The organism is Bergeyella anatis, assembly GCF_036016955.1.
Lineage (GTDB): Bacteria > Bacteroidota > Bacteroidia > Flavobacteriales > Weeksellaceae > JAYWXI01.
Genome location: NZ_JAYWXI010000003.1, coordinates 173,014 through 230,684 on the forward strand (window position 1 = coordinate 173,014; position 57,671 = coordinate 230,684).

General features: G+C 43.3%; 50 protein-coding genes, 2 tRNA genes and 1 pseudogene (2 of these 53 only partly in view). 10 read left to right on the forward strand and 43 right to left on the reverse strand.

Translation table 11 applies throughout. The features are described from left to right. The 11 genes from VQ048_RS03435 to VQ048_RS03485 all read right to left on the reverse strand — a co-directional run. Positions 1 to 719 carry the beginning of a phosphoribosylformylglycinamidine synthase gene (locus tag VQ048_RS03435; RefSeq protein ID WP_327610288.1) on the reverse strand. It extends 2,971 nt beyond the left edge of the window, so only the first 719 of its 3,690 coding nucleotides appear in the window; its start codon is at positions 717 to 719; its stop codon lies off the left edge, out of view. An 86-nt stretch (positions 720 to 805) separates the two neighbouring features. After that, complete coding sequence (purB, locus tag VQ048_RS03440; RefSeq protein ID WP_327610289.1) at positions 806 to 2,233, reverse strand: adenylosuccinate lyase; 1,428 nt, start codon at positions 2,231 to 2,233, stop codon at positions 806 to 808. 87 nt (positions 2,234 to 2,320) lie between these two features. Next, entirely contained in the window at positions 2,321 to 3,448 is a 1,128-nt protein-coding gene (locus VQ048_RS03445; RefSeq protein WP_327610290.1) for an oxygenase MpaB family protein, read from the reverse strand. A 67-nt stretch (positions 3,449 to 3,515) separates the two neighbouring features. Next, entirely contained in the window at positions 3,516 to 4,022 is a 507-nt protein-coding gene (locus tag VQ048_RS03450; RefSeq protein WP_327610291.1) for a methylated-DNA--[protein]-cysteine S-methyltransferase, read from the reverse strand. 64 nt (positions 4,023 to 4,086) lie between these two features. Next, a complete protein-coding gene (locus tag VQ048_RS03455) occupies positions 4,087 to 4,512 on the reverse strand; it encodes a VOC family protein (protein ID WP_327610292.1) in 426 nt (141 codons plus the stop codon). 99 nt (positions 4,513 to 4,611) lie between these two features. Continuing rightward, positions 4,612 to 5,847 (reverse strand): porin, encoded by a 1,236-nt coding sequence (locus VQ048_RS03460; protein WP_327610356.1) that lies wholly within the window; start codon positions 5,845 to 5,847, stop codon positions 4,612 to 4,614. A gap of 2 nt (positions 5,848 to 5,849) precedes the next feature. Further along, positions 5,850 to 7,049 carry a glycine C-acetyltransferase gene (kbl, locus tag VQ048_RS03465; protein WP_327610293.1) on the reverse strand — a complete coding sequence of 400 codons (1,200 nt, stop codon included), beginning with the start codon at positions 7,047 to 7,049 and terminating at the stop codon, positions 5,850 to 5,852. 109 nt (positions 7,050 to 7,158) lie between these two features. Next, positions 7,159 to 8,616 (reverse strand): D-alanyl-D-alanine carboxypeptidase/D-alanyl-D-alanine endopeptidase, encoded by a 1,458-nt coding sequence (dacB, locus tag VQ048_RS03470; RefSeq protein ID WP_442872807.1) that lies wholly within the window; start codon positions 8,614 to 8,616, stop codon positions 7,159 to 7,161. A gap of 149 nt (positions 8,617 to 8,765) precedes the next feature. Next, positions 8,766 to 11,210, reverse strand: a complete 2,445-nt coding sequence (gene priA, locus VQ048_RS03475; RefSeq protein ID WP_327610294.1) for a replication restart helicase PriA — start codon at positions 11,208 to 11,210, stop codon at positions 8,766 to 8,768. A 68-nt stretch (positions 11,211 to 11,278) separates the two neighbouring features. Then, on the reverse strand, positions 11,279 to 12,202 hold the full coding sequence (locus VQ048_RS03480; protein ID WP_327610295.1) for an alpha/beta hydrolase: 924 nt from the start codon (positions 12,200 to 12,202) through the stop codon (positions 11,279 to 11,281). Between the two features lie 16 nt (positions 12,203 to 12,218). Then, positions 12,219 to 13,448, reverse strand: a complete 1,230-nt coding sequence (locus VQ048_RS03485; protein WP_327610296.1) for an ABC transporter permease — start codon at positions 13,446 to 13,448, stop codon at positions 12,219 to 12,221. On the opposite strand from VQ048_RS03485, the gene VQ048_RS03490 reads away from it, so the two are divergent. Further along, on the forward strand, positions 13,435 to 14,691 hold the full coding sequence (locus VQ048_RS03490) for an exo-beta-N-acetylmuramidase NamZ family protein (protein WP_327610297.1): 1,257 nt from the start codon (positions 13,435 to 13,437) through the stop codon (positions 14,689 to 14,691). The genes VQ048_RS03485 and VQ048_RS03490 overlap by 14 nt on opposite strands. Here VQ048_RS03490 and VQ048_RS03495 read toward each other — a convergent pair. The 9 genes from VQ048_RS03495 to VQ048_RS03535 all read right to left on the reverse strand — a co-directional run bounded on the left by VQ048_RS03495 (position 14,688) and on the right by VQ048_RS03535 (position 24,880). Then, positions 14,688 to 14,891 (reverse strand): hypothetical protein, encoded by a 204-nt coding sequence (locus VQ048_RS03495; RefSeq protein WP_327610298.1) that lies wholly within the window; start codon positions 14,889 to 14,891, stop codon positions 14,688 to 14,690. The two genes, VQ048_RS03490 and VQ048_RS03495, sit on opposite strands and share 4 nt — an antisense overlap. Positions 14,892 to 14,893: 2 nt before the next feature. Further along, complete coding sequence (locus VQ048_RS03500) at positions 14,894 to 15,469, reverse strand: DUF3575 domain-containing protein (protein ID WP_327610299.1); 576 nt, start codon at positions 15,467 to 15,469, stop codon at positions 14,894 to 14,896. 10 nt (positions 15,470 to 15,479) lie between these two features. After that, on the reverse strand, positions 15,480 to 16,655 hold the full coding sequence (locus VQ048_RS03505; RefSeq protein ID WP_327610300.1) for a thioredoxin family protein: 1,176 nt from the start codon (positions 16,653 to 16,655) through the stop codon (positions 15,480 to 15,482). Between the two features lie 111 nt (positions 16,656 to 16,766). After that, a tRNA-Met gene (locus VQ048_RS03510) sits at positions 16,767 to 16,839 on the reverse strand. Positions 16,840 to 16,891: 52 nt separating this feature from the next. Then, positions 16,892 to 16,964 (reverse strand) — tRNA-Met (locus VQ048_RS03515). 84 nt (positions 16,965 to 17,048) lie between these two features. Then, positions 17,049 to 17,879 carry a twin-arginine translocase subunit TatC gene (tatC, locus tag VQ048_RS03520; RefSeq protein WP_327610301.1) on the reverse strand — a complete coding sequence of 277 codons (831 nt, stop codon included), beginning with the start codon at positions 17,877 to 17,879 and terminating at the stop codon, positions 17,049 to 17,051. Between the two features lie 142 nt (positions 17,880 to 18,021). Then, positions 18,022 to 21,300, reverse strand: a complete 3,279-nt coding sequence (locus tag VQ048_RS03525) for an AAA family ATPase (protein ID WP_327610302.1) — start codon at positions 21,298 to 21,300, stop codon at positions 18,022 to 18,024. A 3-nt stretch (positions 21,301 to 21,303) separates the two neighbouring features. Next, entirely contained in the window at positions 21,304 to 22,518 is a 1,215-nt protein-coding gene (locus VQ048_RS03530; RefSeq protein ID WP_327610303.1) for an exonuclease SbcCD subunit D C-terminal domain-containing protein, read from the reverse strand. Between the two features lie 145 nt (positions 22,519 to 22,663). Beyond that, on the reverse strand, positions 22,664 to 24,880 hold the full coding sequence (locus VQ048_RS03535; RefSeq protein WP_327610304.1) for an NADP-dependent isocitrate dehydrogenase: 2,217 nt from the start codon (positions 24,878 to 24,880) through the stop codon (positions 22,664 to 22,666). A 214-nt stretch (positions 24,881 to 25,094) separates the two neighbouring features. Here VQ048_RS03535 and VQ048_RS03540 point away from each other — a divergent pair, with 214 nt between their 5' ends. From VQ048_RS03540 to VQ048_RS03550, 3 genes are read left to right on the forward strand one after another with little or no spacing between them, the layout of a single operon-like run. Beyond that, entirely contained in the window at positions 25,095 to 25,772 is a 678-nt protein-coding gene (locus VQ048_RS03540) for a DUF4197 family protein (protein ID WP_327610305.1), read from the forward strand. Between the two features lie 40 nt (positions 25,773 to 25,812). Beyond that, positions 25,813 to 26,124 carry a DUF493 family protein gene (locus tag VQ048_RS03545; protein ID WP_327610306.1) on the forward strand — a complete coding sequence of 104 codons (312 nt, stop codon included), beginning with the start codon at positions 25,813 to 25,815 and terminating at the stop codon, positions 26,122 to 26,124. Positions 26,125 to 26,137: 13 nt separating this feature from the next. Continuing rightward, complete coding sequence (locus VQ048_RS03550) at positions 26,138 to 27,037, forward strand: TIGR01777 family oxidoreductase (RefSeq protein ID WP_327610307.1); 900 nt, start codon at positions 26,138 to 26,140, stop codon at positions 27,035 to 27,037. Here VQ048_RS03550 and VQ048_RS03555 read toward each other — a convergent pair. From VQ048_RS03555 to VQ048_RS03580, 6 genes are all read right to left on the reverse strand, one after another. Beyond that, positions 27,029 to 27,370, reverse strand: a complete 342-nt coding sequence (locus tag VQ048_RS03555; RefSeq protein ID WP_327610308.1) for an ArsC/Spx/MgsR family protein — start codon at positions 27,368 to 27,370, stop codon at positions 27,029 to 27,031. The two genes, VQ048_RS03550 and VQ048_RS03555, sit on opposite strands and share 9 nt — an antisense overlap. Positions 27,371 to 27,444: 74 nt before the next feature. Beyond that, entirely contained in the window at positions 27,445 to 28,536 is a 1,092-nt protein-coding gene (locus VQ048_RS03560) for an EpsG family protein (RefSeq protein WP_327610309.1), read from the reverse strand. Positions 28,537 to 28,749: 213 nt separating this feature from the next. Beyond that, positions 28,750 to 29,364, reverse strand: a complete 615-nt coding sequence (locus tag VQ048_RS03565; protein WP_327610310.1) for a deoxynucleoside kinase — start codon at positions 29,362 to 29,364, stop codon at positions 28,750 to 28,752. 76 nt (positions 29,365 to 29,440) lie between these two features. Continuing rightward, positions 29,441 to 30,214, reverse strand: a complete 774-nt coding sequence (locus VQ048_RS03570) for a hypothetical protein (protein WP_327610311.1) — start codon at positions 30,212 to 30,214, stop codon at positions 29,441 to 29,443. 57 nt (positions 30,215 to 30,271) lie between these two features. After that, on the reverse strand, positions 30,272 to 31,294 hold the full coding sequence (locus VQ048_RS03575; RefSeq protein WP_327610312.1) for a glutaminyl-peptide cyclotransferase: 1,023 nt from the start codon (positions 31,292 to 31,294) through the stop codon (positions 30,272 to 30,274). Between the two features lie 158 nt (positions 31,295 to 31,452). Then, positions 31,453 to 31,875 (reverse strand): SRPBCC family protein, encoded by a 423-nt coding sequence (locus tag VQ048_RS03580; RefSeq protein WP_327610313.1) that lies wholly within the window; start codon positions 31,873 to 31,875, stop codon positions 31,453 to 31,455. Positions 31,876 to 31,991: 116 nt separating this feature from the next. Here VQ048_RS03580 and VQ048_RS03585 point away from each other — a divergent pair, with 116 nt between their 5' ends. Beyond that, complete coding sequence (locus VQ048_RS03585) at positions 31,992 to 33,110, forward strand: MBL fold metallo-hydrolase (RefSeq protein WP_327610314.1); 1,119 nt, start codon at positions 31,992 to 31,994, stop codon at positions 33,108 to 33,110. Between the two features lie 330 nt (positions 33,111 to 33,440). Then, positions 33,441 to 33,806, forward strand: a complete 366-nt coding sequence (locus VQ048_RS03590; protein ID WP_327610315.1) for a winged helix-turn-helix transcriptional regulator — start codon at positions 33,441 to 33,443, stop codon at positions 33,804 to 33,806. Here the strand turns inward: VQ048_RS03590 and VQ048_RS03595 are convergent. Further along, positions 33,803 to 36,238, reverse strand: a complete 2,436-nt coding sequence (locus VQ048_RS03595; protein ID WP_327610316.1) for a DUF5686 family protein — start codon at positions 36,236 to 36,238, stop codon at positions 33,803 to 33,805. The two genes, VQ048_RS03590 and VQ048_RS03595, sit on opposite strands and share 4 nt — an antisense overlap. A gap of 174 nt (positions 36,239 to 36,412) precedes the next feature. Here VQ048_RS03595 and VQ048_RS03600 point away from each other — a divergent pair, with 174 nt between their 5' ends. Next, on the forward strand, positions 36,413 to 36,844 hold the full coding sequence (locus VQ048_RS03600) for a hypothetical protein (RefSeq protein ID WP_327610317.1): 432 nt from the start codon (positions 36,413 to 36,415) through the stop codon (positions 36,842 to 36,844). A 155-nt stretch (positions 36,845 to 36,999) separates the two neighbouring features. Here VQ048_RS03600 and VQ048_RS03605 read toward each other — a convergent pair whose 3' ends face one another. The 8 genes and pseudogenes from VQ048_RS03605 to VQ048_RS03635 form a co-directional block, all read right to left on the reverse strand. Then, positions 37,000 to 37,590: a DUF2911 domain-containing protein gene (locus VQ048_RS03605; protein ID WP_327610318.1), complete on the reverse strand. Its 591-nt coding sequence runs from the start codon at positions 37,588 to 37,590 to the stop codon at positions 37,000 to 37,002. 27 nt (positions 37,591 to 37,617) lie between these two features. Continuing rightward, on the reverse strand, positions 37,618 to 40,800 hold the full coding sequence (gene carB / locus VQ048_RS03610) for a carbamoyl-phosphate synthase large subunit (RefSeq protein WP_327610319.1): 3,183 nt from the start codon (positions 40,798 to 40,800) through the stop codon (positions 37,618 to 37,620). A 169-nt stretch (positions 40,801 to 40,969) separates the two neighbouring features. Next, on the reverse strand, positions 40,970 to 43,579 hold the full coding sequence (locus VQ048_RS03615) for a hypothetical protein (RefSeq protein WP_327610320.1): 2,610 nt from the start codon (positions 43,577 to 43,579) through the stop codon (positions 40,970 to 40,972). After that, the gene (locus tag VQ048_RS03620) at positions 43,536 to 44,282 is read right to left on the reverse strand and encodes a GLPGLI family protein (protein WP_327610321.1); all 747 of its coding nucleotides are present in this window, start codon (positions 44,280 to 44,282) and stop codon (positions 43,536 to 43,538) included. Before VQ048_RS03620 ends, VQ048_RS03615 begins: the two co-directional genes overlap by 44 nt. Positions 44,283 to 44,618: 336 nt before the next feature. After that, positions 44,619 to 44,705 (reverse strand): annotated as a pseudogene (locus tag VQ048_RS12935) (carbamoyl phosphate synthase preATP-grasp domain-containing protein); the annotation flags it as partial. A 38-nt stretch (positions 44,706 to 44,743) separates the two neighbouring features. Continuing rightward, positions 44,744 to 45,172, reverse strand: a complete 429-nt coding sequence (locus VQ048_RS03625) for a hypothetical protein (RefSeq protein ID WP_327610322.1) — start codon at positions 45,170 to 45,172, stop codon at positions 44,744 to 44,746. A 16-nt stretch (positions 45,173 to 45,188) separates the two neighbouring features. Further along, positions 45,189 to 46,265, reverse strand: a complete 1,077-nt coding sequence (gene carA, locus VQ048_RS03630; RefSeq protein ID WP_327610323.1) for a glutamine-hydrolyzing carbamoyl-phosphate synthase small subunit — start codon at positions 46,263 to 46,265, stop codon at positions 45,189 to 45,191. A gap of 42 nt (positions 46,266 to 46,307) precedes the next feature. Further along, positions 46,308 to 47,198: an aspartate carbamoyltransferase catalytic subunit gene (locus VQ048_RS03635; protein WP_327610324.1), complete on the reverse strand. Its 891-nt coding sequence runs from the start codon at positions 47,196 to 47,198 to the stop codon at positions 46,308 to 46,310. A 263-nt stretch (positions 47,199 to 47,461) separates the two neighbouring features. Here VQ048_RS03635 and VQ048_RS03640 point away from each other — a divergent pair, with 263 nt between their 5' ends. Further along, complete coding sequence (locus VQ048_RS03640; RefSeq protein WP_327610325.1) at positions 47,462 to 47,689, forward strand: DUF2007 domain-containing protein; 228 nt, start codon at positions 47,462 to 47,464, stop codon at positions 47,687 to 47,689. Positions 47,690 to 47,844: 155 nt separating this feature from the next. Here the strand turns inward: VQ048_RS03640 and VQ048_RS03645 are convergent, their stop codons facing one another. Both VQ048_RS03645 and VQ048_RS03650 read right to left on the reverse strand, forming a co-directional pair. Continuing rightward, positions 47,845 to 48,300: an XrtF-associated fRMsr-like GAF protein gene (locus VQ048_RS03645; RefSeq protein ID WP_327610326.1), complete on the reverse strand. Its 456-nt coding sequence runs from the start codon at positions 48,298 to 48,300 to the stop codon at positions 47,845 to 47,847. Continuing rightward, positions 48,297 to 49,730, reverse strand: a complete 1,434-nt coding sequence (locus VQ048_RS03650) for a TonB-dependent receptor (protein WP_442872808.1) — start codon at positions 49,728 to 49,730, stop codon at positions 48,297 to 48,299. Before VQ048_RS03650 ends, VQ048_RS03645 begins: the two co-directional genes overlap by 4 nt. A gap of 172 nt (positions 49,731 to 49,902) precedes the next feature. Between VQ048_RS03650 and VQ048_RS03655 the strand changes: the two genes are divergently transcribed. Further along, the gene (locus VQ048_RS03655) at positions 49,903 to 50,574 is read left to right on the forward strand and encodes a DedA family protein (protein ID WP_327610328.1); all 672 of its coding nucleotides are present in this window, start codon (positions 49,903 to 49,905) and stop codon (positions 50,572 to 50,574) included. A gap of 102 nt (positions 50,575 to 50,676) precedes the next feature. Here the strand turns inward: VQ048_RS03655 and VQ048_RS03660 are convergent, their stop codons facing one another. The 6 genes from VQ048_RS03660 to VQ048_RS03685 form a co-directional block, all read right to left on the reverse strand. Continuing rightward, positions 50,677 to 51,300, reverse strand: coding sequence for a thiamine diphosphokinase (locus tag VQ048_RS03660; protein WP_327610329.1), 624 nt, complete (start codon positions 51,298 to 51,300; stop codon positions 50,677 to 50,679). Positions 51,301 to 51,304: 4 nt separating this feature from the next. Next, positions 51,305 to 51,877: a cob(I)yrinic acid a,c-diamide adenosyltransferase gene (locus VQ048_RS03665; RefSeq protein WP_327610330.1), complete on the reverse strand. Its 573-nt coding sequence runs from the start codon at positions 51,875 to 51,877 to the stop codon at positions 51,305 to 51,307. A gap of 121 nt (positions 51,878 to 51,998) precedes the next feature. Further along, positions 51,999 to 53,378 carry an alpha-amylase family glycosyl hydrolase gene (locus VQ048_RS03670; protein ID WP_327610331.1) on the reverse strand — a complete coding sequence of 460 codons (1,380 nt, stop codon included), beginning with the start codon at positions 53,376 to 53,378 and terminating at the stop codon, positions 51,999 to 52,001. 111 nt (positions 53,379 to 53,489) lie between these two features. Further along, positions 53,490 to 54,059: an IS1096 element passenger TnpR family protein gene (locus VQ048_RS03675; RefSeq protein ID WP_327610332.1), complete on the reverse strand. Its 570-nt coding sequence runs from the start codon at positions 54,057 to 54,059 to the stop codon at positions 53,490 to 53,492. Between the two features lie 125 nt (positions 54,060 to 54,184). Beyond that, positions 54,185 to 55,198, reverse strand: coding sequence for a sensor histidine kinase (locus VQ048_RS03680; protein WP_327610333.1), 1,014 nt, complete (start codon positions 55,196 to 55,198; stop codon positions 54,185 to 54,187). A 15-nt stretch (positions 55,199 to 55,213) separates the two neighbouring features. Then, entirely contained in the window at positions 55,214 to 55,891 is a 678-nt protein-coding gene (locus VQ048_RS03685) for a response regulator transcription factor (protein ID WP_327610334.1), read from the reverse strand. A gap of 196 nt (positions 55,892 to 56,087) precedes the next feature. Between VQ048_RS03685 and VQ048_RS03690 the strand changes: the two genes are divergently transcribed. Continuing rightward, on the forward strand, positions 56,088 to 57,671 hold the 5' portion of the coding sequence (locus tag VQ048_RS03690; protein WP_327610335.1) for a TonB-dependent receptor domain-containing protein. The gene runs 927 nt beyond the window's last position; the window shows 1,584 of its 2,511 coding nt (coding positions 1-1,584); its start codon is at positions 56,088 to 56,090; its stop codon lies beyond the right edge, outside the window.

The following is a 57,671-nucleotide window of genomic DNA, read 5'->3' on the forward strand; positions in this document are numbered from 1 at the left end:
CGTTCTAAAACCTCCTGATACTCTCCCGAAAAGCGGACATTTGTAAGAGCCGTCTCGAACGTGGTATGACGGCAGTGATCGCTCCAGTAAGTATCCAGAACTTTAAGTTCGGTTTCGGTAGGATCCCGATCCTCGGATTGGTAGTAACGCTGGATGTGTTCCAAATCATCCAGTCCAAACGCAAAGCCATGGGCTTGGTAAAACTCGGCCAATGCGTCTTTAGAAAAATCTTTAAATCCTTCGTAAGTCAAAACCGCTTCGGGAGTCTCTTGTTTAGGCACTTCCAAAACCGACAAATCCTTCTCCTGACTCTCGACTTTATTGATGAGCAAATCTTTGACCCGAGCCAAATCTTCCTTGTCGATTCCAAAGAGTTCAATCAACTTCCCACTCCGAACCTCCGAACACTCGTTCCCCGTCAAAAGGGTAATGCACTGCTGTGCCGAATCAGCCCTTTGATCGTATTGCCCCGGAAGGTATTCCGTTGCAAAATAAAGCGACTGTGCCGGGTTATCCCGATGGAACAAATCCGTTACCGGATCCACGAAAGTCGTATGAAGAACCTTGTCAAATTCTTCGTCGCTGACGCCAAAAACGTCATAAATCGTATAAACCTTAACCTGTTGGATATGGGGAATAATGTTTTTGATCTCATTGAAAACCTTAGGGCTTTCCACGTCAAACAACCCTCTTTTCTCTACAAATAGTCTTTTGCTCATGTTTATTTTTTGAAATACTAGGCTAACGCCCTGCCTTGGTTCTTAATTAAAAAGTGCAGCCGACAAGACTGCACGAAACGATTAAATCAAACTTTCAGATCCACTTCCAAGCCGATTTCATGCGCATAACGATCGATAATCGGTTGCGCTTCGTTACGGATAAATTCCTCGGTCTGAACCGGAGCAAATCCAATGAAGTTTTTAGGATCCAGAACTTCCATGATTTTGGTTTTATCCATTCTTAAGCGCTCATCGTTCATCATACGTTGCAATAAATCGTTTTCCTTGCCTTCCATTTTTACTTTTTTACTGGCTTCCATGGAATGCTGACGGATAATTTCATGAATCTCTTGGCGGTCGCCTCCTGCCTTAACCTCCTCCATAATAATGTACTCGGTCGCCATAAAAGGAAGTTCCTCCATGATATGCTTGTTGATACGGTTTTCGTACACCACCAAACCGCTCATAATGTTATTCCAAATCAAAAGAATTGCATCCACTGCCAAAAACGCCTGTGGAATGGTCAACCGCTTATTGGCCGAATCATCCAACGTCCTTTCAAACCATTGCGTGGAAGCCACCATCGCCGAACTGGACGAAAGTGACATAACGTACTTCGCCAAAGCTCCAATCCTCTCCGAGCGCATCGGATTTCGCTTATAAGCCATTGCCGAAGAGCCAATTTGATTTTTTTCAAACGGTTCTTCAATTTCTTTAAGATTTTGCAAAAGCCGCAAATCGTTGGTAAATTTATGAGCCGATTGCGCGATATTAGATAGTAAAGCAACCACTTTGGCGTCCACTTTCCGATCGTAAGTTTGCCCCGAAACTCCAAAAACCTTATCGAACCCAAAGCGAGCCGACAAAGCCTTATCCAAATGTTTCACCTTGGCATAGTCCCCACCAAAAAGCTCCAAAAAGCTGGCGGCCGTTCCCGTGGTTCCCTTAACCCCTCGAAAACGGAGCGTTTCGAGGAAAAATTCAAGCTCCTCAAAATCCAAAATAAGAGATTGAAGCCACAAAGTCGCCCGTTTACCGACCGTCGTCAACTGGGCCGGCTGAAAATGAGTAAACCCAAGCGTCGGCAAATCTTTATACTTCAAAGCAAAGTCCGAAAGATTTTTGATGACGTTAACCAACTGCTTACGGATAATAAGTAAACCGTCTCTAATCTGGATTAAATCCGTATTATCCCCCACAAAAGCCGAGGTCGCCCCCAAATGAATAATCCCTTTAGCCAAAGGAGCGACGTCACCATACGTATGCACGTGCGCCATCACATCATGACGGAATTTTTTCTCGTATTCAGCGGCTTTTTGATAATCAATATTAGTGGCTTGATCTTTAAGCTGTTGGATTTGTTCGTCCGTGATGTCTAACCCCAGTTCTTTCTCGATTTCTGCCAAGGCGATCCAAAGCTTTCTCCAATTTTGAAATTTGTTGTCCGGTGAAAAGTTAAAAAGCATCTCCTTGCTGGAATAACGCTCTTCCAACGGGTTCTTATAGGCATCCATTAATTAAATTTACTTTTATTTAGATGCACAAAAATAGTTTTTTTTACGGAGATTTAAAAGAAGAACTTTATATTCCCCTTTTTTCTTTTAGCGAATCGCCGTGCGGTAATCCGACAGAACGCTGCGCTGCTGTTTGTCGCCTTGCTGCCTCTGTTGATCCCCCGGAGGAATAAAATCGTTACTCAATTTTATAGCGTTAGGAATAACCTGCCGAAACTGTACCGGAGGAATCCCCAAAGCATTCTTCACCCCCGGATCGATTAAGAAGTTGGAAATACTTTTATGGATGTACCCCATGTTTCTTTTGACGACTTCCAGTTTAAGGAGATTTACCGCCGTATTTTCATTCAAAAGAGCCTCTGCAAGCTTTAAGGAATCTTCATCCGGCTCTCCTTGGTACTGCGTCCAAAAGTAGAAAAAGGAAACCGCCTCCCTCCGATGGGTCGGAATCAGTTCTAAAGGGACGCCCAAAAGATAAGTTACGTATTTCCACAAGTGAAAAATGCCGGCTTCCTCCCGTGCCGAAAATTTAAAATTCAACCGCTCCAAGCCGTATAAAAAATAAACCGTAAAAGCGATATGCGTAGCAATCATATCGGCATGGTTAATCGGAATCCCATAACGATCGTCTTCCCAATCCGGAAACTTCCCAAGAATCATTCCCCGTGAAGCCGAGTGAATCAGCCTGGTCCTAAGACAGGCATCCAAACGAATTTGACTCGCTTCGGGCGAACTTCGGGAAACATCCACCCAAAATCCTAGCGTATTATAAAGACGGTGAACTGCTCCTTTTTCCAAAGCTCCCGTAGCAACCAAGGGTTTAGTGAGGTTCGCAAAATAGTAGCCTCCCAAAAGGGCAAAATCCCTCAATACCAGCAGTCCCACCAGCCCGCTTCGTTCCGATAGTCGGCATCCTTCGGCCAATAAATCTTTATCCAACCATTCGGGAACTAGGCTTAGCTTAGCTTTGAACGCCGTGTAATCCTCAGGAAGCTCGCTTTCGGATGCTTGTCCATGCAACGATTTCATAATGGTAGAAAAACGCCCGTCTTTCATCCATCCGTTCACCAAAGCGTCCATTTCTTCATCATAGCGGTAAAACCAATCGGTGGAATACCCTCCCTGAAGTTCATTTTCGGAAATGCCAGCCCAATCGAGAAAATCTTTCCCGTTACCCTCCGTCCAAAACCGTTTATTCTTTGGATTTTTTATCATTTTCTTAAAATTTTAAAATTACCATCCAAAGGACTATTGCAAATAACGAGCCTTTTGAATGAACTCCTTAAAACAAAACCGCTTTTTCCAGTTGCAAAAGTTTTTCCTTTCGCCAAAGGCCTCCCCCATACCCCGTTAACCGCCCATTACGGCCAATCACCCGATGGCAAGGCAAAAGAATGGAAATACGATTCTGCCCGTTAGCGTTGGCTACCGCTCGTACCGCCTGAGGACGTCCGATATTTAGAGCCTGCTGTTGATAACTTATCGTACAACCGTAAGGAATCGTTTGAAGAGCCGCCCAAACCTCTCGCTGAAAATCCGTGCCGGCCAAAGAAAGCGGTACGGAAAACTCACGGAGCCGTCCGGCAAAATACTCTTCAAGTTCTGCTTCCAAAAGTGAAAAATAAGGACTTTTTCCTTCAGCCAACTCACTCCGCCAAAGGCTTTGAATCGCACTTAAACTTTGCACCAACGTTGCTTTATCCGAAAACTCCAAAAGGCAAATACCCTTTTCGTCGGCACAAGCCGTCATTTTCCCCAAAGGCGTTTCAATCGTATGAATCAAAAGCATAACCCCGAATTTATTTCGTATTTAAAAAGATTAAAAAAAGGAAGCCTCAATGACTCCCTCATAATTATCTTTCCTCAAAATTCACCATCCAATTGATGCCAAACTTATCGGTAAGCATGCCAAAATAAGCCCCCCAAAAAGTATCTCCCAAAGGCATGGTTACACAACCTCCTTCGGAGAGTTTTGAAAATACCGCCTCGGCTTCCTCCCGACTTTCCGGAGTTACCGAAACCGAAAAATTATTTCCTTGGGAAAAAGAAGGAGCCCACTCGCCGCCGACATCGCTTCCCATTAATACCGTAGAGCCGATTGGTAAACTCACGTGCATGATTTTATTTCGATCCTCTTCCGAAACCGTCATTCCTTCACCGGAAGGCATCTCGCCGAAACGACCAAGGTAAGTGAACGCTCCACCAAAGACTTCACGATAGAAATTAAACGCTTCTTCGCAATTGCCATTAAAATTCAAATAAAGATTGATTGTTGCCATTTTGTTCTGATTTTAAAAGAAAGGACACAGCAATAAATATACCCATTCGTTCAGGAAAAACAAAATCCCGCGAAATAATCGCAGGATTTTGTTTTAGAGTTAAATTCCCATCTCGATTTGCAAACGAAGGTACCAATTATCCCTCTTCGTTCCGTCGTAATATCTGAAGTCATTCTTGGAAACTTCCAACTGTGCTTTAAAAGCGTGTTCCCATAAATATTTCGTCAATCCCAAAGAATATTGCTTTTGTTTTGGCATAAATCGAAAGACGTCATCATGAGGATTCAAAGTCGAAAACCGCCCGATGATTTCCCAATTTTTAGGAAAAACATAACTCAACTGCGTGTCATACCCTTGGCCAGTGTAAACGAAATTGGATTCCAAAAGGTTCTTCGGGTTTACCGCTATCGGAGAAGCTCCCGGTGTCCGGCGATTCATGTACGAAGACATCAATGCCCAGCCGTTGTATTTCAACAAAGCATCCGCCAAAAGCGAAGACATCGTCTTGGGCTCATACAAAAGGCTCCCTTGTTGCCCCGCCGTACGCCGCGCGTGCTGGTTGTAATGGTAGGTGGCTCCCAAATAAAGCTTCGGGGTTTCCTCCCTCATCAAATCCCCTTCAAAAAACTCCCCGCCCTTCTTGAAAGCTCCGAAAGGAAAAATTTCTAAACGACCGGTATAAGCTAGTCCATTATCCTTCGTCTTGGTCCAGTTACGCCCCTCTCCTGTAGAAACTGTCGTACGAATATTAAATCCAAAATCATAAGGATTTTGACTTCTGAGGTAATACGCATGAATCCCAAAATCCCGATCAATATTAAAAATGGCATTGTTAATCGAACGATCCGTAAGCTGTAAAGCCCCCGACGAATTTACCCTCTGACGGTTTCCAGGCAGTTTGGTTTGTCCAAAACCGAAACTCCAAGACTTATTCGGCGTATAAAAAATCATCGCATCCCGAATGACGTTCAAATCGCCATCGTCCTCCAAAGGCCCCACATCCTTGGGAGCAAAGGATAATTGAATCACATACAAGAATTTCGGATTCCCCACATAGCCATCCAAACGAAGCCGTAAGCGCCGAATCATAGCTTCGTAAGAGACTTCGTTGTTCTCGCTCAAAACCTCCATTCGGTTTTGCATGCGGAAGCGGATATTCATCTGAAACAAGCTGTCCGGAGAAGTCATCCCAACGCCTTTCCCAAAGTTATAATAAGGCAACGATTCGATTTTGATTTCGTCCTCGGCGTCCAAGACCAACGTGTCCTTTTTCTTTTGGGCCAAAAGCATCCCGCTACAAAGAAGAACAAAAAGAAATAAAAGCCTTCCTTTCATTTTCATGATCCGATAACGCCTAACTCTTTCCCTACTTTCTCAAACGCCGCAATGGCCTTGTCCAAATGCTCTTTCGTATGAGCCGCCGACAACTGAACCCTGATTCTGGCCTTGCCTTTAGGAACCACCGGATAAAAGAAGCCTATAACATAGATGCCTTCATCCATCAGCCGTTCTGCCATTTTTTGAGACAGAGGCGCATCGTAAAGCATCACCGGTACAATCGCCGCATCGCCATCGGGAATATCAAACCCTTTGGCCTTCATCTGCGTACGGAAATACTCGGCGTTAGCCATCACCTTATCCCTCAGTGTAGTGTCCTCCGCCAACATATCCAACACCTTGATGGCCGCCCCGACAATCCCCGGTGCCAGCGAATTGGAAAAAAGATAAGGTCTTGAGCGTTGTCTCAACATATCAATGATTTCTTTTTTGCCGGAAGTAAAACCTCCCAAAGCCCCACCTAAAGCCTTACCCAAAGTGGAAGTAATGATATCCACCCGACCCATCACGTCGTTGGCTTCATGGGTTCCGCGCCCTGTTTTACCGATGAATCCCGTAGCATGAGAGTCGTCCACCATCACCAAAGCATCGTATTTCTCGGCCAAATCGCAGACGCCCTTCAAATTCGCGACAATCCCATCCATTGAGAAAACCCCATCGGTTACAATGATTTTAAAGCGATGTTTTTTCTCGCTGGCCGCTTTAAGTTGAGCCTCCAAATCTGCCATGTCATTATTTTTATAACGGTAACGGGCCGCTTTGCAAAGTCGCACTCCGTCAATAATGGAAGCGTGGTTAAGTTCGTCGGAAATAATCGCATCTTCCTCCGTAAACAAAGGTTCGAAAACCCCTCCGTTCGCATCAAAGCAAGCCGCATACAATATGGTGTCTTCCGTACCCAAAAATGCCGAAATCTTTTCTTCCAAAGTCTTGTGAATATCCTGAGTTCCACAGATAAAGCGAACCGAAGACATCCCATACCCGTGGGTAGCCATCATTTCCTGCGATGCTCTTACCACCTCAGGGTGATTGGACAATCCTAAATAATTGTTAGCACAAAAATTAAGAAGACGCTTTCCGTTCGCCATAATTTCTGCCGATTGGGACGAAGTAATAATTCGCTCTCGCTTATAAAGCCCTTCGTTATCAATATTTTGCAACTCATTACGAAGATGAGTGATAAACTGTTGTGAAATCATATTCTTTTGTTTTTTACAAGCCCCCAATTTACAAAAAACCCTCAGATATTAAAAACGAAAACTCCGCACGTTAAACAACGTACGGAGTTCCTTGTTCCTAATTTTAATTCTATAAATTGACTGCAGGCTCCAAAAGTTCTTCCATGCGTTTTTTTACCTGATCCACAGATCCTGCATAATTATTGATCAACAAAGAAAAGGTAAGCGTTTTGCCCGAACGCGTTTTAATATATCCGGCAAGCGTTTTTACCTTATTTAAGGTTCCCGTCTTGGCAAAAATCTGACCGTAGCCTTCTCCAAAAAACATTTTCTTTAAGGTTCCCGTCTGTCCTGCAACCGGCAGAGAGTTAAAAAAATCCTTATAATAAGACTCTTTCATTTCTCCTGCCAAAAACCGGGCCTGAGCCATCGGCGTTACCCGATGGCTTCTCGAAAGTCCGCTTCCGTCTACATAAACCAAAGCCGAAGTATCAAAATTCTTTTGTTTCAAATTCTCCGTGACTACCGCCCGACCCGACTCCAACGTTTGGTCGCCCTGCTTCTGGAAGCCCACCATCCGAAGCAAAGACTCGGATAAAGCATTGTCACTCCTTTGATTGGTATCATACACAATATCACTGAGCAACGGCGAACGATAAAGTGTAATTAACGTTCGGGTTTCAGGATCGCGATCCACCATTTTGGGCGTTACCTTTCCGGCTACTGCAATCCCTTTTTTTATCAAGCTTTCCCTGAGTTTCGTTGCCAAATAACTCGGTGCATCGGGTAGTTTGGTGTCCACCCATTCGCCCTCGAATTTATCGGCATAAACAAGCTGGTGGATATAAGGCGAAACGTAAAAATAAGACTTGTCATCCGAAAACGGATTGTTCTTTTTGGTTAATTTTTCGTTTCTGGGATTGATATTCCTTGTCGTTCCTACCGGTAAATAATAGCTTCCGTGCTCCATCCAAACAATGTTTTCCGGAAGGGTAGCACGTTTGTTTTCCTTGAATACCGCCGTCTGAATGATAATATCACCGGTAATTTTTTTGATCCCCTTCGCCGAAATCTCCTGAACAAAATCGGCCAAAAGAGAAGTATAGTTGCTCGCTCCGGCTTTACCCGTTCCCAATGAAGGATCGCCACTTCCCACAATATACAGATTGCCTTCCAAAACCCCATCGGGATTAAGGCTTCCCGAATATTCCAACTGGGTAATCCATCGAAATTTAGGACCTAAAAGCGAAAGCGCCGTATCGGTGGTCAAAAGTTTCGTGGTGGATGCCGGAACAAAAGCTTCGTTCTCGTTATAAGCACTAACGACCTTCTGAGTTTTGGGGTCGTAAATAACAAAGCCCCAATTGGCATTTTTCAGCACGGGATCGCTCATCAGACGATTGATGTTTATATCAATTTCGTCCTTAGTGCTCAATGTGTATTTTTCCGATTCTTTTACCGAGGAAGACGCCTTAGCTTGATTTTCATACATCGAAGCATAATGAGTCGGAATACTCCCGGACTGCGCCGAAAGCCCTCCCGATAAAACAATGGCAAAAATTGAAATATAATGTCTAATATTTTTCATTGGTTTTGACTCTATTACGGCAAGTGAAACCCCTTAAAAAAAATCTCAATATGGCGTTTCTCTTTATTCCGAACGTTCAAAAGTATAAATTATTTTGAAAGTCAAAGCATTAGCCTCTTTTAAAATAACAGAATTTATGTTAAAATACGTTAAAAATCAACATAAATATTCTTTTTCACGGATTGATACCCCGTAATCTCGTCGAATTCCGCCAGCGCACGAACCACCTCCTTCTTGAAAAGAGTATAGCGTTTTCCACGTGGCAGTTTCAAAAGAATTTGATAGTGATACATCAGATTAATTTTGGCAATCGGTGCTTTTTCCGGCCCCAAAATGCACTCGATGGGAAGGTATTTCCGCAATACCGAACCCAAAAACTGAGAGGCACGATCCACTTTATCCTCTTTGCGATGTTTTAATTCAATTAGTATCGTTTTCGTGAAAGGCGGATAATGAAATTTTTTGCGTTCCTCCAAAAGATAATCGTAAATCGTACGATGATCGCTGGCTTTAATCAACTGAAAAACCGAATGGGTCGGATTAAACGTCTGAATCAGCACCCGACCAAGCCCAGAGCTCCGCCCCGCCCTTCCCGAAATTTGGGTAATCAGCTGGTAAGCCCTTTCTTCCGCCCGATAGTCCTGAACATATAACATCTGATCCGCCCGAGGAACCACCACCAAATCAATCGCTTCAAAATCCAACCCCTTGGCCATCATTTGCGTGCCCACAATAATATCGGTTTCCCTATTTTCAATCTTTTCGTAGAGCTTTTCATAGGCAAATTTTCTTCGCATACTGTCCACATCCATTCGATCCACGCCCGCATCGGGAAACAGCCGACCAACTTCCTCATAAATTTGCTCCACTCCGATTCCTTTCGTATTAAGCTTTTCCGAATTACATTTCGGACAATTTCTCGGCTTGGAAGATTTATGACCGCAGTAATGGCACTTTAATTCGTTCACGTATTTATGGTAAGTCATCACCACATCGCAATTCGAGCAATACGTCACGTAACCGCATCCTTCGCATTCCACAACATTGGCGTACCCTCTTCTGTTATGTAAAACCATAATCTGCCGCCGATGCTCCAAAGTCGTTTTCATTTCCTCCAAAGCCGACAAGGTGAAATTTCCGTTTACTTTTTTGGTGTCCTGTGCCTCCTTAAAGTCAAGAAGCTCATACACGGGTAAAGCCGACCGCCCGAAACGTTCGCCCAAATAAACCCTTTCGAGTTTACCTTTTTCTGCCAAATAATAAGAATCAACAGAAGGCGTGGCTGAGCCCAAAAGCAAACGGGCATCGTATTTTTCTGCCAAAACCATCGCCGCATCCCGACCATTGAAATAAGGACTGGCCTCCCTGGGACGATAGGCCGAATCGTGTTCTTCATCCACAATAACCAGTCCCAAATTTTCAAAAGGCAAAAACAGTCCGATTCGGGTGGAAACCACCACCTTAAACGTGTTGTTCTTTATCTTTTTCCAAACTTCAACCCGTTCAAAATCGGTTAACTTTTGATGGTAAAAACCAATTTGCTTACCGTATTTTTTCTCCAGCCTTTGAAGAATTTGTTTGGTTAGGGCAATCTCTGGCAGTAGCAAAAGCGTGTTCTTTCCTTCGCTAAGTGTTTTTTCGATTTGCTCCAAATACAAATGCGTCTTTCCCGATGCCGTCACGCCATGCAACAGAACATTTTTTCCCGAAGCAAAGGCACGGGTCATTTTTTCGTTTGCTTCCGATTGCGTTTCCGTTAAAGTCTCCAACGCTTCCGTTGCCCCTTCATAAGCCTCCAACCGATCCTTGTGAAGGTGGTATTCTTCCAACAACCCCTTTTCGCAAAGCGATTTGAATTGAGACTGAGAAAAGGCCCCCTCCTCAAAAAGAGTAGATTTCCGGAGAGGATTTTCCGGATGCTCCGTCAGTTTTTCTACTACCGTCAAAAATAATTCCTGCTGCTTCGGCGAGCGTTTTAACCGAACCAATAGCCGAGAAAGTTCGGACGCCTCGTAATTCGGACCGAGACGGACATAAGCCACTTCTTTTGCTTTGTATTTTTCCGCGACTTTTTCGTCAATTTCGATATACTGAAGCGAAAGAAGCGAATTAATCGTTCCTATAATGTCCCGCTTGGGAATAAAAGCTTCTATTTCCGTCAGATTCACCAACTGGCGAACCTCCAATGCCTGAATAAGATAGGTTTCATTGACATCCAAAAGCTCAAATTCAATCCGAACATTCGGTTTTAATTTCAAATACGTCTCGCTTTCCAATTTCAAAGAAGAAGGAAACGCCAAACGGTAAATCTCACCGATATTGCATAAATAATACGCCGAAAGCCAAAGCCAAAAGTCAAGTTGCTGACGAGGCAAGAGGGGAGCGTCATCCAAGAAACTAATAATTTCCTTCGGCGAAAAATCCTCCGGAGGCGTATCATGCAGACGCAGAATAATCCCTGTATAAATTTTCCGCCCCCGAAAAGGAACCAAAACACGCATCCCTTCCACTGCCATAGAAGCCATGGCTTCGGGGATACGATAAGTGAATACCCCCTTCAAATTAAGCGGCAATATAACTTCGGCAAACGTCAAAATAAAAATTTAATCGGTATTACAATCATAAAACTAAGACTAAAAGCAGCCCCCTAAAAAATAATTAACTACTTTCCGAAAAGAAAAAGCAAAGGAACGGCCAATCGTTTGCTCCATGATTTTTCACTATGATCCTCGCCCGGAAAATATTTCGTAATCCAATGGTTTTCATCGTATCCCCTGCCTAGCATTACCGCATCTGCCCTCTCTTGAAAAGGAGGATACAAGGCATCTAACGTCTGATCTCCGGTGTCGAAATAAATCCGATGATGCTGAGGCGAAGGCAAATTCTGCTCTAAATAATCAAAAAAATGTTGAGGAATAGGATTGTTTTCACGCTCCATTGTCCCGATCCAATGGGTAGAAAGACACGCGGCCCCACCAAACACTTCGGGATACTCGCATAAAGCATAGAACGAAATCAAACCGCCCATGCTACTGCCCATAATAAAGGTATGATCCCGATCCGAATGCACAGCGTACGTTCTGTCAATAAAAGGTTTAAGCTCATTCACGATAAACTTTAAATAGTGATCCGAACCCGGACGAAAATCACCGTTGCTCCGCCCTGCCTTTTTCAATTGGGCATTTATAATGCGTTTTTCTTCTTCGGTCATTGCCTCAAAAGGCTTTTGGGGAAAATAATCCGAATGACGGTTTTCGCCTCCGTTCCAGATGCCTACCACAATGAACTTTTCGGTTTGATTGTCTTTCTGTAATTTTCCTGCCACTTCGTCCACTTCCCAAGCCTGAGCATTCCACGTTGTTGAAGCATCGTAAAGCATCTGTCCGTCATGCATGTAGAGCACACTGTACCGCTGCGTAGTGGTATACCCCTCCGGTAACCAAACATCCACATGGCGCGAAGACGTATAGGCCGAATGGAAAAACAAACGATCGATTGTACCACTCGAAACCTTGGGAGTCAATTCCTGAGCCGGATTCGCAATCGAAAAAATAATCGCAAGCAGCGAAAAAAAGGGTTTCATCATCCTTTCTGCATTTGAATTAATCGTACTTAATGGCCTTTACCGGTGAAATTTTGCTGATCAAATAGCTGGGCAGAACCAATGCAAAAGCCGACACTAAAAGAATACCAAAGGAAATGGCCAAAATATAGAACGGATTGAGATCAACAGGAACTTCGCTAACATAATAATTTTCGGGATTAAGGCGGATAAAACCAAAAACCTTTTGAGCAAAGAGAAATCCCAATCCAATTAGATTACCGAACAAAAGCCCCGGAACCATAATCAATAACGTGTAGTAAATGAAAATCATACGGATCTGACCGTTATTCGATCCCAAGGTCTTGAGCATGCCTATGGAATTGGTGCGTTCGATGATAAGAATGAGCAAAACCATGATGATGTTAATGACCACCACCACCAACATAATGGTGATAATCAAGGCGATATTCGTATCAAAAATATTAATCCAATCGACAATCTGAGGGTACTGATCGGTTACTTTCTCGGCATAATTCTGAACCCCTATCAACGCTTCTATGGAAGGAAAGGCTTGATTAATCGCATTATTGTTTTTCAGAAAAACTTCCACACCACCGTATTGATTCGGCTCGATTCCTTGGATTTTTCTGGCATGATTCATATCGCCAATCACGAAAAGATCATCCAACATCTTGATGTCCGTTTTATAAACACCTACGATTTTAAACTTACGGTAAATGGGATTTTGATCCTCTCGGGAAAAAATCGCTACAATGCTGTCGCCTACTTTTTTGTGCAGATCCTGGGCAATTTTTTGCGACAAGGTGATTTCGTTCGAGAAGCCTTTACCGCTAATTTGGGGCGTTCGGCCTTCCACCAAAAATTTTTTGAATCTTTTGTGGTCAAAATCTTGATCCACCCCTTTGAATATAATTCCCGCAAAATTATCTTCCGTCCGCATAATACCACTAACGGTAACAAATTTTTGTACGGCATCAACCTCCGGAAGGGCTTTTATTTTTTCCAGTTGAAAATTTTCGGCACTCAGCACCGAAGAATTATACGAAGAGTTGGATTTTTGGGACTTAATCTGAATCGCTCCTCCGAAATCGGTCAATCTCTTTTTAATGGCATTTTTGGAGCCAATTCCCGTAGAAACGGTAATGAGGGAAACAATCACCCCCAAAGCCACCGACAAACGACCAATGAAAATAATCACCCGGGAGAGGTTATTTTTGTTATCTTTGGAAAACGCTATCTTTTTTGCAAAATATATGGGAAAATTCAAGACCGTAGTTTTAAGCTTCAAAATTAAAAATTTACTATTGATTAGCCTAATTTATTTAGGGGTATCAGGGAGAAATCAGGCGCAAATCTCTAACGGAAGACCAGAGTTAAAAAGCGGAGCCGACCGTCCGGAACTTTATCTTCCTTTGCTGAAAAATAAAAAAACGGGTGTCGTTACCAACCAGACCGGAATTGTCCTGAGCACCACCAAACACGAGGGAAATTCAGGAACCCAAACGGACACCTTAAGTATTGTGGATTTTTTATTGGAAAACGGAATTAACGTTAAAAAAGTTTTCGCGCCCGAGCATGGTTTCCGAGGCGAAGCGGATGCAGGAGAACACGTGAAAAACGGTGTAGATCACCGCACCGGGCTACCGATTATTTCGCTTTATGGTAAAAATAAAAAGCCGACGGCGGAACAGATGAAAGATTTGGATGTAATTGTCTTTGACATTCAGGATGTTGGGGTAAGATTCTACACCTATATTTCCACTTTGGCTTACGTGATGGAAGCCGCTGCCGAAAATAAAGTCGAAGTCCTCGTATTGGATCGTCCCAATCCGCACGACGGCTACATTGACGGTCCCGTTCTGAAAAAGCCTTGGCAAAGTTTTGTCGGCCTGCACCCCGTGCCGGTCGTTTATGGCATGACCATCGGAGAATACGGCAAAATGATTAACGGCGAGGGCTGGCTTAAAAACAAAATTAAAGCCAAGTACACCCTAATCCCAATGGAAAACTATCGTAAACGCCGCCGTTACCCTTTACTGAAACGCCCATCGCCTAACCTGCCCAATGAGCAAGCCATACGGCTATACCCTTCCTTATGTTTCTTTGAAGGAACTCAAGTTTCGGTGGGAAGAGGCACCCGCTGGCCTTTCCAAGTGTACGGAAGCCCTTGGACCCCTTCAATGCCCTTTACCTTTACCCCTCAACCCTCCGACGGAGCAAAAGATCCTTTCCTCAATGGGCAGCTTTGTTACGGGGAAAACCTTACCGAAACAACGGGTGATCTGAAAAGACTTAATCTTTCATGGCTGCTCAAGGCTTATCAGGCTTATCGGCACCCTAAGCAGAATTTTTTCCTTTCAAACCTGTTTTTCGACAAACTGGCCGGAACCGACAAATTAAGAAAACAGATCATCCAAGGCAAAACCGAAAAGGAAATCCGTGAAAGCTGGCAAAAAGAACTCGAAGCCTTCCAAAAGATCAGAAGAAAATACCTCCATTACGAAGACTAATCGAAAGAGTCCGGCGAAGAGCCGTCTCGGTTCTTATAAAGAATAAACAAGCCTATCGAAAGGCCAATAACCCCAGCCGCTGCATTTAGAAGAGCCCGGCTCAATCTGTCGGGAGCATCGTTCCCAAAATAATTCATGGCAAACACGATAAAAAAAGTGATGACCGACAAGAGAATATGTTTTGAATTGAAAAGCTTCATATTTACTGAATTTTATAAGACACCATGACCCCGCCCCGATAAGGGATCCATTCGCCGCTTTTATTCCATCCGGAAGCGTGCTCGTAACGCACCCAGTTTGGAGGAATGTTTTCATAACCGTGGTAAAACCCCTGAGAAGTTCCGCCTCCGAGGTAAAAATCAATTCCCCAACGCTCTTTCCATTGGAGCTGATACCCTACCGTTGCACCCAACATATAGTTAAATCCCCGTTGAAATTTTTCGCTTCCGATGTAGTTCCATTTGGACATGTCAAAAAGACCAAACCCTGCATTTGCCCCAACATACCACCCCCGAAATGCTTTGTCGAAATAATAACGCCCCTCCAAATGCCCCATGTAAATCTGCATATGGTTTCCGAAGAAAGAACGCCATGGTGAAACAAAAGCATCCGCCTGAATGGTATATTTTTCAGCGAGTTGGTATTCCAATCCGGCATTAAGCATCCCTAAGGGAGCTAATAGTACATTTCCTTTTGCATGCAAGGCTTTTTTTTCCTGTCCGAAAATCATCGCGGTAAAGCCCAATCCCAAAAATAATCCCAGTTTAATTTTTCTCATCCTCGGCGGGTTATTTAGAAAGTTCGTTTAATAATGCTTCCTGTACGGCGGAATCCATGCCTCTAGCCTTGGACAAAGAAACCGAACGTTCCGCATACATCAATGCTTCCTGCTGTTTTCCCGTTTTGGCGTAAAGCTTTGCTAAAATATAAGTATTTTCAGGGGTTTCGGTAGCCATTACAGATTTTTCTGCCCATACCGTAGCCGCTTTTAACGAGAGTGGATTGGTAACGTGCTCGGCAAAAATAAAAGCCGTTCGGTTTAGTTCGTCCGGTTCTATGCCTTCTCCCTCCCGATAGTAAGCCAGGGCTGTTTGTTCAAAAGCGGAAAAATTACCCACCGAAGGGTAAAAATTAAGTTTTAAACGCGCCAATGCGGTTTCTGCTTCCGTTTTCCCCAAAAAGCCTCCCACTTCCGAAAGAAACAAAGCTTCATCAATCGTTCCTTTTTGGTGATCCACCGCTTTATCAACCACTGCGTTGAGTGTCACCTGTAGTTTAAACTGATCATAAACGTTTTCAGGCAAGGCTTTGATGATGGCGTTTCTGTCGCGAAGAAAAACTTGATAATTCGGATCATTCGCCGATTTCAAAAAATAAAGCAGCATGGAAACTTCGTCTCTGGAATAATCCCCAGGCTTGCGAACTTGAAAGTACCTCTCGCTGACTTTTTTGGCAAACTCAGGATCCGTGTTGGCATTAAGCTTTATCGCGTTAAAAAGAAACTCAGGATCTTTTTCTCCCTGTGCAAAACGCTCCTTCGCCGAACCGCCTTTTCCCACAGAATTGGCTTCGTTCCCCAAAGCCAAAAATTGGGATTCCTCCAAATACCCCATTCCTTTATAAACCACCTCGCCTTCGCCATTAATGAACAAATACGTCGGGTAAGAACGAACACCGTATTTCGCCGCAATGGTCCTCCCCTCGCCTTTCTCCATATCAAAACGGGCGTTCACAAAATTATGGTTATAGTAATCCCTTACTTTCTCCTGAGGAAAAACATTCTTTTCCATCTGTTTGCAAGGACCGCACCAAGCCGCAAAAGCATCCACAAATACCAATTTGTTTTCTTTTTTTGCTTTGGCCAAGATTTCTCCAAAAGATTTATCTTCAAAAGCAATCCCTTGTTGAGCCTGCATCTGAAAGCCCAATAGAATGGCTAACGGAAAAAGAGTCTTTCTTACCATGAATTATGAAATTTCGGCAAAGATAACAATATTGATCCAGTTAAAGACCAACGAGACTTAATTGAAATAAAAAAGGTTTAATTCCTTTTACAGAACTAAACCTTTCTTTAGTAGCGGGGACACGACTCGAACGTGCGACCTCCGGGTTATGAGCCCGACGAGCTACCTACTGCTCTACCCCGCGGTGTTTCTTGCGGATTTCATCTTTTTCTTAAAAAAGTGAAAAAAAATCTTAGTAGCGGGGACACGACTCGAACGTGCGACCTCCGGGTTATGAGCCCGACGAGCTACCTACTGCTCTACCCCGCGATATTGGACTGCAAATTTACAACTTTTTTTTTATGCTGCAAATTTCTAATCTATTTTTTTCTAAAAAATCATTAAAGCCTTTAGTTACCCCTTCACCAAAACACTCTCCTTCTGCACTTTTCTATACGTACGGGCACAAAGCGCAATGCTGAGTTCATAAAGAACCAAAAGCGGTAATGCCGCCATCATCATGCTAAGCACATCCGCCGGCGTAATAACAGCCGCAATCACCATGATCACCACAATAGCATGACGTCGGTACGTGCGGAGGAACATCGGGGTAAGAATCCCAATAACGGTGAGAAAATAAACAATAATGGGAAACAAAAAAACCACCCCCATACCTATCACAATTTGGAAAAACAATGCCGCATAATCGGATAAATCGTACAGCGGTTCAATAATATCCGAAATCTTAAATACCACCCCAAAATTAATGGCAAAAGGAAGAATCAAAAAATACCCGCAAAGCACCCCCAGCATAAACAATAGCCAAACCGAATTAATCAACCAAACCGAATTCTTCTTCTCCCGCGGATGCAGCGCAGGAGAGATAAAACGCCAAAGCTCCCAAACAATGTAAGGAAAAGCCAAGACAATACCTCCGACAACCGAAACCGCCATCATAACGTTAAATTGCTGGTAAAGTTTCTGAACCCGTACCGGAAAATCCGCAGGCAACTCAATGGCTGATTGTCCGGTAATCTGGTGCGATAAAAAATTAATCAACCTGAACGTGGGAAAATCATTGCGCACCGGCCCAAAAAAAATAGAATCGATAATCCAGTTAATATTAAACCCCACAATAAAACCACAGACCACCACGGCAATCACGCAGCGCAACAAGTGCCCGCGAAGTTCGCCGATGTGTCCCAATAAAGACATTTCTTTTTCGTCGTTCGTTTTGTTCATCATTTTTTTCTTGAAAACACAGACGAAAAGCATTTCTTCGTTTCCATCCGTATTAATCGTGCGAAAGTACGGAATATTTATTTTTCCGCCATAATCCGCTTTGGGTTCAATGCTTCTATTTTTATTTTTTTCTCTAAAAATCCGTTTAATTTTTAACCAACTTTATGGTGGATCGGCCGCTTCCCGAAGCCACGACCTCGATATGGGTGGAAATCCGTTCCTTAAGTTCGGAAAGATGCGAAATAACCCCAATGGTTTTTCCCTCGCTGTGCAGATTAGACAAAGCACTGAGAGCAACATCCAAGTAATCCGAATCCAACGTCCCGAATCCCTCATCAATAAACATGGTGTCCACCCGCATATTCTTACTGGCCATCCCGGCCAAACCAAGTGCCAAAGCCAACGAAACAATAAATTTTTCGCCTCCGGAGAGATTTTGAACCGTTCGTTGTTCGTTATTCTGAAAACGATCCATCACCAACAAGTCAAAAGGGTTGGAAGCAAGGGAGTTACGCTTCAATATGTAACGGTCAGATATTTTCACCAATTGACGGTTGGCCAGTCCCACCAAATGTTCGAACGTGAGCGATTGGGCAAAATTACGGTATTTTTTACCGTCACTGGAGCCAATAAGTTCCGCCAATGCCCCCCAACGTCGACAGAGATTCTGTTGTTTTTCTTTTTCTTTCAGTTTTTTTGCATTACGGCGACGATTTTCCTCATCAGCCTGAAGTTTTTGTCTCAAGGCTCCCATGGTCTGAGCCCATTGTTCCGCCACGGCTTTATGGGCATCCCATTCGTCCTGAAGCTCTTGCAGTGTTTTTTCCGTGAGAGCCTGCTGCCGAAGTGTATCGTACTCTTCAATTTTAGTTTGGAGGACGGCTTTGGATTGTTGCAACAAAGAGCCTGCTGCGTTACGGCATTTTTCTGCTTCGCTTTTTTCGGTCTCAAAACGATGAATTTCGGCATGGAGTGCACGTTCTTTTTCATCCGCAGAAAAATCGCCGAACAGTTCCTTCCGTTCCCCAGCCAATTGCTCTATTTCTCCGTTGAGCCGAGCCAATTCTTCCGTTTGAGCTTTCAAAAAAGAGGACTGGCTCTCTTCTTCTTTTCGGGCTACGGCAACAGACTGAAGCAAATCCGAAATCAGCCGTTCATGTTCCAAAATTTGACTTTGATGGCTTTTCCAGGCGTCCAAATGCGCTCTCAGCTGGGACAGGTTCTCGGCTTGGTAAAACGAAAGACTTCGGGCAAAAGTCTCTTTCTGACTCTCCCGTTTTTTTTGCAATTTGGAAAGGGCTGTCTTTCGGTCTTCCATTCTTTGAATGAGGAGTTTGCCCTCAGCCTGACTGGTTTTTAGAGTTTCTGACACGTCTTCTTTAGCTTTCAAAAGAGCCGGTAATTTTTCGTCCCGAAGCAAGGTCACCTCGCGTTCCATCTGATAAACCCCCTCAATCGTTTCGTTGAGGACTTTAAGCCTTTGCCTCTTTTTTAGAATAAGTTGTTCCAGCGCTTCAACCAAAGGTTGGCCTTCCTTCGGTTTTTCTGTTTCCCAATGGATTTCCTCTTGGAAAGCCTCTCGTTTTTCGACTAAATCCGCACAATGCTGCTCCTCTTTTGTTAAATTTTGCCTGGCATGCTCCAAATCCGAATTCAGCTTTGCCAAACGTTCGTTATCTGCTCTTAACTGAACGTCAACTTTTTGCCACTCTTGCTTCAAGACCTTCAGTTCGCTTTCTTTTTCGTCGGTCCGAGGCTCAATGCCTTGAGCAAAAGGATGTTCCAATGCTCCACAAAGTGGACACGCTTCCCCTTCCTTCAGACGATGGCGGTGAGGCTCCAAGCTCTGCACCGTCCGAATCAGTAAAAGATTTTCTTCCAACAATTTGATTTTGTCTTCAAGACGAACCGCCGTTTCTTTTTGAACCTTTATGTTTTTTTCGAGATCGCTCTTCGAGGTTAAAAGCTTCTCCTCCTTACAAATTAAATCCTGCTTTGCATTAAGGGCAGCTCCCCATTGCTCCTCAAGGGCAATTCGCTCTTTAAGACGAAGTCCTTCATCCGTAATCCTCTGTTTTTCTTCCAAAAGAACATTTACCGACTTTCCTTCTGCCAGCGCTTCCATTTTGGCTTTCAACTGATGCAATTGCGAAGTTCCCTTTGCCCAATCCTCCTCCTTTTCCGAAAGGGAGAGAGCCTGTTTCTCCGACTTCAAAGTAAGGGTTTCCAACGCCTCTTCCAGTGCCGAAATTTCGAAATAAAGCCCCTTCAGCTCCTCATCGTAGACCGAAAGTTGCTTCCCCTGAGTTTCAATCAGAGCGAAATCCGATACCAAAGCCTCGTAAGCTCCGTGAGACTGAACCCAAAGTTGTTTCGCATGAAGTTCCTTTTCGTACACCCGTCGAAGTTTTTCCTGCTTTTCGATTTCTTTCCCGATGGAAGAAAGCCGATCTGCAAGCTGTTGGGACTTTTCAACAATGGGACGCTTGGTTTTATTTTTTTCCGCCAGTTGCGTATCGAGCTCCCGAACCCGCTTCAGAATCGGAACCATGTTCTTCTGACTGACTTTGGAGTGCTCCAATCGGGCTTGTGATTCCCGATAAACTTTATCGGTTTCCGTCACTTGGATTTCCAGCTCGGGAAGTTTTTGCCGAATCTCGGAAATTTCGCTTTCCAAACGCAACATCCCGGTTTTCCAAACACGCGCCTGCTCTGTGGTCAAAAGAACCGCTTCCGCTTGATTTTTGTGTTGTTCTGCTTCTTTAAAGGCTTCATCAAGCGATCGGGTCTCTTCTTCAGAAAGCGGTCGAAAAGCCTCCAATTCCAAAGCTATTTTTTCCAGTATACGATTCTCGGTTTTGTTGCGTTCAAATACTCTTCTGGAAATTTCACCGTAAATTTCCGTTCCCGTCATCTGCTCTAAAAGCTCCCCTTTTTCGTTGGGTTTTGCCTGAAGAAACGCCGCAAAACTTCCCTGAGCCAAAAGAATTACCTTAGTAAATTGTTCGAAGGTAAGCCCTACGATTTCAACAATTTTGGCATCGCAAGCCCTTACCTGATCGGCTACGATTCGATTATCGGCATCCGCTATCCTGCGATGTACCGGTTTAAGATTGCCGTTTCGGTTCTTCTCCTGCTGCCAGGACGCTTTCCATTGTTTCCCCGAAACTTCAAAAACAATTTCCGAATAGCAATCTTTCTCCCCTCGGGTCATGACGGCATTTTCGCTCGCACTAATTTCCACCCTCGGCGTTTTTCCGTACAAAGCCAACACAATGGCATCAAGAATCGAACTCTTACCCGCTCCCGTGTTACCCGTAATGGCAAAAAGCCCCTCGCTGGAAAAGGATGGATGGGTGAAATCAATTTCGTTGTCCCCCGAAAGCGAATTGATATTTTTGAATCGGAGTTGGAGTATTTTCATGGTTTAATCCGTAATATTTAATCCGTCCACAATTTCTTTATAAGCTTCCCTTAATTCTTCTTTCTGTTCCTCGGAAATCCCCTGATGTTCGAGCAATCGCTCAAACACCTCCTCTACATCAAAATCTTCAAGCGATGCATTCGCCTCCTCAAACGCCAATGCCTCATTCAAATGGAAACGATTCTGAAGTTTAAGCACTTCGATACTGGTATTTTCGGTCTGTTGAGCCACCCACTGCGAAAAATCAGGAAAAAGATCCTCGCCCGTATAAGTGATTTCCACCCAAACCGAGTCGCCCTCATTTTTCAGCGTCTCCAAACGACGCCGGATACTCTCTTTGTTTCCACGAACCGACGCCAGTCGTTGAAAAACCGGAATACGAATCGTTTCAATGGTTCTCGTTCCCCCCTCAAAACGAATCACATAAACGCATTTAGACTGGTCTGCCTCACCAAACCCCATAGGAATCGGTGAACCGCAATACCGAATATGCTCTTTAATCTTGGACGGCACGTGGTAATGCCCTAAGGCCACATAATCGAAGGCTTCCGGAAAAATATCGCTTCCAACAGCTTCAATCGTGCCAATATAAGTTTCCCTCACGCCATCGTCATCGTTTCTCTTTCCCCCGGCGACAGACAAATGCCCCGTGGCAATAATCGGGATATCGCAAGACAAAGCCGCCCTCTTTTCCACCGCTAAAGCCGCAATTTGAGCATAATGTTTCTGAATACCAGCATTGATCCGTTTGGAGCGGTCGGCATAGTTTTCACCTTCGGTAAATCGGACAAGATCGCGTTCCCGCAAAAAAGGCACCCCGCAGACCATCAATACGGGCGTTCCTTCATCATCCTTGATGACAATAATTTCGTCTTCCAAATCCCCAGCGGAATGCCCGATAACCGTAACACGCAAAGCCGCCAAAATATCTTTCGGTGCATTGAGAAAACTCGGCGAATCGTGGTTTCCTCCAACAACAATAACGTTTTTGCATCCCGATTGCCGAACCTTCATCAAAAAATCATAATAAAGCTTCTGTGAGCCGCTTCCAGGAGTTGCCGTGTCAAAAATATCCCCGGCGATGAGAAGCAAGTCGATCTCCTCCTCGGTAATCGTCGCCAAAAGCCACTCCAAGAAAGCCTGATGCTCCTGCTTACGCTCTTTTTTGGAGTAAAGCGTACGCCCCAAATGCCAGTCCGAAGTGTGCAGTATTTTCATTAACGATTGATTTTAATTAAAAAAAACAGACGCTTATTCCTCAAAATAGAGCCCCTAATTTAAACATTTATTTGCTACCACCTAAAACAAAAACCTTCCCTTTCTTCAATCGGAAAGGGAAGGTTGATTAGTGAAAATTTAACCCCTAAAGCGCGTCAATAATTGCATTGAGTGTCGCACTCGGACGCATGGCCGCATAAGTTTTTGCCTCATTCGGATGGTAATACCCTCCGATTTCTTGAGCTTTGCCTTGAGCACCAATTAATTCTTCATTAATTTTGACTTCGTTATCCGCCATCGCCTTGGCAATCGGAGCAAACAACTCGGCCAAAGCCGCATCCGAAGTTTGATTGGCTAACGCTTCTGCCCAATACATCGCCAAATAGAAATGAGATCCGCGGTTATCCAATCCGCCCAGCTTACGTGCCGGAGATTTATCGTTCACCAAAAACTTGGCATTAGCAACATCCAATGCCTCCGCTAAGACTTGAGCCTTCGGATTGTTCTGCGTCTGAGCCAAATGCTCCAAAGAAGCCTGCAACGCCAAAAACTCCCCAAGCGAATCCCAGCGAAGATACCCCTCCTGAACAAATTGCTCCACATGCTTCGGCGCCGAACCTCCCGCACCAGTTTCAAACAAGCCTCCACCGTTCATCAAAGGAACAATTGAAAGCATCTTGGCCGACGTCCCCAACTCCAAAATAGGGAACATATCGGTAAGATAGTCTCTGAGGACGTTCCCCGAAACCGAAATGGTATCTTTACCTTCCCGACCCCGTTTTAGCGTTTCTGCCACAGCATCCTTAACGTCCATGATTCGAATATCCAAACCGTTCAAATCGTAATTCTGAAGGTATTTTTCAACTTTTTTGATGATTTCACGGTCGTGTGCCCGAGACCGATCCAACCAAAAAATGGCCGTCGTATTAGACAGTCGTGCACGGTTCACCGCCAGTTTTACCCAATCCTGAATCGGAGCATCCTTGGTCTGACACATTCTAAAAATATCATCCTTCTCGACCACTTGCTCCAAAAGAACCTTACCGTTTTCGTCCTCTACTTTCACCACACCCGCACTCTGCATTTGGAAAGTTTTATCGTGCGAGCCGTATTCCTCTGCTTTCTGAGCCATAAGCCCCACGTTAGGCACCGAACCAAATGTTTTAGGATCGATTGCACCATTTTGCTTCATATCTTCGATAATCGCATCGTAAAATCCAGCGTACGTCCGATCCGGAATAATACACACCGTGTCTTCTTCCTTACCCTCTTTATTCCACATTTTACCTCCACCGCGAACCAAAGCTGCCATAGACGCATCCACAATCACATCGGATGAAACATGGAAATTGGTAATCCCCTGATCGGAATTAACCATCGCCAAACGAGGCCCTTTTTCAATTGCCTCTTCGATGGCTGATTTGATTTCGGCTTCCTTCGGATGTCCCGAAATTTTCTCGAATAAAGTCGCCAATCCGAAATTAGGATTAACATCCAACTCGGCAAACGTGTCTTGGTACTTCTCGAAAACTTCCTTGAAATAAGTTTCCACAATTGCCCCGAAAATAATAGGATCCGAAACCTTCATCATGGTCGCCTTCAAATGAGCCGACAACAAAACGTCTTTTTCTTTGGCCTCGGCAATAGCTTGACGAACAAAAGATTTCAACGCATTAAGCCGCATTACCGAAGAGTCGATAACCTCACCCGCCTTTAGGGGAGAAAAATCCTTCAGTACCTGAGACGCTTGGTCTTTCCCATAAAATACAATACGAAACTTACCTTCGTTTTCAACAGTCGTGGAGGTTTCCGAACCATAAAAGTCCCCTTCAGCCATATGCGCCACCGATGTTTTGCTTTCCGACTTCCACTCGCCCATACGGTGCGGATTGGCCTTAGCATAATCTTTCACCGATTTAGGCGCACGGCGGTCGCTATTCCCTTCACGAAGAACCGGATTAACCGCCGATCCCAGTACCTTAGCATATTTCTTGTTGATTGCTTCTTCTTCTGCGTTTTTAGGCTCTGCAGGATAATCCGGCAGCTCGTAGCCTTGCTTCTTTAGTTCCGCTATCGCTTCCTCCAATTGAGGCACCGACGCCGAAATATTGGGCAACTTGATAATGTTGGCTTCCGGCGTGGTTGCCAAAGCCCCAAGCTCTGCCAAATAATCCGGAATACGCTGTTCCTCGGTAAGAGCCTCTGGGAAATTCGCCAGTATACGTCCCGCCAACGAAATATCGGGAACAGCGATTTCAATCCCTGCCGTTTTGGTAAAAGCCTTTACCATAGGTAAAAAAGAATGGGTCGCCAACATTGGCGCTTCATCCGTCAGTGTGTAGTAAATTTTTGCTTGTGACATTATTTTAATGCTTTTTATTTTTTATAATTAGTTATACAAATTTAGGCAATTTTTACCGTTTGCGGCAAAAGTGCAAAATAAATCGCCAAAAAACAACGCCTTTCGAAATGCAAAATCGGAAAAAAACCGAAGTCGATCTCTTTTCGTTCGGCCCTTTTGTCATGGCTTGGTTTTGGCTCAATATTTGAAAGGATTTCCTAATCAAAAAAAACATATGAAAGTACAAACCATCCTTGTTTCCGCAGCCACCGCCGTGACCTTAGGCTCCGCTACCCAATCCTGCATGGCCGTAGCCACTTCCAGCCTGGGTATTGCCGTCATTAAACAAGTGCTGCTGGGAGGAATTACCAAAGGAGTCCATATCTTCGGGAATAAAAACGCCTTCCTTCAAAACGATCTGATCGAAAAAGCTATCCCGGAAAACCTGCGTAGTACTTACGCTCTTTTGGACAAAATAGCTCCAAATCTGACAGCTCAAGGCAAAGACTATATCGCCCAAGCGGCCGCTTATACCGTAAATACCGCTGAACCTATCCTTAAAAATGCCGTCAATAACTTGACCGCCGAAGACGTCGCCCAAATCGCCAATGGAGGAAGCGGAGCGGCCACACGCCTGCTAAAAGCCAAAACAGCCGAGCAGCTCATCACAGCCATCCAACCCAAAGTCGACGAAAAACTAAACGAATTCGGAATTGTGAAAAGCATCAACATGGCTCTCCAAGGCAATAACGTGTTGGGAAATTTACTAGGAAACCAAACCAATACGCCGTTGCAAAACCACAGCCTGAGCCGATTAGCTTCCGAACAAATCGTTAACGGCTTATTCAACATTATTGAAGATCACGAAAAACAAAATGCAGCCCAACTTCCGGCCATTTTGCAAAACCACTAAAATCTTCAATTTATACATTAAATAAACCTAAACCATACCAATGAATATCAACCCTTTAGACCAATCCATCAAAAATGATCCTGAAGCATTCTATGCCTCACTGAAAACCAAATTAGAGGAAAATCATAACTTTCCCGAGGATTATTTATACAAATTCATTTTCCCGAACGAAAATGCAAAATTAACCGAACTCTATCAGATTTTCGATAAAATAGACTACACCATCTCCACCAGAGAAAGTAAAAACGGAAAATACATCTCCGCAAGCATTCAGGCTTTTGTGATGGATGCCGACCAAGTGATAAATCTCTATAAAAAAGTAGCCGAAATTGACGGCGTAGTAATGCTCTAATCCTTTCATCGCCATGGTAATCCTGATAAGCGGCACCAGCGGACTGGTCGGACGTAGCCTAAAAACAGCCTTAGAAAGACGAGGCCACAAAGTAAAAACCCTTACCCGAACCCCCAATCCGAAAAACGAAACTGAATTCTATTGGGATTACAACAAAGGCGTCCTTGACGACAATGCTTTGCAGGATGTAGACGCCATTATCCATTTGGCCGGAGCCAATTTGGCCAAACGTTGGACGACTTCCTACAAAAAGGAAATCTTATCCAGTCGAATTGATTCGGCCGATTTTCTTCGCCACCGATGCCTGAATCTCGGCCATTCCCTCAAAAGTTTTGTTTCGGCTTCGGGGATTAATTATTACGGAACCTTCACGTCCGATGAAATCTTAACCGAACAATCGTCCGTCCGTTCTCAAGACTTTCTCTCTTTCGTGTGTCGGGAATGGGAATTGGCCGCCGACCGTTTTTCCGAAGTCGCCCAAAGAATCGTTAAAATAAGAACCGCTCCAGTCCTAGCTCCCTCAGGAGGGGCATTAGAACCGCTGGCACGCATTGCCCGACTTCATCTTTCAAGCGCCATCGGTAGCGGAAATCAATGGTTCAACTGGATTCACCATGAGGATTTGACCAACCTCTACATCGCAGCGGTGGAAAATGAAAATCTCGAAGGAGCATACAACGCCGTAGCCGATGAAATCCCCACCAATAAAACCTTTATGAAAGCCTTAGCCAAGGTTTTAAACAAAAACTTCTTACCTCTCCCCCTCCCCGGTTTAGCTCTACGCTTAGCCATAGGAGAAATGAGCGAGATGCTCCTAGAAGGCACACGGGCATCCAATGAAAAAATAAAAGCCACCGGATTTACCTTCCGATACCCTCTTTTGAATCAAGCCCTGATAAAAAATTTAAAGTAAACCCTCCATCGCTTCGGCAGGTCTGGCCACCACAGCCTTTTCCCTCTTTATCAAAATAGGACGCTGCAAAAGCTTAGGATATTGCAAAAGTGCTTTTATTTTATCCTCTTCCGAAAGCACCTTTCCCGAAAAATGGTCTTTCCATTCGGGTTCGTTTTTCCTCAGAACTTTGTCGGCAGAAAGTCCAAGCCAACCGAGAAGTTCACGAAGTTCCGCCTCCGAAAGCGGATCTTCCAAATAGTAACGGACATTAAAAACAACCCCTCGGTCTTCCAAATATTTAACCGCTTCGCGAGACTTGGAGCAACGGTTGTTATGAAGTAAAGTCATCATCAGAATTATTTAGCTGTTAAAAAAATCATGCAATAATAAGCCTAATCTTCATCATTTTAAAATCGAAAAAATTCTCACTTTCGGTATTCCATATAGTCGTAGTCGCCTTTCCGATCAAAATCGTCAAAAATGGATTTGTAAGGCAGCATATCCCCGCCGTGGTAAAAGAATAAAAATCTAAAAAAAATCATCGAAAAATAAACCACCACAGCCCCTCGAAGCACCCAAGCCTTCTTCTTATCCCGAATATGATAAAGCAAAAGAGACAACGCATAAGCAAAACCAAGGAAAAAGAACCAAGCCATCCGAATCAGAATGGGTTCAGCAATACTCACAATCAAAAGGGCCCCATACCCAAAGGTAAGATTAAATAAATCATTTCGATTTCCGGAAACCCTCTTCTTTCGGAGGAAATACAAAACCGCCACCACCATAGGCAATTCCACCAAATAAATCCATTTGTAATAAGGGGCAGGCGTCACATAGCCCGCCAATTTACCGAAATGCGACCAATGAACAGCAAGTTGGTAAAATGCTTGATTTTTAATCACGAAGAAAGCCCCACTGAACACAAGCAAAAGCAAAAGCCCATAAGTGATAACAGCTTTTCTGAAATTCAAATTCATAGATAGTAAGAAAAAAGTCGGAATAAGAATAAGAGCACTCCGGTGAAGCGTTAAGGCAATCAAGAAAAACAAAAGAGCCCTAAAGCGCTGTCCATGATAAAAATACCCCAAAGCCAACCAAGCCACCCCGATACACATCAACTGCCTGAGCACAATAAAATCCAAAAGGTAAAACCGACACAACACAATGAAAGCCACCCAATAAAACACTTTGCTCCGAGCAAGATTCCACGACGAAAAAAGTTGCAAAAAACCAATAACGAAAGACGTAACGAAAAAATAAAAATACCGATTATCACTAATCGTTTTCAAAGCAATAGTGTAAAGTTGAAAGCCGATTTCCGCTTTATCGTACTTCAGATAATCCCTTATGCTATACATTTCGTAGCTGTAAGCATAATTGTAAATATCCTTGCTCCCAACCATATCCCGAAGCCCCATGATCCCAAACAACACGATAAAAACAGCGTAAAAATACCTCCTATCTCTAATCAATAAAAGAGAAAAAAAAAGAGCAAAACAAAATAGATAGACTCCCATGCCCGAATTACCTCAGGATTAAATTAAAAACAGAATCGCACGTCCACAATGCCTTTTGCCGGCCTCAGCATATGCAAAATAAAATTTTCGCCGCTACTACCTTAAACCTAGGCAATTTATAAAAAAATTATCAAAAAATAAAAGTCCGTCAATAATAAGGTTTTATTGACAGACTTTCAGTATCATCGAAAAAGCGAAAGCTGAAAAACAGCGTTAAAACAAACCGTGCATTTCGCCTTCAATGCGCTCCAAAATATAGCCGAAATCTTCTGGTCTTTCGACAAAATCCAATTCGTCAACTTCAATAACAAGCAATTTGCCGTCTTTGTAATTGGAAATCCATTTTTCGTATTTCTGATTGAGTTTCGACAAGTATTCGATACTGATGGAAGCCTCGTAGTCCCTCCCTCTTTTATAAATTTTCTTCACCAAATTAGGCACATCCGATTTCAAATATACCAAAAGATCCGGCGCCGAAACAAAGTCCTTCATCAATGAAAATACCGAAAAATAATTCTTGAAATCCCTTTCGCTTAACAAATTCATATCGTAAAGGTTTTCCGCAAAAATATGCGCGTCTTCATAAATCGTACGATCCTGAATAATATTTTTCCCACTCTCGCGGATTTCTTTCACCTGACGAAAACGGCTCCCCAAAAAGTAAATCTGCAAAGCAAAACTCCACTTGCTCATGTCCGCATAAAAATCTTCCAAATAGGGGTTATGATCCACATCCTCAAACTGCGGCTCCCAGCCGTAGTGCTTCGCCAACATCGTAGTCAGTGTGGTTTTACCGGCACCAATATTTCCTGTAATCGCAATATGCATAGTTAAAAACTTGACGGTTAAAAAAATAGCTTTATCCCAACGAAAATAGGCGGAGAACCTCTCTCCTAAAATCGCCTTAATTTTCCAAGGGGTAAAGATAGAGCTTCCCCTCCGTGAGAACAAAATATGCCGAGGAATTTTTATCCACAATTTTTCCTTCCTCTTTTTTTACCAGCGTTGCCGCTTGTTGATTATTCGAATCTAACCGAAATAAACCTGAGTCGGAAACCACGAAAATAGCCGCGCCTTTCCGAACCAAACGCGTAGCCCCGTCAATTTGAATTTCACAAATTTTTTCTGCCGAAAAAGTATACCCTCTCAAAAAATCTTCCGTCAAAACATACACCTTTCCCTCGTAAACCAAAAAATCCCGAAGATCGTGATACCCGATAAAAAAAGGAAACGAATTAATCACCCGGTCTTCCCGAAAATTATACTGAATCAAACGTTTTTCACTGTCGTCCAAGAGCCACACCTGTTGCAAATCCTCCGTATAAACCGTACTGATAAAACCAAAACGCCCGACACTCAGACGCTGGACTTCATTAAGGTAGGCATCCAAAAAACGAATTTCCTGCGCACTCTGCGAGAACAACACCACTTTGAGCGGGTTGGTTACGCTACGAACCGCAAAAGGCACCGTAAACATCTGACGTCCCACCACCTTTCCCGAAACATCGTACTTGGTAAAACTAAAGTTCTGCTTTTCGTAGAGGTAAGTATTGAGATAATCGTCCGCATAAACTTCCGACGATTCCGTCAAGGGAAGAGCCGCCAAAGGCAAAACCTTCTGCGAACGAAAAACACCGCAAACCAAAATTACCCCCAAAAAAACAAACCATTTCTTCATCTCGTCAAAAATAAAAAAATGACGCCAAAAACGTCATTTTTTCAATAGTCTTTTTTATTAACGGATTGCCACTTCGTAAATCACCGGCCAATTTTTTCCCGTAACCAACATGTTTTCACCTTTAAAGGCAATCCCATTAAGCACATCGTCACTGCCCTTGGTGTGTTTCTGCGCCAACGCGGTAAAATCGAACTTACCAACCACCTCGCCCGTGTCCGGTTTAATCTTGAGGATAATCGGCTGTTGCCAAACGTTCGCGTAAATATAACCGTTATGGTATTCCAGTTCGTTAAGCTTATCAAACGCTTGGGTATGCCCCGCCACCGACACGTAACGTACCAATTTGGAAGGATCTTCCACGTCCAAAAAATAGAGATTTTTGGTTCCGTCGGAAGCAATCAGGTTTTTGCCGTCGTACGTTAGTCCCCAGCCTTCGCCCATAACGTTAGGGTAAGGAAATTCCCGAATAAGGCTCAAATCCGATTTATTATAAACAAACCCTTTCTTATTAAGCCAAGTCAACTGGTACACTTTGTCCCCTACAATGGCCAGCCCTTCCGAAAAATATTCCGCAGGCTGAGGCGTTACCGCAAGAGGTTTGGTTTCGCCCAAGCGATATTTTAGAATTTGGGAACTGCCCTGCTGGCCGTCGCTCTCGTACACGATATCCCCTTCCAGCTCAAAGCCTTGGACAAAATTATTCACATCGTGAGGGTATTCCTTAACAATAGTATACCCCAAAGAGGCTTCGGGGTTTTTAGCATAGACGTTAATGGTTGCATCCTGTTGCAAAACCTCTCCGTTGCTCTTGGTGATGTTGAAAGTAACCGCATTGTCCCCCAGCGTAAAAAACTTAGGATCAATTACCAAATCAGAGGTTTCCTTATCCCCGAAACTAATGGAAATGCTTTGGGCGTTTTTGGTTACGTCCTCGGGAAGCGTAATGGCCTCCCCATAATGGTAGCCCTTACTCTCCATCGTAAGGTTATAATCGTTAAGACGGTTGAGAATCTGCTTGTCGTTATTGCAAGACGAAAGGACGACAAACGCAAAGAACGGTAGAAGAAAACGTTTTTTCATTGGATTATTAAAAATAAATCGGGTTCAAAAATAACAATTTGAAACCAAATTTACGGGAAACACCACGTAAAAATCGGGAAAAGACAAAAGTTAAGCCGTTAAGACAAAAGGGCTGCACTATCGGCAAGCCCTTTTATTCATCGTTTGGGTTTTCAGAATTATTTTTCGACAAAGGCTTTTAGTTTTCCTACGATGCCCTTCCATTCTTTTTCGAAACTTTCATGATTGAACTCAAGCCCTAAATGTTCCAAATTTTCAAGCCCCTTGTGCGTCAGGGTAACCACGGTACCCTCAGCTTCGGACTCAAGTTCCCATTTCACTATCGTTTTTTCTTTGGAAATCTCGGGATAAGCCCAACTGTATTTCAGTTTCCGGCAGGCATCCACTTCCAGTATTTCGCAATGGTGGTGCTGACCCGCCTTGATGCCTCCTCCCCAAAAACCAAATTCGGTATGCGGCTCGGCAGCAAAATCAGGAATGTCAAAATACCACTCTTTCATGGCCCCTTTATCCGTAAGAGCGGCCCAAACTTTCTCCACTGGTGCATTCACCTTTTCTTTTACAATCACATTGTCATGCATAGCTTTATGTTTTTAGTTTCCATAAAGTTAGGCATATTTAGGATACCAAACCAGTTTCAGAGCCTGATATCCCTCAGGATTTTTGATTTCTCTACTTTACCCCTACCTTTGCCCCTATGAAGCTACTCAAAATTTTAGGCCTTGCCCTGATTGCCCTAACCGTTCTTACCCCTCTCATCGGCTATCTCGTGATGAGCCAACCGAAGTTCGGAAAAGCCCCGGGCGGAAAACGGCTCGAAAGAATAAAAAAATCGCCACACTATAAAAACGGAAGTTTCCAAAATTTGGAACCCACGCCGCAACTGAGCGAAAACACCTCTTTGGTTAAGGTTTTTTGGCGTTTTCTCTTTGGAAAATCCGATCAAAGTAGCCCTCGAAAGCCATTCCATTTTGAAAAAACCGACTTGAAAAGAATATCCGTCGAAGAAAACGTTTACGTCTGGATGGGGCATTCGTCCTATTTTCTTCAAGTGGACGGTCTCAAAATTCTCGTCGATCCGGTTTTTAGTGGCTATGCCTCTCCTTTTTCATTCAACACCAAAGCTTTCCAGGGCACAGACCTTTACCAACCCGATGATTTCCCCGAATTGGATTATCTCATCATTACCCACGACCATTGGGACCACCTGGATTACAACACCGTTACCGCCTTGTTTCCAAAAGTAAAACGAATCATCACGGGATTAGGTACGGGAGAACACTTGGAATATTGGGGGTATCCTGCCCAAAACATCATCGAATTGGACTGGTACGAAAAAGCCACCCCCGAACCCCATTTCCGCATTCAAGCCGAACCCGCCCGCCATTTTTCGGGTCGCGGATTTAAACGCGATCAAGCCTTGTGGAGCAGTTTCGTATTAAATACAAAAACCCAAACCCTTTATATCGGGGGCGACAGCGGCTACGGCACTCACTTCAAATCCATCGGAGAGCGCCATCCCCACATTGACCTCGCAATTTTAGAAAACGGACAGTACCATGAAGACTGGCGCTACATCCACATGCTTCCCGGAGAACAAATCCAAGCCATGAAAGACCTGAATGCCCAAAGAATGATTCCCGTACACAACAGTAAATTCAAACTTTCCACCCACTCTTGGGAGGCTCCAATGAAGCAAATACAGACACAGAATAAGGAAAATTTAAGAATTTTATTCCCCAAAATAGGAGAAAAAATCAACTGGCAAGACGACACCCGAACTTACGCACCTTGGTGGGAAAAAGAAAGAAAATAAACGTTTTTTCCTTTTGACTCCTTACCCGTTCGTTCGGCAGAAATGGAGGCTTCCGCTTTTTGCAAAATCCGACCTTTGGACTCGTTTCAATCTGATTACCAGCTAATTTAAGCGATTAATGAACCCCAATCCGCCTTTTCGGCTCTCATTTCGAAGAGTCAAACTAATTTCTTTTCATTTTAAATCACTTTAAAAATTTACTCCTATTATTAAAGTATTAACTAAACTTTTCGACCATACTGATAAAATTAATCATTAAATTTACCTTTAAATTAAATAATATTTAAGATAAATATCATAAATTTGTTAAAATGAAATTACGTTAAAAACATGATAAAGTACCGATCCAAATGCCCCCTATGCCGAAGTCTGGATGTTTTCGGAGACAAATGGACGCTCCTTATCCTGCGCGATATAGGCCTGAAGAACAAAACCACTTTTAAAGAGCTTTCCCAAATGGAAGAAGGGATTGCAAGCAACACCCTGAGTAACAGACTCGAAAAAATGACCTTTTTGAATCTTCTGACCAAGACCCGAAGCAAAAGAAACAAACTCGTCTTCCATTACAACATCACGGAAAAAGGAAGGGAAATTCTGCCCATCATCAACGAAATTATCGATTGGTCGGAAAAACACCTCTACAAGAAAAACGAGACCTCGGAAAGCACCCCTATCCCGATTTCCTCCAAAAACTAAAATCCTAAAAAATTAAGTTTCAACTGAATGGCAAAATTCTCCTTGAAATTTGGCGTGTGATAATGCCCCACACGGTAGAAAAAGCCCAAGTTAAATTTGGTGCTTAGGAAGTTATTCCACTCCAATCCCACTTCTTGATAAAAATGATCCAAGGTGCTGAAAGTAAAACGGTGCGACTCGGGACGACTCATGTTACCGCCAATCCCTCGGTAAACCAAATCGAAGCTCGAAGCATTCTGCCCCAAACTCTTAAAATACCAAGGAATACGGTGCGTTAAATAAAACCCCGCGAATTTATCGCTATAATATTTCCCCGCCTCCATAGTGGCAAACCCCAAATAGGACGTCAGATTAAAATTCAACCGCCCGTCTCCGGCGCCAAGCCCGTTCATCTGAAAATGACGCCATATCGGAGATTCGCCCGAAAGCCACCCCGCATAAGCCCGAAGCCCCGTTTGCCCCAGTTTGGTTTTGACCTGATGTGCCACCAACAAATCCGCCTTGTTGTATGCAAAGTCCCCTTGCCAAAACTTCATCCCCCGTTCGTAACTGAAATAAACCTCAGGAAAACTTTGCTCGTAAGTAAACTTTCCCGAAGGGGTCATGATGTTTTTAGAATTGGGAGAATATTTAAAAGTAACCACAGGAGCAAAAACGGTAAACTCACGCCCCAAACCTTTGTAATCGTAGTCAAAAAAAGCCTTCTCCCTGTTTCTGTAAAGCGAAACCTTCATGGTAAGAGCATTGCTCAAATCGTTTTCGTACGCCAAGCGAAAGCCTTCAAACCCATAAAAACGATTATTTTTAAGCTCCACGCCGGAGTTCATCATCTTCATACGGAAATTCCACAAATCTTCACGGAAACGCCCCGCCGAAACCACATCATTATAGTAATCCGCACTAAAAACCGAAGTTTTTTCCAAAGTGGTTTTTGCTTCCAAGCCCAAGCCGTATTTTAAACGTCCGTCCTTAAAACCGTACGCCAAATAAGCTCTAGGAGAAACATAGCGATGAAATCTCTCGTTCATGGAAAATGCCGCCCCTAGTCGAAAGCCTTCAAAAGCATTGTATTTGAAAACCTGCCCCGCATCCAAATCCACCTGTCCCAAGCGAATTTTCCCTTTTAGTAATCCCGTAAAAAACTTCGCCTTAGTATCCAAACGGTATTTCTGTCCCAAACTATCTATTTTTTCGTAACTAAATTGCTCCCTGGCAGTAAGCGGTTCGGTTCGATACTGCTCCAACAAACGCCCGTCCGCATTTTCCACCCTCATCGTATAGCCCTTAAAATCCGAAGACTTTTCTTCAATCGGAGTTTGGTAATCAAAATAGTCTGTCGTACGGTAAATATAATACCCAAAACGACGCTTGCCCTCCGTTTTAGCTTCTTTATCGCCTTCCGCCGTTTGATTGAAAGCCATATTCCCCGCCTTAAGTTTCAAAGATTCTTTATGAAGAAACCATTTCCCCTCCACCGGAATCCAAATACTGGTAAGGCTGCCTTCATTCTTCACACGACTGTTGCTTTCTATTTTTTTCAAACCGTAGGTCTGCATATCCACATAAAGATAGCCGTTGTATTTTTTCCGGTTAACGGGAGTTTTGTAATTCACCTGACGAAAACGGATCACATAATTTTTGCGACCGTCAATCTCAAGGGTATCCGTCAAGAAAAAACGGTACAAACTACGGTTTTCGGGACGAATTTCCCGAGGCGGAGTCAAGCGGTTACTGCGGATCGTCATCATCTCGTAAACCGGATCGTTCAACCCCGAAACCTTGTTATCCAAAACCAAAATTTTCTCGCCGTATTTTGCCGAAAACTTGTACTCCTGAGCTTTTTCCCATATAAACAAAGAACTTTTGGCTACCAATTTCATCACCTTTTGGGTCTCCAAGGAGTCCTTCCGCTTCTTCTCCGTCTGATTCTTAACCGGTAATTTCCCCAGCGAATCTATCCGACGGGTTACAAAAGCATCATAATAATCAATACTGTCCCGATCCAAATCCAATGAAATTTTTTCATACGATTTATACGAATACGAAGGCAAACTCGTAGGTAGATTTTGGGCATAGTGCTCGTTCACCTTTTCTAAAATTGCCAAAGCCCTCTCGTCGCTTTTATCCGCCAATACGATTTTCGCAATGCTTGCCGTCTTGGGATCTTCCTTTGCCAAAGTCGCTTCCATCACCTTATCCACCAAAACATCGTCCTCGTAATACCCCTTGGCCCGAACTTCCACCTGACGGCATTTGGTACGGAATTTAGCTTCCCCCGAAGCATCGGTTTTGGCAACAATCTTTCCGTTACAAGCAATGGTTGCCCCAGCCAACGGACGACGGTCGCCCGCCCCATACACCTTAATAAACGATTGGGCAGAACAAAAAGCCGTAAGAAAAACCAATAATCCCGTTATAAAATTCTTTTTCATCAGAAATCGTTTTCAATCCATTATAAGTGCTACAAAAATAAACATTTAGCTCCTGAAAAATAGCGCCCTCAAAAAAACATTCCCGTTTTTCAGCCTTAATGCCACAATAAGATTCATTTTTTTCTATTTTTGAACGATTTTTTGACTTATTATTAAAATAAACCTTAAAAACGCATGAAAAAATTATTTCTTTCTTTCGCTATTTTGTTCGCTTTGGCTTCTTCCACAGTAAGTTACGCCCAAAATACCACCGACATTAAAGAACTAAAAGCCCGAAAAGAGCTTTTAAAACTCAACACCAAACTCAACAACCAAAAAATAAAACTCAACAAAGAAAGAAACTCCTACGAAAAGTACCTCGAAGAAGCCAATAAAGCCAATCGAAGTGCCTCTAAACAAAGTTCTTCTTTCTCTTCCGATCAGGATGCCCGAAGCAACGCTAAGGAAGCCGAAAAAACCGCTAAAGCCATGAAAAATGCCGAACGTGCCAACAAAAAAACGAATGCCAGCGCAAGTAAAATAGCCAAGATGGAAAACGAAATAAAAAAATACGAATCCCGAATAGCCAAACTAAACGAACAAATCGAGTTTACGGAAAAAAAATAACTCCAACCATTGAATTTTAACTTTCAAAAAAAGTCGGAACCGATAAATCGGTTCCGACTTTTTTAATTATTTTCATCAAAAGAGAGCCTGTCGTCAGAAGTTCAGCGGCCCTCTAAACTGCCGATAAACCTCCGACAGGCCAACCGTTAAACGGTCTACTTTTTTTCTCTCTCGATTTGGCGAATCTCCTTTAGTTTATCCACAATCCGATCCACAGACGGCTGCCCCGAAGCCTTCACAGAAACCCCTACGGACGAACGCTCCCAAGCCATTACCAACTCGACGGCATGTTCTCCCGAAGGTTCCACCTCAATCGTAAACCACTCCTGCAAAGCATCCAATCGACGAACCGGAACCTTCACTCTAACCACATCCTGCTTCTCGTCGTAAGCATAAGCCCCCCACTGCTGGAAATCCTTGTTAAGAACGAGCGTCCACTCCTTCTCCTCCGGAATAATAAAAAGCCCGTAAGTCCCCGCAGAAACCTCTTGCCCTCCAAAATCCACCGCCTGACCGAAGGTGATTTTGGTCGAAGCATTCGCCCCGGCCCGCCAAACCTTACCGTAAGGAACTAATCCACCGAAAACCGTTCTGCCTTTTACGCCGGGACGTCCGTAATCCACAATGATTTTAGAAATTGAAAATTGTTGCTCCGTTTTTACTCTGGGACTGGCCGCAGGCAGTACATACTGAGCCTGCCCCCACAAAAAAGCGCCTAAAGCCAACGCCACCATTATTTTTTTCATGTTCTTAAGATTTAATTTAATATTATTTTACATTGCCTGCATCTTGAAGCTCATCGACTCAATCACCTTTAGGATAGCTTCCACCGTATCCATAGAAGTGAGGCAAGGCACCCCATTTTCTACCGACATACGGCGAATCTGGAACCCATCTCGCTCCGTTTTCTTACCTATGGTAGTGGTATTAACCACATATTGCACTTTTCCTTTTTGGATAAGGTCTATCAAATTCACTTCCTCCTCGCCTATCTTATAGCCTATTTTGGCTGGTATACCTTTAGCTTCAAAGTATTTCGCCGTTCCTTCCGTTGCCCAGATTCTAAAGCCTACCTCGTGGAACCTCCTCGCAAAAACAGCCGCTTCCTCTTTGTGCTTATCTGCTACCGTAAAGAGTATCGCTCCGTGGGTTGGCACTTTTCTACCTGCAGCTATCATTCCCTTATAAAGGGCTTTTTCTAAGGTAACATCTTTCCCCATCACTTCACCTGTGGATTTCATCTCTGGTCCTAAAGAAATATCCACTTTAGTCAGTTTAGAGAACGAGAATACTGGTACTTTCACAAAAACGCCGTCCTTATTCGGCACGAGCCCATTAGTATAACCTTGCGAGGCTAAAGATTTGCCCAATATCGCCTTAGTGGCAAGGTTTGCCATAGGCACATCGGTAATTTTAGAGAGGAAAGGCACCGTTCTGGAGGAACGAGGATTGACCTCAATCACAAACACCTCTCCGCTTTGGTCTATCACATACTGAATGTTCATCAATCCCACGACATTAAGCCCCTTCGCTAATCGTATAGTATAGTCTTCTAAATCGTGGATTTGTTTTTCCGTAAGATTTTGTGGCGGATACACCGCAATAGAGTCGCCAGAGTGTACCCCTGCCCTTTCGATATGCTCCATAATCCCTGGAATTACCACCGTTTCACCATCAGAAATGGCATCTACCTCTACCTCTTTGCCCGTTACATAGCGGTCTATAAGTACAGGGTGTTCTGGGCTGGCATCTACGGCGTGTTCCATATAATGGGTAAGCTCTTGCTCGGTATAGACAATCTCCATCGCCCTACCCCCCAATACATAGCTCGGACGCACCAAAACAGGATAGCCAATCTCATTCGCAATGGCAATCGCCTCCTCTTTGGAAGTCGAAGTTTTACCCAAAGGTTGAGGAATACCCAACTCCTGAAGGGCTTTTTCAAATTTATCTCGGTTTTCTGCACGGTCTAAATCTTCCAAAGAAGTTCCTAAAATTTTAACCCCATGAACCGATAGCTTATCCGCCAAGTTAATTGCGGTTTGTCCGCCGAACTGAACCACCACTCCTTTAGGTTTTTCAAGTTCGATAATGTTCATCACATCTTCCTCTGTGAGCGGTTCAAAGTAAAGTTTATCCGAAATAGAGAAATCGGTGGATACGGTTTCGGGATTGTTGTTGATGATAATGGCTTCGTAGCCCATCTCTTTAATCGCCCAAACGGAATGCACAGTAGCATAGTCAAACTCCACCCCTTGCCCAATACGGATAGGTCCTGAACCTAAGACCACAATACTCTCTTTTTCCGTTACTACGCTTTCGTTTTCCTCCTCGTAAGTACCATAGAAGTAAGGCGTTTCGCTCTCAAACTCTGCCGCACAAGTATCTACCATTTTATAGACTGGCATAATGGCGTTTTCTTTTCGGAAATTGAAAACCTCCCTCTGGGTAACGCCCCAAAGGTGTGCAATGTTTAAATCCGAGAAGCCTAACTTTTTAGCTTCTTTAAGCGTTTCGGCATTGAATTTATTTTCGGCAATGACTTTCTCAAAGTCCACCAGTTTTTTAAGTTTCCAAATGAAGAATTTATCAATCTTGCTCCATTCTACAATTTGCTCCCAATCGTAGCCTCTTCTCAAAGCCTCTCCAATGATAAACAATCGCTCGTCATCGCAAATTTTGATGCGTCTTTCGATTTCTTCTGGCGTAAGCTGTGCCGCTTGTTTGGTTTTTAATCCTAAGTGTCTGATGCCTGTCTCCAACGAGCGAATAGCCTTCTGTAAAGACTCCTCGAAGTTTCGCCCAATCGCCATTACTTCGCCTGTGGCTTTCATTTGAGTGGAAAGGCGGCGGTCGGCCGTTTCAAATTTATCAAATGGAAATCTTGGGATTTTGGTAACCACATAGTCTAATGCCGGTTCAAAACACGCATAAGTTTTGCCCGTAACGGGGTTCATAATTTCGTCTAAGGTAAGCCCCACCGCTATTTTAGCCGCTATCTTGGCAATTGGATAGCCCGTTGCCTTACTCGCCAACGCCGAAGAACGGGATACTCTTGGATTAACCTCGATGATATAATAATTGAACGAATGTGGGTCTAAAGCCAACTGGACATTACAGCCGCCCTCAATCCCCAAAGCTCTAATAATCTTCAGCGAGGCGTTTCTCAACAGTTGATACTCTCTATCCGAAAGCGTCTGCGAAGGTGCGACCACAATAGAATCGCCTGTATGTACGCCCACGGGGTCTATGTTTTCCATATTACAGACCACAATGGCGTTATCGTTGGCATCACGCATCACTTCGTACTCTATCTCTTTAAATCCTGCAATGGATTTCTCTATCAAACATTGGGTTACGGGGCTGTATTTAAGCCCATTCGCTACAATTTCTTTAAGCTCTGTTTCATCGGAAGCGATACCCCCCCCCGTTCCGCCCATCGTGAAGGCAGGGCGAACAATGACCGGATAGCCAATCGTATTAGCAAAGTTAAGGGCTTGTTCTACCGTATTGACAATATCCGATTCCGGGACCGGCTCTCCGAGTTCTCGCATCAGTTCACGGAATAAATCCCGGTCTTCGGCTTGGTTAATCGCCGAAAGTTTCGTTCCTAAAACTTCTACTTTGCACTCTTCCAGTATCCCTGATTTTTCTAATTCTACCGCCATATTAAGCCCTGTTTGTCCGCCCAGCGTTGGCAACAAGGCATCGGGTCTTTCCTTGCGAATAATCTGGCTGACAAATTCCAAAGAGATAGGCTCGATATAGACTTTATCGGCTATTTCTACATCAGTCATTATCGTGGCGGGATTGGAGTTGATGAGTATCACGCGGTAGCCTTCCTCTTTTAGGGAAAGACACGCCTGAGTTCCTGAATAATCAAACTCGGCAGCTTGTCCGATAATGATTGGTCCTGAGCCAATCACTAAAATCGTTTTTATGTCTGTTCTTTTCATTTTTACGAGATTTACTGATTTTAGATTTATGATAAATTTAATTTTTGACTTTCATTTTTAGCAAAAAAAATACGAAGCCCGAAGACTCCGTATTTTTTAAAATATACGTTTAAACTTTTGCTCCAAAAGATAATCTGCCATTCCTTTCATTGCCTGCAAAAATACGAAATTAATACGAATATTTAAACACCATAGCCAAATAACCCGGAAAACCGCTGATATATGTCATTTGACTTGCATACGGCGATTGGGACGACAGTAGTAATTTTCGCTCTTTAAGGTTAAAAATATTATTGCCCAAAAGTGAAATTTCAAAATTCGATTGCCGTGGTTTAAATCTAATTTCAGGGTTTACGGTAAACAGATTGTTGCGATTTTCGAGGGCAGACTGGCTAATGTAATCGAACCCCACATTCCAATACCACCTTTCCTCGGCATTGCCTTTAACCTTCAAGGTCAAATGGTAATTGAACTGCTTGGTATGACTCCCGTTAAAACTCTGCCGAAACGAAACCCAATTCAGAAGGTAGCCCAATTCAAATTGAAACAGCGGATTTTTAAATCTGGAAAACACATTTTGACTCCATTGCACCGTAGCGGTTTGGGAAACATTATCTTTTTGGTTGATACAGTTTGAAAACGCACTGAAAGCACCATTGGTCTTGGTTTTTACCAAAAGCGGAAGTGTTTTGAACCTAAAATCATAAGTTAAAAAATAGCTGTGCTTTTGGGCGTCATTGGCAACAATTTGAGATGTATTTTGCCACAGTAACTGATTGATAACGTCCGTTGAAGCCGGATTTATATCTTTGTTAAAATGATACCCTACAAACCAAGCACTACCATTGGCAGGATTAAATTTTGAATAATTAAGGTTTATGTTGAGTATTTTCACATAACTCCTCCACTCTATGCTTGAGGAGCGGATTTGTTGGTAATCGATGATATTCACCTCTGGAAACAACTCCCAAACGGAATGCTGCCGATGCCCCAAAGAAGACCCCGCCGCAAATTTGCCCAAGTTATTGGCCTGATAAACCACTGAGACTTTCGGCTCCAAACGAAAAAAACGAAAATCTTTGGCATTAACCCGATTATCGGCATTGACCAAATCGAGATCAATCGTGCTTTGCCAATGGTAGCCCCATTGCCTTTTCCAGTTTCCGCTCAGCATGTGATAGTTTCTAAAAATACTCACTTCATTCCCGGAAATATCCAAAGCAGCCTCTTGCCGCCTAAATTCCGCCCCCACCTTATAGGTTTGGATCTCGGTTTTATGTTCAAGGGCTAATGCCAGCCGATAGTCCTCACTCCGCAAATGAGAATGTTGAAAAAGCACATTATCACCTATTCCAAACAAATTCTGATTGGAATTAATGCCTAAAAAACGTCTTTCGGAAATGCGGTTTTGATTTGCTTCCAACGCCAAGTGGGTATTCTGGAAGACCGGCAGCTGGTATTTAAGGTTCTGCCCAAAATTGAAATCTTTATTTTTCCTATTTTGAGTCACCTCTTGCGTCATAAGGCTTGGAAACGAACGCGACAAGGTTCTCGCCGAATTTTCAGTCATTGGATTACTCACAAAATCGTAGTAAATAAAATGGTCGTTGCCGAAGGGGTAATGCAACGTATTTTTGGTATGCAAAAAAAAGTCGTTGCCGTGGTCTTTGTCAAATTCCGAAGTTTGGACATTGCCCGTATCTAAAAAAAATACTTTTTCGGCAAAATTGAATTTCTCCTGTTGGCTGAAATTTAAAAGGGAATACGACTTAAACCGCAACTTCCCCCACTTCTGATTAACTTGAAAAGCCACAAACTGATTTTGCTTGTCTTTAACGCTTGAATTATCTTCCAAAAAACCGGGAAGCTGAAAGCTGTACGTCCCCTCCTTGGAAATTTTATTCCCTTCTTTGAATTCGAGATAGTCCATCACCGAAATCGGGGCTTTTGCTATGGTATTAACATCGGTAATCAAAGCGATATTCCCGTTTTTCTTGAACAGAAACGAATTATTATGCCCCAAGTAACGCTTTTCCAAACCGCCTCCTGCTTCCAAATTCCCTACCCATTTGTTTTTGTAACCGTCTTTCAGTTTCACGTTGAGTGCCGAACGAACCGTTCCGTCGTCTGCCGTATAATTTTCGATAAGGTCCAAACCTTTTATCGCCGAAGCCTCAATATTATCCGTGGCCATCTGATGCCTCTGCCCGAAAAACTCCTGCCCCTCAACCAATACGTTGCCCACGGATTGTCCTTTGTATTTCACCTTTCCTTCTTCAATTTCCAACCCTGGCATTTTTTGGATAAGGTCTTTCAGCTTCCTTTCATTTCCGTCCTTTAGAGCTTCAATATTAAAGGAAATAGTGTCTTTTTTCACTTTAAAAATCTGCGTGTTCTTTATAACGACCTCTTTTATTTCCGTTGTTTTAGGCTTCATTTTAATTTCCATAAAAGCGGAAGTAACAGGCTTTTCCACAGGTTCGTACCCCGATTTGGTTACCTTGACGGTATAATCGCCCAATTCGGCGGTTTCCAAAGACAACTGAAGCCCCCCCGAAGCATCGGTATTGCCGTAAGCAACAATACGGTTGTTTTTCTTAATCTGACAAATGGCCACAGCAACGGGCTTTCCCGTTGCGTCTTCCAAAACCGATAGTTTGACCGAAGTTTGTCCGTAAACAAAAACCCCCATCAACAAAAGGACAAGGGTTTTCAGTTTTTTCAGACCGTTATTTTTAGTTAAGGCGTATAACCCTTCTGGTAGTAGTCGTATTTCCATTGGTCTCAACCGAATTTTTGAAGTTACTTTCTCTCTCCTTTCGCAACTCCCAATATTTGTTGAAAGTGATTTGCTCCCCAATTTTCGTTGGGCGTACAATTTTCAGGTTTTCATCCGATTTGACCTTCGATACAGTGTAAACCACGCTTCCGCTTTCCAAACGCATGATAAGCCCCGGCAACCCCTGATAAACATCCGGTCCTTCGGGAACCCCGATTTTATCGGTAAACCAAGCCACAACCTCTCGTCCGTTGTAGTTGCCCACCGCTTTTTGAATGGGATAGCCGTCCAGTTCTTTTTTCTCGTCGGTAATCTCCCATTTTAAATCCGGCAGCTTATCCACAATGGCGTAAGGCTTAAACCCCAACTCGGTATCCACCAAAACCGTCTTATCCTCAAGGTTTTTATACACATCGTATTTTTGCGTTTTCATCGTGGTCGTCGAAATCTTATTGCCTCCCTCCGTTACATTGGATTTTGTAACCGGGTCCGTGAGATTGTCCAACGGCTGAAAGGAAGACTGCCCTCCGGCAATTTTAAGCACATAACCATTTTTTTGGGAATTTGCTTTTATCCGGGCTTGAATCTCAGGCGGTAGCTGGGCAATTTTCGCCTCATCAAATTTCACCGCCCTTTCGTAAACGACCTCCATCGACTGCGAATAAACCAACCCGAACGCCAACAACGGCAAGGTCTTAATCATTCTTTTTAGCATAACATTTTTTATTTATTAGATTTTTTCTTAAAATTTTCACGATACCCTCATCGCAACCACGAACATCAAACCATTCCCCTCATTTTGCCGATAAAAATTCAATAAATCATCGACTTTGCTAATATAAAAAAATAAGAAAGGAAAATATTACACTCTCCTCGCAATTTATATCTATTCTAAATAAAACCCTATCATTTTATCCCGCCTTATTGGGTTTCAAACTTTTTCGGGAACGATTCTGTGCAGGCGACATTCAGCGACTTTACCCCTACGGCTACCGTGCCACGCAGTAGCCTTCCTCTTTTAGAAAAGACACACCTACATCCCCGAATAATCAAACTCGGCGGCTTGACCAATGATAATAGGTCCTGAACCTATTACCAAAATTGTTTTTAGCTCTGCTCTTTTCATTTTTATTAGAATGTAAAGGCCATTAAAGTTTACAAATACTAACAATCGTTATTTTCGTAATTCAAGTTTTCTAACTTTTGCTCGTAAACTTCCTTTTCTTTAGGCTGAAGTTTCTCTTGAACCAACTCCACCTTTAATTGCTTTTGGGTATCAGGGCTGATCCACAAACCACTAAAACCTTTTTTTGTTCTTTGCAACATCAGTACGCCAGTGAGCCCTTCCTCCACCAAAACAAATTGATTCCTGTCATTGTTGTTTATCGCCAGTTGTATCCACTTATCCCTCCCATAGCTGTACATTCCCATATAATAAAGATCCCCTGTACATCCGTTATCTTCCGATTGCAGGTACATGGTGACTGACGTTTTACCGCCCATCATTCCCTTATACAAATAGGAATTCTTGGTTTGTCCAAAACCTTGAAAAGAAGTTCCTAAAAGGAATACTAATGCTATTATTATTCTCATTTTTGTTTATTTATAACTATTGTTTTTTCCATTCTTTCATCATCTCCACAAACTCATCAAACAGATAGTTGGCATCTTCCGGTCCTGGACTGGCTTCGGGGTGATACTGCACCGAAAAACAAGGGTATTTTTTATGACGCACTCCTTCGTTGGTTCTATCATTAAGAGCGATATGGGTTTCTTCTAAATCTGTATTTTTAAGGCTTTCTTGGTCAATAGCGTAGCCGTGATTTTGGGACGTCATCGCCACCTTATTGGTTCTCAAATCCAAAACAGGGTGGTTGCCTCCCCTATGCCCAAATTTCAGTTTGAACGTTTTAGCTCCACAAGCCAAACCGACCACCTGATGCCCCATACATATCCCGAAAATAGGCACTTTACCCAAAAGTTTTTTTACCGTTTCGTGAGCGTGAGGCACATCTTGCGGGTCGCCCGGACCATTGGAAAGCATAATGCCGTCCGGTGCCATTAGCAGGATTTCTTCGGCCGTAGTATCGTGGGAAACCACCGTAATATCGCAATTTCTTTGAGACAATTCTCTAATGATTCCCAACTTGGCTCCAAAGTCGATTAGTACTACTTTAACCCCTCGCCCCGGTGCAGAAAAAGGCGTTTTGGTCGATACCGTTTCGATTTGGTTGGTCGGTAGCGATTGGGCTTTTAGTTCGGCTATTATTTGGTTTTCGTCGGCCTCCATATCGACGATTCTGCCTTTGAGCACCCCGTGATTGCGAATGATTCGGGTCAGTTTTCGGGTATCAATCCCCGAAATTCCCGCAATGCCTTTTTTACCGAAAAACTCATCTAAAGCCATCTGAGAGCGAAAGTTGGAAGGCAAATCGCACACCTCCTTCACAATAAGCCCTTTAATGGAAGGCTCAATGCACTCGTAATCATCACGATTGATACCGTAATTCCCGATAAGCGGATAGGTCATACACACCATTTGTCCGCAATACGAAGGGTCGGAAATGAGTTCCTGATAGCCCGTCATTCCTGTATTGAAAACCACTTCGCCTTCGGTTTCAAGGTTTGCACCAAATCCGTAGCCGTGAAATACGTCCCCGGACTCCAATATTAATTTCTTTTTCATTTTTACTTTTAGACTTATACTTTTTACTTTTATATCTTTCTTCTAATCGAAGGCCACTCCTCGCTCTTCCAATGCGTCTTTTAAAATCGCCATACGGGCATAAACCCCGTTTTCCATCTGCTTGAATATTCTGGACTGAGGGCTTTCCACCAAATCCGTATCTATCTCCACTCCTCTATTGATAGGAGCGGGATGCATAATGATGGCCGAAGGCTTCATTTGGGACGCCCTTTCTTTAGTAAGACCGTATTTTTGATGGTATTTTTTCAGCGAGAGTTTCATTTTTTCGCCGTGTCTTTCGTGCTGAATCCGAAGAAGCATCACCACATCCACCTCTTTTACAAGCGTATCTATAGGCAGATAAGTCCCGTTGATAAATTCGGCTTCGTCAAACCAATCTTCCGGCCCCGAAAAATAAACTTTTGCTCCAAGTCTTCTTAATGCTTCTGCATTAGAGTTAGCCACCCTGCTGTGTTTAACATCACCTACAATCCCTATCTTTAAGCCTTTAAATTTCTTGAATTCTTGATAAATCGTCATCAAATCCAACAAAGACTGCGAAGGGTGATTCCCCGTACCATCGCCGCCGTTAATTATAGGAATGTTAATCGTCTTCAACTCCCTAAAATAAAAATCCTGGCTATGGCGAATGACCACTAAATCAATCCCAATGCTTTCCAAAGTTTTCACCGTATCGTAAAGCGTTTCGCCTTTGTTTACCGAACTTGTAGATGCATCAAAAGGAACCACCTGAAGCCCGAGTTTCCGCTCTGCAACGTCAAAACTTGTCTTGGTGCGGGTGCTATTTTCAAAAAAAAGATTGGAAACAAAAACATCCTTACGGCATTTTGCCGTTTTTCCATCAGAAAAAGCTTGTGCCTGCTCCAGAAGCGTCATGATTTTTTCCGTGGATAAATCCGAAATCGTAAGCATAACTAAAATGGTTTTAAAAAAAAACGAAGCCTGAAAAGACTTCGCTAAATAAAATAAATATGATTATGAACTGCCTCGACAGTTACCGATAAATCGTCAAAAGGTCTCATGGTGTCCATATGGACGCAAATTTAGCGCTTTTTTTTGAAAACCGAAAGGCCGATACCGACAAAATAAAGGCGTCTTTAAAGAATAATTTTTGAAGCAAATTTTAGGAAATTAGAAAAAAAATCGTACTTTTAGGGCAAATAATTGAGAATTCTATGGATATTAAAACTAAAGTATCGGTTTTTGAAAGTGAAAAACCTCAAGAAATCCAACTGATAAAATCCAAATTGGAAGAGGCCGGAATTGAAGCCTGCATCGAAAATAAATACCTGATGTTTACCACTACCCCAACCGCCACCACTCTCCAGTTAAAAGTGGCTTTGGAAGACGAAAAAAAGGCTTTCGACCTCATTGATCAGTATCTAAAAACAACCAACGAATAGTAAAATAGGTGTAACCCAAAAAACAATTTTTATACTTTTAAATTTTACTTCTTTTACTTCAAAGTCGGTGTTTGGCTAGCCAAACACCGACTTTTTGTTGTTCGTGATTTTTATCAAATGGACAAGATTTACCCCGTCTCTAAAAAAGCATTCTGTTAAACCGACGGCATTATCTTCGCCACCTCCGAACACAACCACTCCAAAAGCGCCCGATCCTCCTCCGTAAAGGGATCCAAATAGTGAGAATCAATATCAATCTGACCGATATTCACGCCTTCTTTAATAATCGGAACCACCAGTTCCGCCTTGGTCTCCACCGAACAAGAAAGGTAATTGGACGCTTGGCTCACATCCGGAACCAAAAACGTTTCGTTGGAAACCGCTACCTGCCCGCAAATCCCTCGCCCGAAAGGAATAATCGTATGATCGGTAGGTGCCCCCACGTAAGGGCCTAGAATCAATTCCTCCCGATCCCCGTTTCTAAAATAAAATCCCGTCCAATGGTAATGCGCTTTTTCCTGATCGAGCAAAGAGCAAACCTTATGAAGTTTATCCTCTACAGTGGCCGACCCTTCCAAAATGGAAGACAGCCTTTTTTTTAAATCCGTCATAGTTCGTTTATTAAAATAGGTTCTTTATAGCCGAAAAGCCCTCGTTCCTTAATCACTTCGGCAACGCCCTTGGGAAGTTGAGACTCCCATCCGGACTCGTGTTTACTGATCTTGGACAAAACCTCCCGAGAATAAATTTCCAAATACCCCGGGTTATAATTTTCAATGTCCACAATCCTACGGTTTGCAGTAAAATATTTGTACAATTCTTTAAGGCTGTCGTCCACCTTAAGATTCTTGGAGGTTAAAAGTTCATGCGTTTCAGGATCCTTGTAAGGGTAAAGATACACCCTCATGTCTTTTCGGAAAAACTTACCGAACGCCTCCAATATCCCTCCGGACAAATGCTTGTAGTACGCCTCATCGAAAACCATAAGCAGGTTGTTAACCCCCATGGCAATCCCCAAATAACGCGTATTATACGTGTTGAAATATTCCGCCAAACGATAATATTCGGAGAAATTGGAAATCATTACGTTATACCCCAATTTGGCCAAAACATCCACCCGATCCAAGAAATCCCTCTCGTCGATTTTTCCCGTTGCCCGAAGATTAAACGTCGTGATTTCGAAAATAATCACTGTATCTTCCGGCTTACCGCCCGTATCCTCCAAAAACATTTTCAACCCGCTCTCGAACATATCGATATTCACCAGCGTAACCGGACGAAAACTGCCCCTTACCGCAAAGACGTCTTTCTTATAAAGCACGTCCGCCGGTAGCATATTTTGCCCTTGTGAGTTAAATAAAACCGCATCCGTCATCCCTTTTTTCACAAGTTGCAAAGACATCAGCCTGTTATCCACATAAGGAAATGCCGGCCCCTCGAAATGAATCATATCAATTTCGATTTTATCCACAGAAATATCGTCGTACAAAGATTTGATGAGTTTCCGAGGGTTATCCGTAAAGTGAAAAGCCCCGTAAATCAAATTAACCCCCAAATTCCCTAACGTTTCCTGCTGCAAACTCGATTCGTTCTCCTTAAAACGAATGTGCAAAATAATCTCACTGTATTCCGCCCCCGGCTCATGCTGAAACATCAAACCGACCCAACCGTGTCCCTTAAACGTCTTATGATAGTTAATCGTGGTTACCGTATTGGCATACGAAAAGAAACGGCGGTTCGGCGTATCGGTATTATCCAAACGCTCGTTGATGAGTTTAATCTCATGCCTGAGCATTTTCTTTAAACGGGTTTGGGTCACAAAACGGTTTTTCTCCTCCTGACCGTAGATGGCGTTGCTGTACTCCTTATCATAAGCCGACATGGCCTTCGCAATGGTATTGGAAGCGCCGCCTGCGCGAAAAAAATGACGAACGGTCTCCTGACCGGCACCGATCTCGGCAAACGTACCATACACATTGGAATCTAAATTAATGGCTAAAGCCTTCTGCTTCGGGGTTAAGAACTGCATAGTCTCGGACATTCTGTTTTTGGGGTAAAAATACAAATTATTGCTTAATATCCGAACCCATAAGCCAAGAAAGACCTGCCTATACCATCCCAAAGCATTAAATTTAGTTTATATTAAAAAGGGAGATTTTAATACCAATATTATTATCTGTATTTTTGCGGCACTTATCATCATTTTATATTTTATGGAATTTCTTCATTCAGTTTTGGATTTCTTTTTGCACTTGGATCAGCACCTCCATACCATGATTGTGGATTACGGCGTGTGGATTTATCTGATTCTTTTTCTAATCATTTTCGTTGAAACCGGACTGGTTGTCATGCCTTTTCTTCCCGGAGACTCCCTACTTTTTGCCGCTGGAACCTTCTGCGCAGGAATTGTAGGTTCCCAAGGCGAAGCTGCCAGCCTGAACCTTTGGCTTGTATTGGGATTACTGACCCTCGCGGCTATTTTAGGCGATTCATTAAATTATACTTTGGGTAAAAACGTGGGGCTGAAAATACTAAATTGGAAATTTCGAGGAAAGCCCATGGTTAACCCCAAATACATCGAACAAACCCAAGAGTTTTACGAAAAAAACGGCCCTAAAACCATCATTATCGCACGATTCGTCCCCATTGTCCGAACGTTCGCTCCTTTTGTGGCCGGCATCGGCTCCATGAACTACGGCACTTTTATCCGCTACAATATCATCGGAGGAGTTATTTGGGTGTTCGGACTGACCCTATTGGGCTTTTTCTTCGGCAACCTGCCTGTGGTGAAAGATCATTTCGAGACCGTTATTTTTGGGATTATCGGGATTTCCCTGCTTCCGATGGTTTGGGAATTCATCAAAACCAAAACAAACAAAAAATAACCCTTCCATCTCAAAAACAAATCTTCCGAAAAATCCCCTTTTGCATAAAAAACAAAAGGGGATTTTTTGATAAATCTGAGAAAGATAAAAATCTAAAACGCGCTACTCCTCTCCGACAAAAACCAACAAACTCCCCCCTGAATACCCAATGGACACCGTTTCTTTTTCCGCAATATTGCGTGTCCCAATCCGAACGGTTTGGTCGAGCGTTTCTCCGTTAAGACGCCAGCGTAATCCCTCCGTTCTTACATTATGAGCCACAGGAAAAGGATATAACGAAATCGTTCGTCCATAAACTCCTTTAAGTTCAGCTTCTTCAGGGATGAAATAATACGTGGAATACTCGTCAAAAAAACGGAGTTCAAGCTTCTCCCGAAAAGCAAAAGCCACCGTGAGGTTTCCCAAAAAATGATCCATCTCCCCACCACTCGCTCCATACACATCAACTTGTAAAACCCCACGTTGAAATAAAATTTCCAAAGCTTTGTGAAAGTCCGTTTTGTCTTGATCCGGCGTAGGAATCACCTCAATATCATAAACTCGCCCCAAACGTTCCGCTTCGGGCAAAGAATCAAAATCCCCCGAAACAAAATCCAAACGAGCCAAAGGAAACGCCAAAGCCTCCAGATAACGAAAAGCCCCATCCGTACAAGCCACCAAAGCATACCCTTCCAAATCGGGCCAAACCCGAGGCGCCTTCCCATTAATAAACAATAACGCTTTCATCCTCTCAGTGCTTGGGATTAGGAATCCAATACGTTTCGGCTTCGCCCTCCAAATGAGCCGTATATCTCGCCAACACGAAAAGATAATCCGACAAACGATTGAGGTATTTCAACAACTCCGGACGGACCTCCTCGATTTCGCCTAAAGCAACCATCGCCCGTTCGGCCCGACGGCAGACCGTTCGTGCCACATGAATAACGGAAGAAACCTCTCCGCCGCCCGGAAGAATAAAATACTGCAATTTAGGAAGCTTCGCATCCATCGCATCCATCCACTCTTCCAGCATCCGAATTTCCGTCTCGGAAATCGTAAGCGGCAAGCGGGAGCGTCCATTGGCCAAAACCAACTTATCCAACGGAGTAGCCGACTCCGAGCCCAACGTAAACAAATCAAACTGAATTTTTTGCAACTGACGGTTTAATTCTTCGTCCGACAACCGGCTTTTAGCCATTCCGAGGAAAGCATTAAGTTCATCAATCGCCCCATAGCTTTCCACCCTTGCCGAAGCCTTGGAAACCCTCGTTCCGCCATATAGCCCCGTTTCGCCCTTGTCCCCGGTCTTGGTATAAATTTTCATCTTCTTCGATTTTGAGCAGAAAAATACAAAATTCTTTCCACGAAAAGACCTCCAAAAATAAAAAACGGCTATTTCGCAATAAAACAGCCGTTTAAATTATCATTTACCGTTCAGAGAACCCTTACTTCTGATAAACCCCGTAACCGGAAACCGTCAGCACAAATTCCTTATGACGGCCAAAATCCCTTTCTCCAGATGAAAAAACATCCCTGAAAACCCCTTGCAAGCGCTCATCCGAAACACTAAATTCCACAGGTTCTTTAGAGAAATTAAGCACCGTCAAAACTTCATTTTCGCCGTTTTTACGAAGGTAAACCAAAACCTTATCTTCCGCCGTAGTGCGAAGCAAAATAGTCTCTGCCGACGGATCTCCGCCCCGAAGGGCAGGATTGGAAGACTTAAGCGTTAAAAGGGCTTTGTAAAAATCATGCAACTCCGCACGTTCTTTCCACGGAATAGGATCTTTTTCAAAAAACTCTAACCGCTTGGTTTTAAGAGGCAATTCCTGGGCATTGTAAATTAGGGGAACCCCATTCCAAGTAACGGAAAACACCGCCAAAGGTTTTGCAAAAACCCCATATTTCTCGTATTCCGTGCCATTCCAAGTGTTCTCGTCATGATTGGATGTAAACCAAGCCCTCATCGAGCTCTCTCCAATGGCAGAATAACGTTGCAACAACTGTTTTAAGTCCCTAAAAGAAGCCTTCCCTTTATTGAAATCTTCGGTCTTATGCATCCACGTCCAAACGTAACTGGCATCAAAAACCTTCCCGTAATCCGGATGTTCTAACTCGTCAAATTCGCCCAACCAAAACAAAGGCTTCAATTTCTCCACTTCAGGACGAGCCTGCTGCCAAAAATCAACTTCTACCCAAGAAGCCAAATCGCAACGAAACCCGTCAATATTCGCCTCCCGAACCCAAAACTTCATAGCCTCAATCATCGCCTTCCGCATTTCGGGGTTGGCATAATCCAATTCGATAATATCGTCCATGCCCGAAGCAATCTGAAAATCCCCCGTTTTAGGATCTTTAAGGTAAAAATCCGGATGGGTTTTCGTCCAAACATGATCCCATCCCGTATGGTTCGCCACCCAATCTATAATCACTTTAAAGCCCATTTCGTGCGCCTTGTTCACCAAATGCTTAAAGTCGTCCATCGTCCCAAACTCCGGATTAATCGACGTATAATCCTGCGCCGCATAAGGACTCCCAAGAGAACCTTTCTTGTTCTTTTGCGCAATTGGCGTAATCGGCATAAACCAAAGCGTCTCTACCCCCATAGCCTTCAGGCGGGGCAAATGCGCTTCAAAAGCCCTAAACGTTCCCTCGGGCGTATATTGACGGACATTCACTTCGTAAATATTGGTCGTGGCTTTCCACTCCTTAGGATGCTTCATAGAGGTCGTGTTTTTTTTGTCGGCTGCCGTCGTTCTCTTTGCATTGGTCGCACATGCCACCAACCCCAATCCCAATGCAGCCAAAAGAATAATCTTTTTCATTGGTTCAACATATTTTCACAAATTTACAAATTCCGAAGCGAAGAATCCCTCACAAATAAAAAACCCTGAAATAAATCAGGGTTTGTACTTTGCTATAATTCTCTACGATTTTTAATCTTCGTCTTCTTCAAAAACATCATCCCCATAGCCGTCCACTTCATCGTCATCGAACGAGTCTTCTTCCTCAACAAAATCGCCGCCGTCAAAATCATCACCAAAAGCAAAATCATCATCCATCATCGAAATCGGAGATTTCTTGATTTTCGAACCGCTCTTTCCTGGAGCCTTCAACGGCATGTTCCCGAAACGATACACCGTAATCGGATAATTTACCGCAGGCTTCTCATCACTTATCTCTATCAATTCACAGAAAAACTCCCATAAATCCAAAAACCCGTACTGAAACTGAGCCCTATCCCCCTTACTCTCGAAAACCTCGTCGATATAAACATCGGACATAATTTCGCCATCCCCATCATCACTCATATCCTCCAAAGGAACAGACTTCACTACAGTGCCATCTTCCTCCAAAAGATTAAAGGTGGAAAGCTCCTCCCCCAACAAAGTAAATGCACTTTTAATCCCCAAATGAAGATTCCAAAGCGTTTGCTTCCCCTTAATCTCGATATCACGAAAAATATCGTCCTTAGCATCTAGAATAACTCGGATTTTATAGACCATTACTTTACTTTATGTTTTAAATTAAGTTTTCGGTTTCGGCTGCAAATATAAAACAATTGGAAAATCCCAAAGAAAAAAAAAAAGCCTTTTTATTTAAAAAAGATTTTACTAAATTTTGCCCCATTTTAAGGCATTTTTTCGAGCATGAAGCTGAATTTTGTCCCCTCCAAATACGTACTCTCCACCGTGATCGTCTCACCATGCGCCTCCAATATATGTTTCACAATCGCCAGCCCCAATCCTGAGCCGCCCTCCCTTCGGTTACGACTGGATTCCACACGGTAAAACCGTTCAAAAATACGAGGCAGTACCTCCGGTTTAATCCCCATCCCATTATCCTCCACCTCAATAAACACTTTATGCCGAAGCACGCTAGTCCGCACCTCAATACGGGCTTCCTGACGGTTGGCATAGTGAATCGCATTGGACACCAAATTAATCAAAACCTGAGAAACCCTCTGTTTATCGGCCTTAACAAACAACTGAGACTCAGCACTCTGCAAATTCATGAATGCATTTTTGTTCTGGGCATCCAGATCCAACAAATCAAACACCTCCCGCACAAGCTGATTGATATCAAAACGAGTAATATTGAGTTTAATTTCCCCAGCCTCAAAACGGTTAATCATATCCAAATCGTTCACAATATCAATAAGCCGCTCCACCGAAATCCCGATTCGCTCCAGGTATTTATCCCGAATGGAAAGATTGTCCACCGCACCATCCCTAAGCGTTTCTATATACCCCTGAATGGAAAAAAGAGGCGTTTTAAGCTCATGCGAAACATTACCAATATACTCCTTTCGATACCCCTCCATCTCCTTAATCATATCAATCTCGGAAGCACTGCGGTTAAGATGTTCGGAGAGCTCCTTGAAGCCCACATTGTCGGTATTGTCAAAAAACTTTTGAGGCAAATCATCCGTAAGCCGCCGAATTTCGTTACGGGCATAGTAATTGAACAAATAGTCCACCCCAATATAGTTAATCGAAAAAATAAGCAAAATACTGATAAGAAAAAGCAAACCCGTATCAAACGTAGTATCCACATCCTTGATGAAGTCGAAAATCATCACGATGCAGGTGATGGCGAGCGTCATCACCACCGCCGAAATAAAAGAAAGACGGTTGAATTTCATACCCTAAATGTCGCCTTACACGACCAATTTATAGCCAATTCCCTTTAGGGTCTGTATAGCCGTATCTCCAAGTTTCTCCCGAAGCCTGCGGATATGAACGTCTATTGTCCGTTCGCCCACAATAACATCGTTCCCCCAGACCTTCTCCAAAATTTCCTCACGTTTAAACACTTTCTTGGTATTCGACGCCAGAAGATAAAGCAAATCGAATTCTTTTTTAGGTAAAAGAAAAGCCTGTCCGTTCTGCGTTACCCGAAAATTATCCTTATCAATAATCATATTGCCTATTTCCAATACTTTATGCACCTCTTCCGCCTTGCTCGTGAGCTGAAGCAACGCATTAATCTTGGAAATCAAAACCTTAGGTTTAATAACCTTAACCACATAATCGTTGGCGCCTGCCTGATACCCCGCCAACTGGGAAAACTCTTCCCCGCGAGCCGAAAGAAACACAATAAGCGTTTTTTGAAACTCGGGTAACTTACGAAGATCCTGACAGGTCTCGATCCCATCCTTCTCTGGCATCATCACGTCCAAAAGTATAAGGTCAGGGTAAATTTCCTTGGCTTTCTCGATACCGTCGGTGCCATTGTCCGCCGTGTAAACCTGATAGCCTTCCTTCTCTAAATTATACGACAAAATCTCCAAAATGTCGTGCTCGTCATCAATTAAAAGAATTTTTTTCGGGGTCATTCTTACTTTATTAAGCTGTCAAATTTAATTAAATCTCATGAGCTTTCGAACAGACCAAAGTGAATTCACACAAAATTAACACAACCCTTTGTTTCTTAATTTTTTATTAAAGATTAATTAAAGGTTACTAAAACAGCTATCCATCAGAGTATTACTTTCTTTGCAGCATAACTTTTTAGGCACGACATAGAAAACAATGAAACTAAAAACGATAAGCATTGCTGCCCTTTTCCTAATAACCAGCGCAGCACTCTATGGGCAAAAAGATTCCCTGAAAAACGAAAAGCGCATTGAAGGCGTTATATTGAGAGGTTCAACCAAAAAAGGAACCGAAAGCAATATCATTGCCGAACAAAAACGCGCCGTGGAAGTTATCGAAAGAGTCGGCGCGGTTCAGCTGTCCAAACAAGGAATCGGCGACGTTGCCACCGCCGTAACCAAAGCCACAGGAACCCAAAAGCAAGAAGGATCCGGAGTTATTTTCGTCCGAGGACTTGGCGATCGCAGTAATGCCACCACCATCAATGGCCTGCCTATTCCCTCTTCCGATCCGAAATACAAAAACATCGACCTTGCCATCTTTAAAACAGACATCGTCGAATTTATCGCTTTGGAAAAAGTTTATTCTCCAAGAATATTCGGAGACGTGAACGGAGCCAACATCAATATTTCCAGTAAAGAACACAGCGGAAAACCTTATTTTAAAATCGGTTTGGGGTCTTCTATTAATTTCAACACCACCAAGCGGAACCATTTTCTACTAAACCACGGCCCTAATTATTTCGGCTATCAGGTTACCGAAAAACCATCCAATAACGCCATCCTGAACAGAGGCTATGTCTTCAAAAATTCATTAGCCAACAAAGTCATCTACAATCCGTTCAATTCCAGTATGAATTTCGAAACGGGAAGCACCGTAAAACTAGGCAGTGGCAGGCTGAACATTTACGCTTACGGCGGTTTTGACAACGGCTACAACAGCATCGAAGGCCCTCAAAACTCCTACGATGCAGGGGGAGATCGTATTAACGAGCTCAACGCCATCCAAAACACCTATGCCACCAATACGATGGGCGTGGTTAACCTCTTCTATCGTGCCAACGCCAACCATAAATTTAAACTAACCTCCAACTACATCCATTCCACCGAACAAAAATTAGGGATATGGAGAGGCTTCATACGGGACAATGCCGAAAACGGTACCGGCTACATCCGACGGGGCGAATACAAAAACACCGATTTATTCATCAACCAATTGGCCGGAGATAATAAACTGAGCGATAAACTTAATTTGGTTTGGAATTTGGGTTTCAATTACCTTGACAGCAAACGTCCCGACCGAACCCAAAACATCGCCCGCCAAAACCACCGCGGCAATTGGGAATTCTCCAACAACTCCACGGGAGACAACAACCGCTATTTCGACCAATTCCAACAAAGTGATGCCGTAGGGGATTTGCATCTCGATTATAAAGCCAACGAAAAAACAAAACTAACCCTCGGCTACCAAGGGCGATACATCCAAACCGATTTTTCGGCTACCCAATACAACTTCAGAATTACCAATAACATGATGTTTGTGGATGTAAACAATTTCGATATTTTCTTTAACCAAAACAACTACCTCGCCGGTGCGTTCGATATCCGAACTTTCCGCGGATTAGCCGGAAGCACGTCCAACGCTTTGAAACCGGCCACTTATTGGTCCGACCAATTTAACCACTCCGGCTACGGTATCCTTGAATACAAAGCCTCCGAGAGACTTTCCGGACAACTCGGG

What these genes read in the sequence shown, in the direction of transcription:
- carA (WP_327610323.1), bottom strand. Translation starts at nt 46,265, where the DNA reads ATGAAAAAGAAATTAATATTGGAGTCCGGGGACGTATTTCACGGCTAC.
- VQ048_RS03670 (WP_327610331.1), bottom strand. Translation starts at nt 53,378, where the DNA reads ATGAAAAAGATTATTCTTTTGGCTGCATTGGGATTGGGGTTGGTGGCA.
- VQ048_RS03555 (WP_327610308.1), bottom strand. Translation starts at nt 27,370, where the DNA reads ATGATGACTTTACTTCATAACAACCGTTGCTCCAAGTCTCGCGAAGCG.
- VQ048_RS03505 (WP_327610300.1), bottom strand. Translation starts at nt 16,655, where the DNA reads ATGGTAAGAAAGACTCTTTTTCCGTTAGCCATTCTATTGGGCTTTCAG.
- VQ048_RS03645 (WP_327610326.1), bottom strand. Translation starts at nt 48,300, where the DNA reads ATGACGGATTTAAAAAAAAGGCTGTCTTCCATTTTGGAAGGGTCGGCC.
- VQ048_RS03500 (WP_327610299.1), bottom strand. Translation starts at nt 15,469, where the DNA reads ATGAGAAAAATTAAACTGGGATTATTTTTGGGATTGGGCTTTACCGCG.
- VQ048_RS03535 (WP_327610304.1), bottom strand. Translation starts at nt 24,880, where the DNA reads ATGTCACAAGCAAAAATTTACTACACACTGACGGATGAAGCGCCAATG.
- VQ048_RS03665 (WP_327610330.1), bottom strand. Translation starts at nt 51,877, where the DNA reads ATGAAAATTTATACCAAGACCGGGGACAAGGGCGAAACGGGGCTATAT.
- VQ048_RS03525 (WP_327610302.1), bottom strand. Translation starts at nt 21,300, where the DNA reads ATGAAAATACTCCAACTCCGATTCAAAAATATCAATTCGCTTTCGGGG.
- VQ048_RS03445 (WP_327610290.1), bottom strand. Translation starts at nt 3,448, where the DNA reads ATGATAAAAAATCCAAAGAATAAACGGTTTTGGACGGAGGGTAACGGG.
- VQ048_RS03495 (WP_327610298.1), bottom strand. Translation starts at nt 14,891, where the DNA reads ATGAAGCTTTTCAATTCAAAACATATTCTCTTGTCGGTCATCACTTTT.
- carB (WP_327610319.1), bottom strand. Translation starts at nt 40,800, where the DNA reads ATGAAAAGAACAGACATAAAAACGATTTTAGTGATTGGCTCAGGACCA.
- VQ048_RS03680 (WP_327610333.1), bottom strand. Translation starts at nt 55,198, where the DNA reads ATGAAATTCAACCGTCTTTCTTTTATTTCGGCGGTGGTGATGACGCTC.
- VQ048_RS03580 (WP_327610313.1), bottom strand. Translation starts at nt 31,875, where the DNA reads ATGCATGACAATGTGATTGTAAAAGAAAAGGTGAATGCACCAGTGGAG.
- VQ048_RS03660 (WP_327610329.1), bottom strand. Translation starts at nt 51,300, where the DNA reads ATGAAAGCGTTATTGTTTATTAATGGGAAGGCGCCTCGGGTTTGGCCC.
- VQ048_RS03650 (WP_442872808.1), bottom strand. Translation starts at nt 49,730, where the DNA reads ATGTCCGAGACTATGCAGTTCTTAACCCCGAAGCAGAAGGCTTTAGCC.
- purB (WP_327610289.1), bottom strand. Translation starts at nt 2,233, where the DNA reads ATGGATGCCTATAAGAACCCGTTGGAAGAGCGTTATTCCAGCAAGGAG.
- VQ048_RS03620 (WP_327610321.1), bottom strand. Translation starts at nt 44,282, where the DNA reads ATGATTAAGACCTTGCCGTTGTTGGCGTTCGGGTTGGTTTATTCGCAG.
- VQ048_RS03655 (WP_327610328.1), top strand. Translation starts at nt 49,903, where the DNA reads ATGGAATTTCTTCATTCAGTTTTGGATTTCTTTTTGCACTTGGATCAG.
- VQ048_RS03545 (WP_327610306.1), top strand. Translation starts at nt 25,813, where the DNA reads ATGAATATCAACCCTTTAGACCAATCCATCAAAAATGATCCTGAAGCA.
- VQ048_RS03635 (WP_327610324.1), bottom strand. Translation starts at nt 47,198, where the DNA reads ATGCTTACGATTTCGGATTTATCCACGGAAAAAATCATGACGCTTCTG.
- VQ048_RS03455 (WP_327610292.1), bottom strand. Translation starts at nt 4,512, where the DNA reads ATGGCAACAATCAATCTTTATTTGAATTTTAATGGCAATTGCGAAGAA.
- VQ048_RS03585 (WP_327610314.1), top strand. Translation starts at nt 31,992, where the DNA reads ATGAAGCTACTCAAAATTTTAGGCCTTGCCCTGATTGCCCTAACCGTT.
- VQ048_RS03570 (WP_327610311.1), bottom strand. Translation starts at nt 30,214, where the DNA reads ATGAAGAAATGGTTTGTTTTTTTGGGGGTAATTTTGGTTTGCGGTGTT.
- VQ048_RS03595 (WP_327610316.1), bottom strand. Translation starts at nt 36,238, where the DNA reads ATGAAAAAGAATTTTATAACGGGATTATTGGTTTTTCTTACGGCTTTT.
- VQ048_RS03575 (WP_327610312.1), bottom strand. Translation starts at nt 31,294, where the DNA reads ATGAAAAAACGTTTTCTTCTACCGTTCTTTGCGTTTGTCGTCCTTTCG.
- VQ048_RS03480 (WP_327610295.1), bottom strand. Translation starts at nt 12,202, where the DNA reads ATGATGAAACCCTTTTTTTCGCTGCTTGCGATTATTTTTTCGATTGCG.
- VQ048_RS03615 (WP_327610320.1), bottom strand. Translation starts at nt 43,579, where the DNA reads ATGGAAATACGACTACTACCAGAAGGGTTATACGCCTTAACTAAAAAT.
- VQ048_RS03625 (WP_327610322.1), bottom strand. Translation starts at nt 45,172, where the DNA reads ATGAGAATAATAATAGCATTAGTATTCCTTTTAGGAACTTCTTTTCAA.
- VQ048_RS03675 (WP_327610332.1), bottom strand. Translation starts at nt 54,059, where the DNA reads ATGGTCTATAAAATCCGAGTTATTCTAGATGCTAAGGACGATATTTTT.
- VQ048_RS03460 (WP_327610356.1), bottom strand. Translation starts at nt 5,847, where the DNA reads ATGAAAGGAAGGCTTTTATTTCTTTTTGTTCTTCTTTGTAGCGGGATG.
- VQ048_RS03640 (WP_327610325.1), top strand. Translation starts at nt 47,462, where the DNA reads ATGGATATTAAAACTAAAGTATCGGTTTTTGAAAGTGAAAAACCTCAA.
- VQ048_RS03490 (WP_327610297.1), top strand. Translation starts at nt 13,435, where the DNA reads ATGGGAAAATTCAAGACCGTAGTTTTAAGCTTCAAAATTAAAAATTTA.
- VQ048_RS03565 (WP_327610310.1), bottom strand. Translation starts at nt 29,364, where the DNA reads ATGCATATTGCGATTACAGGAAATATTGGTGCCGGTAAAACCACACTG.
- VQ048_RS03600 (WP_327610317.1), top strand. Translation starts at nt 36,413, where the DNA reads ATGAAAAAATTATTTCTTTCTTTCGCTATTTTGTTCGCTTTGGCTTCT.
- kbl (WP_327610293.1), bottom strand. Translation starts at nt 7,049, where the DNA reads ATGATTTCACAACAGTTTATCACTCATCTTCGTAATGAGTTGCAAAAT.
- VQ048_RS03540 (WP_327610305.1), top strand. Translation starts at nt 25,095, where the DNA reads ATGAAAGTACAAACCATCCTTGTTTCCGCAGCCACCGCCGTGACCTTA.
- VQ048_RS03450 (WP_327610291.1), bottom strand. Translation starts at nt 4,022, where the DNA reads ATGCTTTTGATTCATACGATTGAAACGCCTTTGGGGAAAATGACGGCT.
- VQ048_RS03530 (WP_327610303.1), bottom strand. Translation starts at nt 22,518, where the DNA reads ATGAAAATACTGCACACTTCGGACTGGCATTTGGGGCGTACGCTTTAC.
- dacB (WP_442872807.1), bottom strand. Translation starts at nt 8,616, where the DNA reads ATGAAAAATATTAGACATTATATTTCAATTTTTGCCATTGTTTTATCG.
- VQ048_RS03590 (WP_327610315.1), top strand. Translation starts at nt 33,441, where the DNA reads ATGATAAAGTACCGATCCAAATGCCCCCTATGCCGAAGTCTGGATGTT.
- VQ048_RS03560 (WP_327610309.1), bottom strand. Translation starts at nt 28,536, where the DNA reads ATGGGAGTCTATCTATTTTGTTTTGCTCTTTTTTTTTCTCTTTTATTG.
- VQ048_RS03550 (WP_327610307.1), top strand. Translation starts at nt 26,138, where the DNA reads ATGGTAATCCTGATAAGCGGCACCAGCGGACTGGTCGGACGTAGCCTA.
- tatC (WP_327610301.1), bottom strand. Translation starts at nt 17,879, where the DNA reads ATGATGAACAAAACGAACGACGAAAAAGAAATGTCTTTATTGGGACAC.
- VQ048_RS03685 (WP_327610334.1), bottom strand. Translation starts at nt 55,891, where the DNA reads ATGACCCCGAAAAAAATTCTTTTAATTGATGACGAGCACGACATTTTG.
- VQ048_RS03605 (WP_327610318.1), bottom strand. Translation starts at nt 37,590, where the DNA reads ATGAAAAAAATAATGGTGGCGTTGGCTTTAGGCGCTTTTTTGTGGGGG.